Genomic DNA, 57219 nt, shown 5'->3' on the forward strand with positions numbered 1-57219 from the left:
GCCCCAGAACCTGAACTTCTCCTCTTAGACGAACCGTTTTCGAACCTTGATGTCGATTTAAGAGAAAAACTAGCCAGCGAAGTACGCGAGATTCTCAAAGCCAATGGGGCTACGGCCCTCTTGGTCACGCATGACCAATTTGAAGCCTTTGCCATTGCTGATGATGTAGGCGTCATGGTCAATGGTCAATTGGTGCAATGGGACAGCGCCTACAATCTTTATCACCGTCCTGCCACTCGTTTTGTGGCGGACTTCGTGGGGTATGGGGTGTTTGTACCTGGCGTCACTCAGGCGGGCCCCTCAGTAAAAATTGAAATTGGTGAACTGCCTTTGCCACAATCAAGCTATGGCTTGCCCGGTGAAGTGGTGGATGTACTTTTGCGTGCGGATGATATCGTGCATGATGACCATAGCCCCCTACAAGCTGAAGTCACACACAAGGCTTTTAGGGGCGGTGATTTTCTATACAAGCTAAAACTCGATTCTGGACAAGAACTGATGGCCATGGTGCCTAGTCACCACGATCATGCGATTGGTGAAAAAATTGGCATTCGCCTGGAAGTCGATCACGTGATTACTTTTGCCAAAAACGAATCAGCTAGAATGACAGCATGAAGCAATATCACGACCTCATGCGCCATGTTCTCGATCATGGCACTCATAAATCTGATCGCACCGGCACTGGCACCCTATCCGTATTTGGCCACCAAATGCGCTTTAATTTGCGCGAGGGCTTTCCTGTTGTAACGACGAAGAAGCTCCATCTCAAGTCGATCATCTATGAACTACTTTGGTTTTTGCAAGGCAGCACCAATAACAATTGGCTCAAAGAACGTGGTGTGACCATTTGGGATGAATGGGCCAAAGAAGATGGTGAATTAGGTCCTATTTACGGCTATCAGTGGCGCTCTTGGCCTGCTCCTAATGGCGAACACATTGATCAAATTAGCCAGTTGATGGATCAAATTAAAACCAATCCAGACTCACGTCGCTTGATTGTGTCAGCTTGGAACGTCGCAGATATTCCGCGCATGGCCTTACCCCCTTGCCATGCCTTCTTTCAGTTTTATGTTGCAGATGGGCGCTTATCTTGCCAACTCTATCAGCGTAGTGCCGATATCTTTTTGGGCGTCCCCTTTAATATTGCGAGCTATGCGCTACTCACGCATATGATTGCGCAGCAAACGGGCTTAGAGGTCGGCGATTTTGTGTGGACGGGTGGCGACTGCCATCTCTATACGAATCATCTAGAGCAAGTTCAGCTTCAACTGTCCCGTGAGCCACTCGCCCTGCCCACGCTATCGATCAAGAGAAAGCCAGAAAGTATTTTTGCCTACGAGTATGAAGATTTTGAACTGATCGGCTATCAACACCATCCTCCTATTAAAGCTCCTGTCGCTGTTTAATGACAGATCACTCAGAAATAAAATCACTATGGAACTGTGCATCATTGTGGCGCGCGCCAAAAACGGCGTGATCGGTATTGAAAATGAATTACCTTGGAAACTCCCTGAGGATCTCAAGCATTTCAAACAAACCACGATGGGACACCCCATCATCATGGGTCGCAATACTTGGGAATCTCTTGGCAAAGCGCTCCCTGGCCGACGCAATATCGTCGTCAGTAGAACGCCGCGCTTTCATGCAGAAGATGCTGAAGTATTCTCCTCCTTAGATGATGCAATCGACGCCTGCCAAGGCTCACCTTTGGTCTTTATCATTGGTGGCGCACAAATCTATGACCAAGCGATGGCCTATGCTGATCGCTTAATCGTTACAGAAGTAGATTTAGAGGTTGTTGGTGATGCGCACTTTCCAGAAATTGATCCAGAAATGTGGGAAGAAGTATCACGTGAAACGCATCACAACGGAGAAATTGGCTACGCCTTTGTGAATTATAAGAGTCGTCTTTTGTAATTGCTTCGCTGGTCTAGCGACCACCGATAGCCATCTTCTCTAGCAAAATAGAACCCGTCTGTTTGGTACCACGAATAATTTCATCGGCACCAATAGCGATAATCTGACGGAACATTTCTTTTAAATTACCGGCAATCGTGATTTCTTGTACAGGATATGCAATCACACCGTTTTCTACCCAATAGCCAAAAGCACCTCGTGAATAGTCGCCATTGACGTAGTTCACCCCCTGCCCCATGAGATCAGTCACCAATAAGCCAGTACCCATTTTTTTGAGCATGGCTGGCAGATCATCATTTTTACGAGTCAGGCGACTACGTAAATGCAAATGGTGGGAACCACCAGCATTGCCAGTGGTAGTCATGCCTAACTTCTTAGCCGAGTAGGTACTTAAAAAATAGCCTTGCACAACGCCCGCCTTGACCACGTAACGAGCCTGAGTTCTGACGCCTTCATCATCAAAAGGCGCACTACCCGTTAAGCGAGGTTGATGAGGGTCCTCATACAGATCAATATGCTGGGGAAAGATCTCTTGACCTAAGCTGTCAAGCAAAAAACTAGACTGACGATACAGCGCCCCACCCGAGATGGCCTGAACAAAAGCGCCTAGCAAGCCTGCCGCTAAAGGAGCCTCAAACAATACAGGACAATGACGCGTCGTTAGCGAACGAGCCCCTAGGCGTGCAAGTGTACGACGAGCGGCATACTGACCGATGGCATTTGGACTCGCTAATTCTTGAGGTACGCGTGAGGTACTGTACCAATTATCTCTTTGCATCGCTCCTTGGCTATCCGTGGCAATCGGTGTGCAAGCAATGTAATGACGAGATACTGGGTAACCTCCCATAAAGCCTTGGCTCGTGCCCAGCATGAAATGGGATTGTTGTGCAGAAACGCTGGCTCCATCACTATTATTGATTTGTGTACTCACATCCAAAGCAGCAGATTCTGTAGCACGGGCGATTTCTACAGCCTCCTCGGTACTCAAATCCCAAGGGTGATACAAATCCAAGTCTTGAGGGTGTTTTTCTAATAACTCAGGCGCAGCCAAACTCGCACAATCATCTTCTGCAGTATGTCGCGCAATATGAAATGCAGCCTCAACAGCCGCTTTTAATGCAGGCTTTGAAAAATCATTCGTACCAGCATTGCCGCGTCTCTGACCAATAAAGACTGTTACACCCGCTTGCTTATCGCGATTGTGTTCAATCGTTTCAATCGCACCTTTACGCACCGCCACGGATAAACCATAGCCTTCTGAAATCTCAGCAGCGGCATCTGTAGCGCCTAAAGCCTTTGCTTCTTCAAGCAAATATTGAATTAATTCCTGAAATTGTGGGGCTGAATGTGAAAACATCCTGCAATCATAGCTAGAATTACAGAATCATGAGCAAAAACCTATCGAAAAAATTCAAGTACGAGCGGCAGCACCCTGATGAAATCGTGATTGGCCTCGTCTCCGTCTCCGATCGCGCGAGTCGCGGGGTCTACACCGATGAAGGTATTCCAGCATTAGAAAGCTGGCTCCAACGAGTGATTCGTGGCCCCCTTCATTGCGAAACACGCCTCATCCCTGATGAAAAAGACCTCATCAGCTCGACCTTGTTAGAACTGATCGATGACTATGGTTGCGATCTAGTTTTGACCACAGGGGGTACAGGCCCAGCACGTCGCGATGTCACGCCAGAGGCGACCCTAGCCGTTGCCACCCGCGAGATGCCCGGTTTTGCCGAGCAAATGCGCCAAATTAGCCTGCGCTTTGTACCAACAGCAATTTTGTCTCGGCAAGTTGCCGTTTTACGTGAGATCACTGATCACGCGGCACTCATCATCAATCTGCCTGGCCAACCCAAAGCTATTGCCGAGACTCTCGAAGGGCTAAAGGATGAACATGGGCAATCAATCGTGCCGGGCATCTTTGCCGCAGTGCCCTACTGTATCGATCTGATCGGTGGCCCCTATATTGAGACTGACCCCGCCATCGTGAAAACCTTTCGTCCCAAATCAGCCTTACGTCAACCATGATTTTTTGATTCGACTACACTCGAATCATTCATAAGAAAGTTTGTTATGCCTCATGACATTAGTCTGATTGCGATTTTGGCGGTTGGTTTTGGTTTAGCCCTGATTTTTGGCTATCTGGCCAATCTTTTAAAGATGCCCCCGCTCATGGGTTACCTGATCGCCGGTATTTTGATTGGCCCATCGACGCCTGGCTTTCAGGCTGATATGGGGCTCGCTACACAGCTCGCTGAAATAGGCGTAATGCTTTTGATGTTTGGCGTAGGTCTACATTTTTCATTACAAGACCTCATGTCTGTTAGAAAAATTGCCATCCCAGGAGCAATCTTTCAAATCTTGGCTGCCGTCGTATTGGGAGGTGCCGTCGCACTCTTTTGGGGTTGGTCGATTGAGGCCGCCCTCGTTTTTGGTTTAAGTTTATCGGTCGCAAGTACAGTGGTATTGCTCAAGGCACTGGAGAGTCGTGGCATCCTTGATTCTGCGAATGGGCGCATTGCCGTAGGCTGGCTAGTGGTCGAAGATCTGGTCATGGTTTTGGTATTGGTGCTCCTCCCCGTCGCCCATGAATTTTTAAGTGACGCCAGCGGTAATGCGGCTAGCTTATCTGACATCGGTCAATCGATAGCCGTGACATTGACCAAGGTCACAGCTTTCATAGTGCTCATGTTGATTGTAGGTAAACGTGTCTTACCGAAAACATTATGGCTAGTAGCCAAATCAGGTTCGCGTGAACTATTCACTTTGTCCGTGGTAGCCATTGCGATTGGTGTGGCATTTGGTGCGGCAAAACTCTTCGATGTATCTTTTGCCCTAGGAGCTTTCTTTGCCGGCATGATGATGCGTGAATCAGAGTTCAGCCATCGCGCCGCTGATGAATCTCTACCTCTAAGAGACGCATTTGCCGTACTGTTTTTTGTCTCTGTGGGCATGCTCTTTGATCCACAAATCTTAATCAATGAGCCCCTGAAATTATTGATTGTGGTGGCGATCATTATGATCGGCAAAACGATTGCTGCCATCGCCCTAGTATTAGCATTCCGTTATCCACTCAATACAGCGATGACTGTGGGAGCTAGCTTGGCTCAAATTGGTGAGTTCTCATTTATCTTGGCAGGCATGGGCTTAGCGATGAATATGCTGCCGGCAGAAGGCTATAGCTTGATCTTGGCAGGAGCCCTGATCTCGATTGCTGCTAACTCACTGACTTTTTATACGATTTCACCGGCCATCGAATGGGCAAAGAAAAACTCTGAGTTCGCACGCAAATTAGATCTTCGCGATGATCCTCTAGCCCAACTACCGATGTCGACCCATCATGACCTCCTCAACGGTCAAGTAGTGGTGGTGGGGTATGGTCGAGTAGGTCGTCATATCGCCGCTCGCCTACAGGCAGAAAATATTTCAGTGGTGATTGCTGAACAAAGCCGCGAGGTGGTTGAAAACTTACGCAAAAATAATCAACCCGCAGTTTGTGGTGACGCGAGTGATCCAGCAGTCCTGATTCAGGCGCACATTGCACGTGCGGCCTTTTTAATTATTGCTGTGAAAGATGCCGTGGGTATTCAGCAGATGGTAGAAACTGCGAGAACCTTAAATCCCAGTATCCAAATCTTGATTCGTGCGAATACTGACGAAGACGTAGAGCTGTTCACTCAAGAAGGCTTAGGTGACTCCTTTACACCAGAAAAAGAATTAGCTGAAACACTAGCGAACACCATCATTACACGTCGCGCAGCGGCTCTGAAAGCTTAAGCATGGGAGATACCCCCATGCTGACTTTAGCGCAAACCTAGATACAGTCCAATCGGCACAAAAATCATCGCGGAAATATTACCTAGGAGCACAATAGACGCCACACGCTCAGGCTCTTGATGATTACGATCAGCGACTAGAAAATTAAGTACAGCCGGCGGTAAGCTAGCAAAAACAAAGAGTAAGCCCCTTTGCAAATCACTCATTTCAATCCATGGCGCTATTAAAAGTGCAATGATGAGACCGGTGATGGGACAAACAATGGCGCCCAAAAAGCCTTCACGCCAATGACTCAAATTGGCGTCTTTCATACGCACGCCCAAGGAAAAGAGCATCAAGGGAACCGTCGCATCGCCCAATAGCTTGATAGAAATATAAAGGGGTTCCGGTAGGGTAAATAAGTGCTTGGTGCTAGAGAGCACAATGCCAATGATGGTGGCAATCACCATCGGGTTAGCAAATACACCACTGATGTGTGCGCGCGGGTTCACCAACTTCACACCCAGTGTGAAATGCATCAGATTAGATACTGCAAACAAGGCGACTGCCGGGGCTAAGCCAGCGCTGCCGAAGGCAAAAACGGCCAAAGGTAAACCCATATTGCCGCAATTATTGAACATCATCGGCGGCACAAAGGTTTTGGGATCCATGCCACTGATTTTGGCAATCGGCCATGCCAAAATACCTGAGCCGACCACAATCGCGACACCACACAAGAGCAGACTCCACTGGTCAATCAAGACAAAGTCTTTACTAACGAAGGCTGATACCACTAAGAGTGGTGCGATGACATCCAAGGTGGCCTTATTGATACCCGCCATATCAGGATGCGCCTTACGCCCATACAGATAGCCCACCAAAATAATCAGAACAACGGGAGTAATAATCCCGGCAATACGCCAAAACATTAGCGATCCTCCGCAATCGGCTCATCACCTAGCGTCGGTATAAAGAGCTTATCTCTGTAATAGCGCAATTCATCGACAGACTCCAAAATATCTGCCAATGCGGTATGGGCCTGCTTTTTTTGAAATCCTTTGGCAATCTCAGGATGCCAACGTTTACAGAGCTCTTTAACGGTAGAAACGTCAATATTGCGGTAATGGAAATAGGATTCAAGTTTGGGCATGTAACGCACCATAAAGCGACGATCTTGATGAATCGTATTACCACACATGGGCGAGGTGCTCGACTTCACATGCTCCTTGAGAAACTGTAGGCAGGCCTGCTCGGCCTCGGTTTCGCTCAAGGTGCTGGCTTTCACCTTATCAATCAAGCCAGAACGACCATGAGTGCCCTTATTCCAGGCATCCATTTTGTCTAATAATTCATCAGATTGGTGAATCACCAAAACCGGGCCCTCAGCCACCAGATTGAGATCGGCGTCAGTCACTATCATGGCAATTTCCAAAATCCGGTCAGTCTGGGGGTCCAAACCGGTCATTTCCATATCCACCCAAACAAGGCGGTCATTCTTTCTACTTGTACTCATCTTTATAATCATCTCATGACATTTACTTTTTTGTTTTTATTAGCCCTCTGCTTCAGCGTGGCGACTCGCTATTACCTCAATAGTCGCCAGATTCAGCATATTGCTAAACACCGCGCAGAAGTCCCCCGCGATTTTGCCAGCAAAATCAGTTTAGCCGACCATCAGAAGGCGGCTGACTATAGCATTAGTAAACTCAAACTCAGTTTTATTGACATCATCATCCAGACCACCCTCCTCTTGGGATTCACCCTCTTAGGCGGTCTGCAGTGGCTACATGAAACGCTGCTGGCTTATATGGGTCCGGGGGTGGCGCAACAAATTGCATTACTGATCTCACTGAGCCTCATCTCCGGCGTGATCGATATTCCCTTGGCATGGTACCGACAATTTAAATTAGAAAGCCGCTTTGGTTTTAATCGCATGAGCTTCGGTTTATTCATCAGTGATTTGATCAAAGGAACATTACTCAGTTTGGCGATTGGCCTGCCTTTGTTATGGGTCGTCCTCAGTCTCATGAGCGAGGCAGGTGCGTATTGGTGGTTCTGGGCATGGTTAGTCTGGATGGGCTTTAGCGCTCTCATGCTTTGGCTATTTCCGACCGTCATTGCACCACTCTTTAATCGCTTTTCACCATTAGAAGACCTGGCGCTCAAAGAGCGTATTGAAGCACTCTTGCAACGTTGCGACTTCAAAAGCCAAGGTTTATTTATCATGGATGGCAGTAAGCGGAGCGCTCATGGCAATGCCTACTTTACCGGCATGGGGCGCGCTAAACGAATTGTCTTTTTTGATACCCTGATCGAGCGCCTCTCTCCATCAGAAATTGAGGCCGTACTGGCTCATGAATTAGGTCACTTTAAGCGCCACCACATTCGTCAACGGCTCTGGCAATCATTCGCCTTTAGCTTAGCGATTCTGGCACTTTTAGGCTGGGTCTCTACACAAGCCTGGTTCTATTTGGGCTTGGGTGTACAACCAGAAATGGATGGCCATAACGCGGGCTTGGCTTTAGCCTTGTTTAGCTTGGTTTTACCTGTCTTTAGTTTTTTCCTCACGCCCCTACAAAGTTGGGGTTCACGTAAGCACGAGTTTGAGGCAGATGCTTTTGCTGCTGAAAAAGCCAATGCCGAAGATTTAATTAGCGCCCTAGTCAAGCTGTATCAGGATAACGCTGCCACTCTCACTCCTGACCCTTGGTACTCGCGCTTTTATGACTCACATCCGCCAGCACCGATACGAATCATGCATTTACAGGGTTTGCAGCAGGCATGAAGAAAAATCTGCTAGATGCTCAAGTGATTGCCTCGTATGGCCGTCATTATCTAGCCCGTGATGTCAGCGCAGACCACCATAGCATTTGGCAAGTCACTGCCCGTGGCAAACAACATATTGCTGCAGTCGGTGATCGGATCACGATCTTACCTAGCTCTGAAGATCAAGCAGTCATCGAAGCTATTAGTGAACGACGCAATCTCTTGTATCGCTCCGATGCTTATAAGAGTAAATCGATTGCGAGCAATGTGGATCAGATTCTGATTGTTCTAGCTACTGAACCCGGATTTTCTCCAGACCTGTTAGGGCGTGCGGTGGTCGCTGCAGAATCAGCAGGTATTGGGGCACGCATTCTTTTGAATAAGTGCGATCTAAAAGAAAAACTCTCGCATGCTCGCGCACTTTTGACGCCCTATCAAGCCATGGGCTACCCCGTTCATGAGATGTCAGTGAAAGAAGATCCTGAGTCCGTACGGCAACTCTTGCCCGTATTACATAATCAAGTCTCGGTATTGGTTGGCCAATCAGGTATGGGTAAATCTAGTCTTTTGAACTTCCTCATTCCAGATGCTGCTGCGCAGACGCAAGAACATTCGAAGAAACTCGATAGTGGCAAACACACCACCACCGCTTGCCGTTTATATGATCTACCCGAAGGTGGAAGTTTGATTGATTCGCCAGGTTTTCAAGAGTTTGGTTTAGCTCATTTGTCTGAGAGCGAGTTACAGCATGCTTTTCTTGAATTCAGACCCCATCTAGGACAATGCAAATTCCATAACTGTACGCATGGTCAAGAACCAGGGTGCGCCATTCATGAGCAAGTCATTCAAGGCTCCATCAGTCAAGCACGGGTTGATTTATTTAGACAGCTACGCCACGAATCTGTCAACGCAGATGCTATCCAAGCCAGACTGAAATAGTCGTTAAAGCAATCACCATGAGCCATAGGATCACGGCTCGCCAGACTAAACCAATCGCTGAACGCAAACTTCTAATATTGGCTTCTAGGCCTAAATCATAAATAGGTGCTTCACCCGCTTCTGCCATCCTGAGCGCCTCGTCACTATCAGGCTCAGGCAATGGATTACCCAAACGCACTCCAAGAGCGCCTGCACCGGCAGCCAAAATCACAGCCTCAGTTTCATTACTCCATTTACGCAAGTGATAACGCCAACCGTAGACCGCATCCTCAAAATTACCCACGATTGCAAAGCCCATGGCGGTCAAACGTACAGGTACCCAGTCGACCCATTGAAAAAAGCGTCTTGCCGCAGCACCTAAGTCTGCGCTCGCTTGTGCACTCCAACGCTGTGATGCAGTATCTGCGAGACGATAAAGAACCACACCCGCTGGCCCAATCGGAATCAACATCCAAAAGATCACGCCAAATACATGACGGTGACTACCGACAATGGCTCGCTCGAGTGCTAAACGAATGACCTCAGACTCACTCATGGTCTCAGTGTGGATTCCTGGGCCTTGCCACTGGGCCAAGATCTCGCGCGCTTTATCTAGGTTTCTTTCTAAAAGGGCTTCATGAATAGCACTGAATGGATGACTAAATTGACGAAAGCCTAAAAACAAATAGGCCATCAAAAAACTCCATACAAATGCTAAAACAGGTTGAACCCCCAAGAGAATCACATAGACGATCATGACAAGTAGCACAGGGGGAACTAAGGCTGCAATCAGAGCTAGGCGCGCCCCGCTTTCACTACCGTTATCAACGTGGGTCGCGACACGATCGAGCCACACATCTGTCATGCGGTGAATCCAATGCCCTTTTTCAACAGGCTTATATTGCTCAGCAATGAGGGCTAATAGAATAGAAAAAAATGTCATGCTCGTAAAAAATGATAAAGATTCCGTAGCATACCCGCAGTTGCGCCCCAAATAAACTTATTTTGATAAGGCATGGCATAAAAACGACGTTGCCCCTGCTCACTTTGCCAAGTGCGTGTCTCATGATGTTGCGGATTCATCAGAAAATGTAGCGGCACCTCAAACACTTCAGCGACCTCAAAAGGATCGAATGGGTAGTGTTCTTGTGGTTGAACTAAAGCCACAATCGGCGTGACTTCATAACCTGTGATCGTCAAATAATTAGGCAAACGCCCCAGAATCTCGACCGCTGCATCATTCAAACCAATCTCTTCTTGCGCTTCCCTTAAGGCAGTCGCCTCAGGATTGAGATCATTCGGATCAGTGCGCCCACCTGGAAAACTAATTTGCCCAGGATGATCATGTAAATGGGCGGTACGCTGAGTCAATAAAACACGTAGCTCTGAGTGATTTAATAAGGGGACTAAAACTGCTGCAGGATTGGGCTGAAAAACTTGTCCTTGTTGCGTATTGGCTAAAGCGACTTGTGCTAAGCGATTCTCATCAGTGACTTCAAATTCGCAGATACGCTCTTCCTGAAATCTACGCCGTAAATAGCTTGATGTTAAGCGCTCAGCATCTAGAGCTGGCAAATGACTATCTCGCCCAGTAATAGGCACTGCTTGCGGATCAAACAAAGGGGCTTTGCGAGGGGCGGCAGAAGTCATGGTTTTAGTTTAATACGGCTTTGACTAAAGCTCCGCTGATGGGTCATCAGAATGATGGGGTAAAAGATTTAGCATTCAATGAAGGTCATGGGCCATGCAATGTCGGTGTAGAAACAAAAAAGGCAGCCGAGGCTGCCTTTTTCTGCAGAGCATCCAATTACTCAGCTGCTGCTTCTTTCGTACGAGAAACCAACTTCTCTTTAATACGTGCTGACTTACCAGAACGATCGCGCAAGTAATACAACTTGGCACGACGTACATCACCACGGCGCTTGAGCTCAATGCTTGCGATCAGCGGTGAATATGTTTGGAAAGTACGCTCCACACCTTCGCCAGAAGAAATCTTACGAACGATGAAGCTTGAATTAAGACCACGATTGCGCTTAGCAATCACAACACCTTCGTAAGCCTGAACACGTTTACGGTTACCTTCAACCACGTTCACGTTCACAACCACGGTGTCACCAGGAGCAAACTCAGGGATAGCCTTGTTTGCGGTTAAGCGAGCAATTTCTTCTTGCTCAATTTGTGCGATGAGATTCATCATTAACTCCAATAACATCATGCCAACGTTGTATTCCGAAGCATATAGCTTGGACTTGGCAGAGGATGCGGTTTTACTTACCCATCGTCTTTAGCAAAGATACCAAATAGGCTTCATCGCTAGGAGACAACAGACCTTCTGCACGAGCCCGTTCAATTAAGTCCGGGCGTCGCTTTAACGTCAGTTCCAAAGATTGTTTCCGACGGTAATCCGCTATTTTAGCGTGATGTCCGCCTAAAAGCACGTCTGGAACTGATAAATTTTCATAAATTTCGGGGCGTGTATAGTGAAAACAGTCTAAAAGACCATCCATAAAGCTATCTTGGGCCACCGAATCCGCATCCCCTAAGGCTCCCGGGATCAGGCGTATAACGGCATCCATGACCGCCATAGCAGGTATTTCTCCCCCAGAAAGCACAAAATCCCCAAGACTAATCTCCCGGTCCACACGTCGTTCAATCAAGCGCTGATCAATCGCTTCATAGCGCCCACACAAGAGCGTTACATTAGACAAATCATTGATTTCTTTGGCTATTTTTTGATTAAAAGGCTCACCCTGAGGGGATAAAAGTATCACCGGGCCGGGATTCTCGAGGGCTACAGCGGCCAAGGTATCCTCTAAGGGTTTGGCCATCATCACCATCCCAGGACCACCCCCATAGGCGCGATCGTCCACAGTGCGGCGTTGGTCAGTCGTGAAATCTCGGGGATTCCAGGTTTTGACTTGCACCAAGCCCTGTTCGCAAGCACGGCCGGTGATACCCCATTGGGTCAGCGCAGCAAACATCTCTGGAAAAATAGTGACAATGTCAAAGCGCATAGTGCTACCAGTCTAGCTCCCAAGCAACGACAATGCCATAGTCTGGACTACCTGAATCTGTATTGACCGATTGCACTATGCCATCAACAAAGGGAATCATGCGCCACTCAGTGCGGTCAGCGCCCTTCACACAGAGAATCGATTGGGCTGCGTTTTCGGCCATCTCTAATACTTCGCCCAAATTTTGCCCCTGAGGATTACGTACAGGTAGGCCAATTAAATCAACCCAGTAGTAAGCATTGTCTTCGGCACGAGGAAAATCAGCGCGACTAATGTAGACGGCATACCCTTTGAAAGCCAGCGCTTGATCACGATCGGTAACGTCCGATAGTTTTAATAAGACATTGCCGCTATGCTCTTTTGCAGATAACAAAGTACGTGCCACTGCAGCAGAGCTCGTCTCTGGAGGCTTGGCTAACCAAAGGGTTTTGGCGTGAAAAATGGCGGCCGGATCTGAAGCATAGGGCTTCAGCTTGACTAGACCAGCAATACCTTGAGCGTCAAAGATATGGCCCACGAGGACCAAGTCGAGGGGGCGAATTTGTTCCACCATAGCGCCCTCCTCATCATGAGAGTGCTTTTACAAGCACTCTAACCGAATCAATTAAGCCTTCGTGTTTTTCAAAAGACGGGCTACAGTTGGAGACAACTGAGCACCCACGCCTGTCCAATAGGTCAAGCGATCTTGAGCGATACGGAAGCCTTGCTCTGTTTCAATAGCGCTCGGGTTGTAATAACCTAAACGCTCGATGAAATTCGAGTCACGACGGTTGCGCTTATCAGTGGCAACGATGCTGTAAAAAGGGCGATTCTTAGAACCACCGCGTGCGAGTCGAATGACGACCATGTGTTTTCCTTACAATAGTGCTGAAATAAACTCAGTATTTTAGCGCACAAATGCTTAAAAAGCTAAGTTTCCCATCGACTCAGTCATCAAAACATAGAAAAATCATGCGCTTAGACCATTTTTACGGCATTTTTAAGAGATTACGTCTGCCCTCTCGCGTACTCATCGCTAGTTCCAGCTTGACTCTCTTTGCTTGTGCTACCCTACCCACACCCTCCTGTGACGGAAATCCCCTCAATGCTCGAGCCAGCGATGTGGCAGGCACACAGTGGGTCCTGCTTCGTTGGCATCAAGCACGTTCCGAATCGGGCTTAATGAAAGAACGCAATACGAGTCGGGGCCAAACTCTGAGTTTGCAATTTTCTAAAGATGGGCAACAAGTCAGTGGGCATACAGGTTGCAACTCATTTACTGGTCCAATGCAAACGATGCAAGGTCAACTGATTGGCTCATTGGCCACGACACGCAAAGCCTGTGATCCTCATGTGATGGATTTAGAAATCCGTTACCTCAGCTACCTAAAAGACTATCGCAGTCTATTACGCGATCAAGATCGTCTGATTTTGATTGCTCGAGACGGAGAGGTTCTCAGCTTTGGCTTACAACAAAGCCGATAGGGACAATGCGTTTTATACAAAATCAATACAATGAAGTCATGCCGAAAAATAAATTACTGTTCTGCGCTCTAGGCCTACTGCTACCGGGCAGTGGCCTCAATGTTTTTTACCTCAAAGGCTTGAGCAATCTTTGGGCTTGGTTACATATGCTGAGTCTATTTTTAGGCATTCTGGGGGTAAAACTTTTAATCGCCAGCGACATGTCGGTCGCTCTTGGCTGGGTCTTTGCGGCCTTAGGATTTATTTCCATCGAGGCGAGCTTACTAACTACCATCGTGTATGGCTTACGCCCAGATGAAAAGTGGGACGCTCAATTTAACTCAGATAACGGCTATCAAAATCAATCTGGTTGGCTTGTGATTATTTGTGTGATTGCCTCACTGATGATTGGTGCAGCCGTCTTGATGTCTGGCTTAGCGATTGCTTTTGAACAACACTTCATCAGCCAGTTCGAGGCTGCTAGAAAAATATCCCAATAAAAAAGACATCTCGCCATGAGATGTCTTTTTACTAGCGCTACGGTTGACTTAAAAGTGCTCTGCTTTCATCTGCGTGACACTTGCACCACCTTGAGTAATCGCTAAACTCAAGCCAGGGGCCTGAGTCAGAAGATGCTGCGCATAGAAAAGTGCGGTCACTTTCTTAGCAGAGTAAAAATCAAGATCATGCTTTTCTAAACGTTGCGCCGCTAAATAGGCGCGGCCCATTTGCCAACCACCAATCACCAAACCTGCTAAGCGCAAGTAAGTGACACTTCCGGCAAATACTTGTTTGATATCCACTTTGAAATTTTTCAATAGGTAGTCAACTGTTGCCGCATAAGCCGCTCTAGCATCCGCGAGATGCTTAGCAATCACAGCGGCATCGCCTTGACCTAAAGCCAGTAATTCTTTCTCAGTCGCTTCGATTTGGCCAATGATGCTATATGCAACCTGGCCCGCATCACGCACCGTCTTACGCCCCACCAAGTCATTCGCTTGGATGGCTGTGGTTCCTTCATAGATTGGCAAAATACGAGCATCACGATACATCTGTGCAATACCCGTCTCCTCAATGAAGCCCATACCCCCATGGACTTGGACAGCAAGGCTGGCAACTTCCACTGACATTTCAGTCGAGAAGCCTTTGACAATCGGTACTAGATATTCATATAGCGCTTGATGTGTTGGACGACCTTCTGCAGCACGGTGAGCCTTATCGCATTCACTCGCCGCAAAGTATGCTGTAGCGCGCGCGCCCTCAATATATGCACGCATCGTCATTAACATGCGCTTCACATCAGGATGCTCAATAATAGGCACCGCAGTAGGACCCACTAAATCTTTTGATTGCACACGATCTCTTGCATACTGAACTGCCTTTTGATAAGCACAGTCAGCCACCGCAATGCCTTGCATACCCACGGCAAAGCGTGCTGCATTCATCATGATGAACATGTACTCTAGACCGCGATTCTCTTCACCCAAGAGATAGCCGACAGCACCCCCATGGTCACCATATTGCAATACTGCAGTTGGACTCGCCTTAATACCTAATTTGTGTTCAATCGATACACAGTGCACATCATTACGTGCGCCCAAACTGCCATCTGCATTCACCAAGAATTTCGGCACGAGAAATAAAGAAATACCTTTAACACCCTCTGGGGCTCCTGGGCATCTTGCTAAAACCAGGTGCACGATGTTCTCTGACATATCGTGCTCACCATAAGTAATGTAGATCTTGGTACCGAATACTTTATAAGTACCATCAGCCTGTTTCTCAGCTTTGGTACGCACCGCTGCTAAATCTGAACCCGCCTGAGGCTCGGTCAGGTTCATCGTACCTGTCCACTCCCCACTGATGAGCTTAGGAATATATAAGTCTTTGATCTCATCACTCGCAGCAGTCATCAATGCTTCAATAGCACCATCTGTCAATAAAGGACATAAGGCAAAAGACAAGTTAGCGGCATTGAGCATTTCCATACAGGCCGTTGCAATGACCTTAGGCGCACCTTGACCACCATACTCAGGATCATGAATGACACCTTGCCAACCAGCCTGCGTAAATTGTGCGAATGCATCTTTAAAACCAGGTGTGGTGGTCACGTGCCCCTCTTTCCAGAAGGAAGGTTGTTGATCACCTGTCCAATTCAGGGGAGCAATGACCGACTCACAAAACTTGGCAGATTCTTCCACCACAGCCACTGCTGTTTCTTCACCAAAATCTTCAAAGCCAGGTAGTGCCGAGACCCCATCAATGTCCGCCAACTCTTTCATCACAAACATCATGTCTTTTTGTGGGGCTCGATAGCTCATTCTAGGTCTCCTTGGCTTTTGATCGAGTGATCAACCTAATTCTTTAACAAGTTCTGGTACTGCTGTGAATAAATCGGCAACCAAGCCGTAATCCGCGACACTGAATATAGGTGCCTCCGGATCTTTATTGATGGCCACAATCACTTTGGAATCTTTCATACCTGCTAAGTGCTGAATCGCCCCAGAAATACCCACCGCCACGTACAGAGCAGGCGCCACAATCTTTCCGGTTTGACCGACTTGATAATCATTAGGTACATAACCCGCATCGACTGCAGCACGACTGGCGCCCATAGCGGCCCCTAATTTATCTGCGAGAGGTTCCATGACTTGCTGATACTGCTCACCCGAGCCTAAGCCACGTCCACCCGAAACAATAATTTTCGCGGCAGTTAACTCGGGACGATCAGATTGACTGAGCTCAACGCTCACAAACTGACTGGTACCCGCATCCGCACTGGCAGTGATCGTATCGATACTAGCCGCACCACCACTGGTCGCCGCGGCATCAAAGTTGGTCGTACGCACTGTGATTAATTTCTTTGCATCGATACTCTGCACGGTGGCAATCGCATTACCCGCATAAATTGGACGCTCAAAAGTATCTTTCGAGACTACTTTAGTAATATCAGAAATTTGCGCCACATCTAATTGTGCAGCTACGCGTGGCAAGACATTTTTACCCATCGCTGTGGCTGGCGCCAAAATGTAATCATAATCAGCCGCTAGAGCTAAGATTTGTGCCGCCGCATTTTCTGCAAGCATATGGGCATGGTGCGCAGCATCGGCCAATAGAACCTTCTTGACGCCCGCAATTTGACTCGCCGCTTGCGCTGCGCCTTGCGCTTGATGACCGATGACCAAAACATGGACTTCAGCGTCACATGCTAATGCCGCCGTCACTGTATTGAGGGTCGCAGCTCTAATGGTTAGTTGATCGTGTTCAGCAATAACTAGTGCAGCCATTTAAATCACCTTCGCTTCATTCTTGAGTTTTTCAACCAATGTCTTCACATCGGGAACCATCACACCCGCACTGCGCTTGGGCGGCTCATTCACCTGAATAGTTTTTAGACGTGGGCTCACATCTACCCCAAGATCTTCGGGCTTGACGGTATCCAACTGTTTTTTCTTAGCCTTCATGATGTTGGGCAAGGTGACATAGCGTGGCTCATTTAAACGCAGATCTGTCGTAATGACCGCTGGTAGTTGTAGGGCGATGGTTTCTAGACCACCATCGACTTCACGAGTCACACTCACTTGACCATTTGCTACTTGCACTTTAGATGCAAAAGTTGCTTGCGGACGATTCAATAAAGCGGCCAGCATCTGGCCTGTTTGATTGCTATCGTCATCAATCGCTTGCTTACCTAAAATAATGAGGCTCGGGGATTCTTTATCAACCAACGCCTTCAAAATCTTAGCGACCGCGAGAGGCTGTAAATCAGCATCTGACTCGACCAAAATCGCACGATCAGCACCAATAGCCATAGCGGTACGCAAAGTCTCTTGGCATTGCGTCACACCACAAGACACTGCCACGATTTCGGTGACAACACCGGCCTCTTTAAGACGGACCGCCTCTTCCACAGCGATTTCATCAAAAGGATTCATGCTCATTTTGACGTTGGCAATATCTACACCGGTTTGATCCGACTTCACGCGCACCTTCACGTTGTAGTCCACGACGCGCTTAACAGCGACTAAAGCTTTCATCTTGGGGCTTTCTCCATGGTTTGATTAGCAATCTATTGTATGCGTACTGATACTTCATTCTAAGCATAAAATAGAACGACCGTTCTATTTTATATGCGCCTCATAAAAATAACTAGCCTCTTATTTTCCTTATATAAATTAAGGCTTTATTACACATCGATGGCGGTAGCAGACCCCGCACGCTTACGTAGCTCGAATTTCTGAATCTTGCCTGTCGAAGTTTTCGGTAACTCACCAAAGACTACCGCGCGGGGCACTTTGAAACCCGCTAAATGCTGTTTGCAGTGGGCGACAATTTCTTCAGGGCTTACAGTAGAGCCGGGTTTGATCTCCAGAAAAGCACATGGCGTCTCCCCCCATTTAGGATCAGGCTTGGCCACGACGGCGGCAGCCAAGACTGCAGGATGACGATACAAAACATCTTCTACTTCGATAGAAGAAATATTCTCGCCACCAGAAATAATGATGTCTTTGCTGCGATCTTTGATCTTCACGTAACCATCGGGATACATCACCGCCAAATCCCCCGAATGAAACCATCCACCTGCAAAAGCTTCTTGAGTCGCCTTTTCGTTCTTGAGGTAACCCTTCATGGTGATATTGCCCTTGAACATAATCTCACCCATGGTCTCACCGTCTGCAGGAACTGCTTGCATAGTATGAGGGTCTAAAACACTGACGGCGGCTTGTAAGTGGTAACGCACCCCTTGGCGCGCATTAAGGCGCGCACGCTCACCAATATCTAAAGAATCCCAATCCTCATGTTTGACGCACACGGCAGCAGGACCATAGACCTCAGTGAGTCCATAAACATGAGTTAAATCAAAACCCATTTTCTCCATACCTTCAATCATGGCTGCCGGTGGCGCAGCCCCTGCCACCATAGTCTTAATACCAGCAGGTACTCCCTCTTTCATCTCATCGGGCGCATTGATTAAAAGACTTTGCACAATGGGGGCTCCACAATAATGGGTCACACCATAGTCTCGCATCGCATCAAATATCGCCTTCGCTTCGACGCGACGTAAGCAGACATTAATGCCAGCGCGTGCTGCGACCGTCCACGGAAAGCACCAGCCATTGCAATGAAACATAGGCAAAGTCCAGAGATACACGGGATGCTTTGGCATATCCCATTCCAAGATATTGGATATTGCATTAATCGCTGCACCTCGGTGGTGATAAACCACGCCTTTTGGATTACCTGTGGTGCCTGAGGTGTAGTTCAAACAAATGGCTACCCATTCATCGCTAGGCATACGCCACACAAATTCAGGATCACCACCCGCTAAAAACTGTTCATAGCTTTGACTACCTAATGACTCACTATCTCCTGTAAATAAATCATCTAAAGCATCTATCACGAGAATTTTTCTGGGCATCTCAGCCAAAGCCATGGCCAAGGCTTTTTTCATCACGGGCGCAAACTCGGGATCCACAATCACCACTTTGGCTTCACCATGATTGAGCATGAAAGCAATCGCTTCAGGATCTAAGCGTGTGTTTAATGAATTAAGGACCGCGCCTACCATGGGCACACCAAAATGGGCCTCCACCATCGGCGGCGTATTCGGCAGCATGACAGCAACAGTGTCACCGACACCGATACCTGCTTTTTGCAAAGCACTCGCTAAACGTCGACAACGTGCATAAGTTTGCGCCCAGGTTTGCCTTAATGCACCATGAATAATCGCTAGTCGCTCGGGATAGATCGTTGCACTACGCTCAATAAAACTGAGGGGTGATAACGGCGCATGATTCGCTGCATTTTTTTGTAGGCCTTGCTCATAAATTCCCGACATACCCTAGCTCCCTTAATAAAACATACGGTTCTTATTGCTATAAATCAGCCAACTCTTTAAGGTGGGCCACAACACTGCGCGCTAGCGCAGATAAGTTGTAGCCCCCCTCTAAACAACTCACGATGCGACCCTGAGCTGTCTGTAGCGCAACATTTTTTAACTGACGCGTGATCCAAGCGTAATCAGCCTCAACCAAACCCAACTGGCCCATATCATCTTCACGGTGAGCATCAAAACCTGCTGATATCAAGATGAGTTGCGGTTGGAACTCTCGTAGACGTGGCAGCCAGACGGTATCGACTACTTCACGCACCTCTTGCCCTGCGGAATACGCTGGCAATGGCACGTTCAACATATTCTCAGCGGTACTGTCTGCGCCTGAATAAGGGTAAAAAGGATGCTGAAAGAAACTGCACATCAACACCCGAGCATCCCCCCGAAAAGCTACTTCAGTGCCATTGCCGTGATGAACGTCAAAATCAACAATCGCAATACGCTCCAAACCGTAATGCTCTAGGGCATGTTTTGCAGCAATTGCAATATTGTTAAAAAAACAAAAACCCATCGCACGATCAGGTTCAGCATGATGACCCGGTGGGCGTACACAAGTAAAGGCATTCGTCACCTGACCCTGCATGACCGCATCGACTGCTGCAATTGCAGCACCTGCTGAGCGACGGGCGGCTTGCAAGGTGGCGGGGTTCATGGTGGTATCGCCATCGATAGCGTAATAACCTACTTGGGGTGCCCAAGCTTTTAGATTATTGATATGCTCTAAAGAATGGACGCGGGCGAGCTGCTCATCGCTCGCTAAAGGGGGTTCGATACGCAATAGGAAATCATCAATCCGACTGAGAATCAATTGATCCTCTATCGCTTGCACACGCTCCGGGCACTCAGGGTGATGAGGCCCCATCTCATGACGCAGGCTATCTGCATGACTGATAAATGCTGTGCTCATCGTCTTACTCTATCTATCGGCACTTGGCCCCAGAAATCCTCTATCATTTACGAAACTAATACATACCATTTTGATGCCGAGTTTGACCTTTTCACCATACCCATTTACCCGTGTAGCTAGAAGTCACCACCTACATTTACTAGCTATATTGGGGCTTGTTTTCCTATTATCCGCCTGCACGACCGTTGATATCAAGCCTTCCACCCCAGACTCTGCGGCCTCAACGGGCAAAATCGAGCATGAGCAAAGGCGTATCGATGAAGCCCTTGCTCTAGGACCGAGTCAACCCAGTCATTTAGGCCAATTTTTAGAGCTGATTGCCCAAAAACATAGTATTCCACTGGCAAATCTCAAAGAAGCCTTTGCTGATAGCAAAACGATTCCGAGCGTTAAAAAACTGGTGATGCCACCACCCCCAGGCTTTCAGAAAAATTGGCGGGTTTATCGAGGTCGCTTTGTCGAACCACGACGCCTCAATGCAGGCGAGACTTTTTGGAAACAACATCAAGCATTTATTCGTCAAAGTGCAGAGAAATATGGCGTACCAGCTGACGTGATTGTCGCCATTATCGGTGTGGAAACGATTTATGGCAGACATATGGGAACCTTCCCTGTGAGAGATACATTAGTGACTCTAGGCTTTCAGTATCCCCCCGTACATAATCAAGCCGCCCGTGAAAAACTGTTCAAGGATCAACTCGAAGATCTGATTCTTTTGTGTTGGTCTAAAGAGGTGAAGCCCCAAGCATTCAAGGCATGCCTGAATCAGACCGGTTCCTATGCAGGGGCGATTGGTTTACCCCAGTTTATGCCCGGCAGCATCCGTCGCTTCGCTGTGGATGGCGACGGAAACGGACAAATCAATCTTCGCGAATCCACACAAGATGCGATTGCCAGCGTGGCTCATTTTTTACAGCAGCATGGCTGGGTTCCTCATGAGCCCATCTATCTGCCAATTGCCAACACCCGGCAAGCTCAGATGAATGCCGCACGTTTAGCCGATGGCAAGCCAGAGACCGGTCGAACTCTCGGCGAACTATTCGAGGCTGGTGTGATTGAAAAAATACCCCAAGAACTCAATGCCCAAACTCCCGCACTGATTGTGGATTTACCCAGTCCAGATGGACAAGGGGGCACGGAGGTTCGTTATGTCGTTGGCCTAAGAAACTTCATCGCTATTTGCGAGTACAACCGCAGCTTCTTCTATGCTCAATCTGTAGCTGAATTTGCAGAGGCCCTACAAAGTCCTGAGCCGTCCAATCCAGTCAAACAAAAAACCAAGGCTCAGAAAAACAAAGCTAAAAAGTCGAATCAAGCATCACGCCGGGAAAACACCCGTTGATAGATAGCGGTCACCCCGATCGCAAACAATAAAGACGATGGTGGCATTTTCAATACGCTCAGCAACACGCAGAGCAACTACTAAAGCGCCTGCGGCTGAAATTCCGCAAAAGATACCCTCTTCTCTTGCCAAACGACGCGCCATATCTTCGGCAGCTGCCTGACTCACGTATTCAATTCGATCGACTTTGGCATCAGCGTAAATTTTGGGAATGTACTCAGGTGACCATTTTCGGATCCCCGGAATTTGAGAACCCTCTTCAGGTTGTGCCCCAATGATTTGAATATGCGGGTTTTGCTCTTTGAGGTAAATCGAGACGCCGGTAATCGTACCCGTTGTTCCCATAGCAGAAACAAAGTGAGTCACTTGACCTTGAGTATCTCGCCATATTTCTGGACCAGTTCCCTGGATATGCGAGAGCGGATTATCCTTATTGGCAAACTGATCCAATATTTTGCCGCGACCTTCACGTTGCAACTGTTCTGCAAAGTCACGCGCATACTCCATGCCGCCAGTCGATGGGGTGAGTATCAACTCCGCACCGTAGGCAGCCATACTTTGGCGTCGCTCAATACTCTGATTCTCGGGCATGACCAAAATCATCTTGTAACCTAGAATGGCAGCTGCCATCGCTAGGGCAATGCCCGTGTTACCACTGGTCGCTTCGATAAGGGTATCGCCTGGGCGAATATCGCCACGCTCCTGGGCTCTTTGAAACATCGATAATGCAGGTCGATCTTTAACAGAACCAGCAGGGTTGTTACCTTCGAGCTTACCTAAAATAATGTTATTACGTTCAATATTCCCAGGACCTGGAATCCTTTGCAAACGTATCAATGGGGTGTTGCCAATCGTATCGGCAATCGTGGGATAGTTCGGTGTCGTTGGCATATGCTTTTCCTCTAAGTAGGATTGTAGCGATATGCCAACTTTGACACATTAAATCATCAGATCAGTAACTGAATCTGAATTCTGGCACCCACCTTAGTCCTTTTTCGTGATGATACGATTTTTCGGGCGCGCTTCCTGGGGGCCTTGTGCTTGAGCTTCTGACCGACTTTTGGATGACGCTCTGGCTGGAGTGCCTCTAGCTTCAGAGCTCGATGCTGCCTTATTATGGCTTGCCTTAGAAGTAGCCGAGCCCTGAATCACCAAGCCATTTTGAGTCAACTTCGTGATCGTTTTTTCGCCAAAACCTTTGACACGATTTTGTAAGTCAGCAGCATCTCTGAACGGGCCGTTTTTATTGCGCTCTTCTAAGATGGCTTTCGCCTTGGAAGGACCCAAACCTTTGACCGACTCTAGTGCAGCCTGATCAGCCAAATTAATGTCGACTGCATAGGCAGTCCCCACACCTAAGGTCAGACCGATCAAGATAGCTCTTAAGAACTTATCCAAGGACTTGCTCATTATTGAAATATTCAAGTTTTTTCGAATCATTCAAACTCCCTTCAAAAGAAATAAAAAAGCCTCGCGATAGCGAAGCTCTTTGAGAACGATTCGATTTTTAAAAACGTTGACGACTGACAGAAAAATGCGTAATGGACTACAAGCTATCAGTCAAAGACTTAAAAAGGCTCTGATAAGAAGCCCTGATGATCATGTAACCATTTCATGTAGCGAGACACACCCTCTTGCACAGTCAGAAATGAATCTTCATATCCAGCAGCACGCAGTTGCGTCAAGTCAGCTTGAGTAAATGACTGATACTTGCCTACGAGCGCATCTGGAAATGGAATGTATTCAATCAAACGCTCATCTACTAATTCAGCTAAAGATAAAGCAGATTGCCCCTCCATCTGGCGCAAGGTATTGATCACAGAACTAGCCACATCATTAAACGGTTGGGCGCGGCCCGTTCCCAAATTAAAAATTCCATTTTTCTCAGGATGATCTGCAAAGAACAAATTCACTTTGACAACATCCTCAACACTCACAAAATCACGGCGCTGCTCACCGGCTGCATAACCGCCGTATTCTGAGAATAATTTAACTACACCTGACTCTCTAAATTGATGGTAATGATGAAAGGCAACCGATGCCATGCGCCCTTTATGCGATTCTCTAGGCCCATAAACATTGAAGTAACGAAAACCGACGACTTGAGCAGTGGTTTTCTTTTGTGCAAAGCGTTGGCGTACGACCTGATCAAATAAAAACTTAGAGTAGCCATAGACATTCAAAGGCTTCTCAAAACTGCGTTCTTCTTTAAAGGTATCAGAACCGCCATAGGTAGCCGCAGAAGAGGCATATAGATAGGGTACTTTTTGTTCGGTACAAATATCTAGTAGATCAATCGAATAACGATAGTTATTCGCCATCATGTACTGACCATCAGTTTCCATGGTGTCCGAACAGGCACCCTCGTGGAAAACTGCAGCGATCTTGCCCAAGCGCCCTTTTGCAAATGCTTCTCTAAATTCTGATTTGTCAAAATAATCAGTAATTTCTAAATCAGCAAGATTACGATATTTATCAGCAGGCTTTAACTCATCGACTGCGATGACATCATGAATACCGCGACGATTGAGAGCTTGAACTATATTAGCCCCAACAAAACCAGCCGCTCCTGTGACAACATATCTCATTGCAATTCCTCTAAAGAAACCGTGGCCGTGCCCAACTTACCAACAACAATGCCCCCTGCTTTATTAGCCAACTGCATTGCTTTTTCTGCAGGCCACTGCGCTGCCAGTGCAACCGCCATGGTCGCAATCACAGTATCGCCCGCGCCTGATACATCATAGACCTCTCGTGCTTGAGCCTTGACATGAGCGACCCCAGCACTCGTAAATAAACTCATACCTTCTTCGGAGCGTGTCAATAACAAAGCATCTAACTGCAGGTCTACCCTCAGTTGTTGCGCTTTTTTCTCCAAATCGGCTTCATCAGTCCAACGTCCCACGACTTGTCTAAGCTCAGAGCGATTGGGCGTCATCATCGACGCACCTCGGTATTTACTGTAATCATCGCCCTTAGGATCAATCAAAACATATTTACCTTGCTCTTTAGCTAGAGCAATCATTTTTTCAATATGGGTTAAACCGCCCTTGCCATAGTCAGAGAAAATAATCACATCTACCGTTGGCAGAATCGTTTTGAACTGTTCTAATTTATTCAAGAGTGATTCATGGGTGGGTGTTTTTTCAAAATCTAAACGAATCAACTGCTGCTGTCTCGCCACCACTCTTAACTTGACGGTTGTCGGTAACTGCGGATCTTTATATAGATGACTTTTAACACCTTGAGCTTGGAGTAACTCTTCAACGCGACGGCCAGGCTCATCATCCCCCACGACACCCAAAATCGCAATTTGTGCACCCAAGCTAGCGGCATTCCTAGCTACGTTGGCAGCGCCCCCGAGACGTTCATCATTTTTACCCACTAAAACGACTGGCACTGGGGCTTCTGGGGAGATACGCTCAGTATCACCAAACCAATAGCGATCCAACATGACATCTCCGACCACCAGAATACGGGCGGCACGGAATTTTGAAATATCAGAATCTGTTAACTGTATTGAGCTCATGATGAGTGACTATAAAGGAATTCGATTAAAGTACGCGATTACATACTGCGCCCAGAGGGTGCAGCCCCCTCGCCACGCGTCGGTGAATAAGATTCCCATTCATTACAACCTGGGCATTGCCAATAAAAACGTCGCGCTCTAAAGCCACAATGGCTACAGGTATAGCGCGCCAAAGAATGCGTTCTTTGCTTTAACAAACCTAAAGAGGCACGAAGCTCGTTCTCAGTTTCAGCTTGACCTTCAGCTTGGGCAATCGCCAGACGGGCCTGAGCACGTAAGGCCATCGCTGACAAGCTTGGCGTATGCGACATGACTTGCGTCATCAAAGCCTCGGCAGCTTTCAGGCCGCGCAACTCCAAAACAAAGCGGAATGTAATGTCGAGCAATTCACCGCCCGCTTGTTGATCGAGTGCTGCAATCAATTGATCCAGACCTTGCTCGGCTTGACCGAGCTCTTCATGCGCCTTCATCCAGCGATCAGCCACCAAGGGCCAGTATGCCGGGTATTCTGTCGCGATGGTTTTCCAGACATTGATTGCCGCCTGATAAGCCTGTTGATAGAGAGCAAGATCGCCTTGCAAGATGACCGCGCGCGGATGTTTTGCTATGGCAAGCAAAGCAGCATCAATATGCTCTTTCGCTTGCTCTATGTTTTTTGCCCGCAACGCCTCATGGGCAAGTTCGCAATGAAAATGGGCAATCTCTTTATGACGTGGTTTTTTCTGTAAACCCTCAAGCTCACCGGCTGCGACAATCGCTTTAGCCCAATCCTTTTCGACTTGATACATTTCTAGCAAGGACTCTTTTGCAGGAATCCCATATTTACTACTTGGACTCACCTGTGTCAGTGAAGTTTCAGCACGATCAAGAATACCGGCACGCAAGAAGTCACGGCCTAACTCATAGGCCGCATGATCACGATGTCGAGAGGGCAAATCAGCACGATTGGCTAAATGCTGATGCACACGGATAGCGCGTTCGGTTTCGCCACGACGTCGAAATAAACTACCCAAAGCAAAATGTAATTCAGTCGTTTCAGGATCTAGTTGGGCAATTTGCACCAAGGCATCAATCGCTTTATCCGGCTCTTCATTGAGTAAAAGATTGAGACCTTTAAAGGTCGATTTCTGTTGTGCTAAACGCTCGATTTCACTCTCACGCTTTTCTAGGCGCATATCCCAACGCGCGCCTATCCAACCTAAAGCGAAGACAATCGGCAAAGCGAACAGCCACCAAGTTTCAATTTGCATTCGTGGCAGACTCGCGTGGCTCAACCCGCTTCTTCTTTAAACGACTGACGCTCACACCCCCAATCAGGGTGAGTAAAACACCAGCCAAAAAAGCAAGTAGTAAAAAGAGAATCAATGGCCCCTGCCATTGCAGACCGGGCAAAAGTTGAAAATGAACAGCCTCGGTATTACCAAGTGCCAGTAAGACAAAAAATAAAAATAGAACCAAACGAATGACGATTCGCACTGCCTTGCCGGCAGTCTGCATCACACCAGTCATTCTGTAGACTCATCCTTTTTCGAGAAGTCCACACGCTCACGCAACTCTTTGCCAGGCTTAAAGTGCGGAACATGCTTAGCGGGCACCATCACAGCTTCACCAGACTTAGGGTTGCGACCCTGACGTGGCGGACGATGATGCATCACAAAACTACCAAAGCCACGTAACTCGATACGCTTACCCTCTGCCAAAGCAGCAGACATAGTATCTAGCAAGGTTTTCACAGCTAACTCCACATCACGGGGCATTAACTGAGGAAAGGCTTGTGACAAACGCTCGACCAATTCTGATCGGGTAATTGTGGATGGGTCCTTGCGCTCTAAATCGTCCATAGCTCTAATCGCTTTGCTATCGCTTGTTATTGCTCGTTATCGATTTGCATCGTTATTTAGATTACCCCGGCCAAGGCCGGGATAAGCTCTACATTACACTAAGAAAAGCGCCACGTGGGCGCTTTCTCTTAGTTACCCTGATTGTCCAACTTAGCTTTGAGCAAGGCACCGAGGTTCGTAGTACCTGCACTAGCGTCGTTCTGCAATTTGCTAATGGCTTCTTGCTGATCAGCGCTATCTTTTGCTTTGATAGACAAATTAATGTTACGTGACTTGCGGTCAACGTTCACAATCATGGCATTCACTTTGTCGCCTTCTTTGAGAACGTTACGCGCATCTTCAACGCGGTCGGTAGAGATTTCAGAAGCACGGAGGTAACCTTCTACCTCATCGGCCAACTGAACGACTGCACCTTTTGCGTCAACAGACTTCACCACACCGTCAACAATCGCACCTTTATCAAAGGCTGATGTGAAGTTGTTGAATGGGTCACCTGACAATTGCTTAATGCCCAAAGAGATACGCTCTTTTTCAACATCAATAGCCAAGACCACCGCTTCAACTTCATCACCCTTCTTGTACTTACGCACGGCTTCTTCACCGCTTTCGTTCCAAGACAAGTCAGATAAGTGGACCAAACCGTCGATACCACCAGGCAAACCGATGAATACACCAAAGTCAGTAATAGACTTGATCGCGCCAGACATCTTCTCGCCTTTTTGATGGTTACGAGCAAACTCATCCCATGGATTAGCTTTACATTGCTTCATACCCAAGCTGATACGACGCTTGTCTTCATCAATATCTAGAACCATCACTTCAACTTCAAGACCTAACTGAACTACTTTGCTTGGAGCAACGTTCTTGTTTGTCCAATCCATTTCAGAGACGTGCACCAAACCTTCGATACCTGTTTCGATTTCAACGAATGCACCGTAATCTGTGAGGTTCGTGACCTTACCGAATAAACGCGTGTTCGGTGGGTAGCGACGTGCGATACCAACCCATGGATCATCACCCAATTGCTTGATACCCAAAGACACACGATTCTTGTCTTGGTCATACTTCAAGATCTTAGCGGTCACTTCTTGACCGACTGTCAACATCTCGCTAGGGTGACGTACACGACGCCATGCCAAGTCAGTAATGTGCAACAAGCCATCTACACCACCTAAGTCTACGAATGCACCGTAGTCAGTAATGTTCTTAATGATGCCCTGAACCACAGTACCTTCTTTGAGGTTCTGCAAGAGCTTAGCGCGCTCTTCGCCTTGGCTAGCTTCTACCACCGCGCGGCGTGAGAGCACTACGTTATTACGCTTGCGATCTAATTTGATCACCTTGAACTCCATCGTCTTACCTTCGTAAGGCGATGTGTCTTTGATTGGACGTGTATCGAGCAATGAGCCTGGCAAGAAAGCACGGATACCGTTGACCATCACAGTCAAACCACCCTTCACTTTGCCAGTGACAGCACCCATCACTAACTCACCATTTTCGAGAGCCTTCTCGAGATTGAGCCATGAGGCCAAGCGTTTGGCTTTGTCACGAGACAAAACTGTGTCGCCATAACCATTTTCGAGGGCATCAATCGCTACAGATACGAAATCGCCAGGTTGAACTTCGATTTCACCCTGGTCGTTATAGAATTCTTCGACGGGAATAAACGCTTCGGATTTCAAACCGGCGTTCACTACAACAAAGTTGTGATCAATTCTCACCACTTCGGCGGAAATGACTTGACCAGCCTTCATGTTCGAGCGGGCTAGGGATTCTTCAAATAGAGCTGCAAAAGATTCAGACATGTATATTCACTTTATGCCATCAGTTGACCTGATGGGTTAGGTTGCACACACCAAATTCCGCGTGGCGGTTTTTGGCACCGTTGCCTTACTCAGATCAAGATCATCATCAATGACTATCTTGATACCAATCAAGGACTTGTCTCACCGCTTGATCCACTGTTAGGTTAGTTGTGTCCAAGTAATGAGATCCACTCACAGCCTGCAAGGGAGAATGACTACGACCAGAGTCTCTAGCATCACGCTCTCGCAAATCCTGCAAAAGGACTTCCATATTAGCAGAAATCCCCTTAGCTATCAATTGTTTATAGCGTCTTTCAGCTCTTGCCTCAACACTCGCCGTGAGATAAACCTTGGTCTTCGCATCTGGAAAAACAACGCTACCCATGTCTCGGCCATCAGCGACTAGGCCGGGTGCGCTGCGGAAATTGTGTTGACGAGTCAATAAAGCCTCACGAACCCCGGGATGGATAGCCACTTCAGACGCCCTCAGACCCATTGCTTCTGTACGTATGGCATCGCTTGCATCTTCACCTGCCAAAATGATTCTATCTTCTTGAAAAATAACGTCTAATTCTTTTGCTAGGGGAATCAATTGGGCTTCGTCAGAGGTCTTAATCCCCTTCTGAAAACTCACCAAACCGACTAATCGGTATAAAGCACCACTATCTAAATAATGAAAACCTAAGGCTAAAGCCACCCGCTGTGCAACCGTTCCCTTACCCGATGCTGTGGGTCCATCAATGGCGATTACAGGAATTTTCGAGACAAGAGAAGTGTTCATTGGGGCTTAGAGAAAGAATGAGCGGCAGGTTTATTTTTCATCTTATGAAAATTAAAGCTTCATTTTAAGGGGCTCACTGTAGTTTTTCTACCACAGTCTTGGCAATCGATAGGCAAGATGTGAGCCCCGGAGACTCGATCCCATAAAGATGCAAGAGACCTTTTGCACCATGAATGGACGCGTCCTGAATCAGGAAATCAGCTGCTTTTTCATCAGGTCCAGAGATTTTGGGTCGAATACCTGTGTAAGCAGGTACTAACTCTTTTTCTAGAATAGGTGGATAGTAGCGCGCAATCGCTGCCTGAAATTCGGGGGTCCGGCTCTCATCAAATCGGTAATCAATCTCTTGGCGCCATTCGATATCAGGACCAAAACGAAGTTGTCCAGCCAAATCCAAAGTGACATGCACCCCTAAATGGGCATGACCTGCTACTGGATAAATCAAATGTTTGAATGGGTTAGCGCCGCGCATCGTGAAGTAGTGCCCGACTGCGTAATAGGCTTTAGGAATATGAGCAGCGTGTGGGCCTTGAATTTTTTGCGCTAAATCACAGGCATACAAGCCCGCGGCGTTCACCACTTTTTTTGCCAACACTCTGGTTTGATCGGCATCTTCAAGTTGCAAATAGATACCTTGATCACTGACCTCTCCACCCTGAACCCGTGTGTGCGTCACCCAATCACCACCTGCTTGTTCAAAATCCGCCAATAAAGAGAGCATTAAGTGATGGCTATCGACAATACCTGAGCTAGGAGAAAAAATGGCGCCCCTCACAACAATCTCAGGTTCCATCTCATCAATTTGGGCACGACTCAAATGATATAAATCAGAGACCCCATTTTTGTCTGCAGACTGTATATAGGCCTCCAATTGATCTAACTCATCTGTGGAGCTTGCCACAATCAATTTACCTAAACGTCGATGAGCGATCGAGCGAGCCCGACAGTACTCATAGAGCATATGCTTACCGCGCACACAGTGAAATGCTTTTTGCGAGCCGTGAGGATAGTAAATACCTGCATGAATGACTTCAGAATTATGTGAACTGGTTTCCATACCAAAGCTCGCCTGAGCTTCAATCAACATCACCGCCTGACCGGCCATTTGCAACTCGCGTGCTACCGCTAAACCAACCACACCCGCACCAATCACCACAGTGTCACAGGCAAAGTCGTAGCGTGAGTTAGACATGTCGCTTGTCGACGGACTTAAACAGCCGGTTTAACGACTGCCTGAAATTGCGCAAAGTAATCTGGGAAAGTTTTCGCGACACACTCAGGCTCGTTAATACGCACCGAGAGTGGTCCTAAACTCGCTAAAGAAAAACACATGGCCATGCGATGATCATCGTAGGTATCGATACCTTCTTTAGGTGTCTGCCAAGTTGTCGGTGCTTGCACCTCAATAAAATCATCTCCGGCTGTCACCCTTGCTCCTAGCTTCGCTAACTCTTTGGCCATGGCCGCAATACGATCGGTTTCTTTGACACGCCATGAAGCAATGCCTGTGAGCTTCGTCTTGCCTTCTGCAAACAAAGCTGCAACAGCTAAGGTCATCGCTGCATCAGGAATAGCCAAACAATTGAGTTCAATACCTTGTAACTTCCCAGAAGTTGTATCCACCCCTCTGACTTCAATCCAATCATCTCCTGCCATGACATTCGCGCCCATTTGATTAAGAGCGTCTGCAAAAGCCACATCCCCCTGAATACTTTGTCGCCCCACTCCAGTCACCCTCACTGGACCAGCACCAATGGCGCCTAAGGCCAAGAAATAAGAAGCTGAGGACGCATCACCTTCTACCCATAAAGTACCTGGACTTTGATAGGGCGCGCCTTGGTTTGCAGGAATATAAAAACGTTGCCACTGATCATGCCGCACCTCTACACCGAAACGAGCCATGAGCTTGAGCGTGATTTCAATATAAGGTTTTGAAATCAACTCTCCGACCACTTCTATACATAATTCTTCTCTGGCAACCAAGGGCAAAGCCATCAATAAAGCAGTTAAAAATTGACTCGACACATCGCCGCGCACCGGTATGACTTGATTAGTTCTGATCTGCCCCATCCCAATGCGCAAGGGCGGATAACCCTCTTTTGCTTGGTAGTCCAAATGAGCGCCGACGCTACGCAAACCATCGACCAAATCACCAATCGGTCGCTCATGCATGCGAGACACACCATGCAAATAATAGTCACCGCCTAAGATTGCCAATGCTGCGGTCAATGGGCGTATCGCGGTACCGGCATTACCCATAAATAAATCAGCTTGGCTTTGCGGAAAACGTCCTGCACCACCTTCTACAGTGCAATCACCATCTGCCTCATCGATCTGTATACCTAAGGTCTTTAATGCAGTACGCATGACACGCGTGTCATCCGCATCCAATAAACCTTTTAGGCGAGTACTGCCCTGTGCGAGAGCAGCCAGTAGCAAAACTCGATTAGAAATACTTTTAGACCCTGGTAGAGCTATGGTGCCACGCGCACTTTGATAAGGGCCTAAATCAAGATAATGCTGACTCAATCACCTTCTCCATGATTTGTTTTTGTGTCTGCTTGCGTTTGTTGGTCAGACTCCCAACGCAAACGCGCCTGACTCGCGCGCGTAAATGCTTTTAAGAGGGCATCACCATCTTCTTTCGCCACCCAGTCTCGCAATCGCTCAACCAACTGTGCATATTGGTCAAGCTCTTTAACCAAAGCTGTTTTATTCGCGAGGCAAATATCACGCCACATCTCCGGGCTAGAGGCCGCAATGCGCGTGAAATCTCTAAAACCAGCACCCGCGTGACCGAACTTCACTTCGGCATCCTCGCTTCCAGACACTTGCAGCATCAAGGCAAAAGAAAGCACATGGGGCAAATGCGAGACACTCGCAAACACAGCATCATGCTGAAGCGCAGACATGCGATGCGTCATTGCACCAGCTGCCTGCCAAAGCTCATCAATCTGACTCACAGCCTGCGGATGATTTTCTTGCAAAGGACAGATGATGGTTTGCTTTTTCTGAAAAAGATCGGCTTTGGCAGCGTTCGCACCATGATGCGCACCACCCGCAATAGGATGAGCGGGGACAAACTGCGCCACCTTATCACCCAAAGCTGTTTTCGCCGCCATAATGACGTCACTCTTGGTGCTCCCTGCGTCTGTGATCAAAGCCGTGGCTTTTAAATGAGGTTCAATAGCGTGTAAAACTGTCAAGGTTTGTGCCACAGGCACTGCCAAGATAATCCAATCAGACTCACGCGCACAAGTCTCTAAATCAACAGCTGCGTCAATAGCTCCCATGGCTTGCGCTGTTGCTAGATTAGCGCTTGAGCGACCGACTCCCAGCACGCGTTGGCAAAAGCCCGCTTGCTTGAGTGCCAAACCCAAAGAGGCCCCAATTAAGCCAACACCCACAATACCGAGGGTTTTACTTGTACTCATTTTTTTAATATTTCTTTTAAGGCAGCAATGAAAGCTGCGTTTTCAGTTTGTAAACCAATTGAAATACGTAACCATTGCGGCAAACCATAATTACCGACAGGGCGAACGATGACGCCACGTTTGAGCAACTCTAAGTTAATACGAGCTCCAGCTTGATCATCATCTCCGACTTTTACCAAGACAAAGTTTCCAGAGGAAGGTAAAAAGGTGAGTCCCATCTCTTTGAAGGCTACCGTCAACTGCTCGTAACCTTGGCGATTAACTTCATACGACTCTTTTAAAAAAGCCTCATCGGCCAAAGCTGCTATTGCAGCCGCTTGGGCCAAGCTATTCACATTAAAGGGTTGACGAATACGATTTAATAAATCGGTTAATTCTGCCTGCGCAATCCCATAACCAATGCGTAAACCTGCCAAACCATAAGCCTTAGAAAAACTGCGCGAGACAATCACGTTCGGATAAGTCTTCACCCAAGCTAGCGCGTTGTACTGCTGCTCAGGTCTTAAGAATTCGTTATAAGCCTCATCAATGACTACCACGATATGACTCGGCACCTTTTGGATAAAAGCTTCAATCTCAGATCCAGGTAAAAAGCTACCTGTTGGATTATTCGGGTTCGCCACAAAGATGAGCTTTGTTTGAGGTGTAATAGCCTGCAACATGGCATTGAGATCATGGCCATAATCGGCTGTTGCCCGGACTTCTACGGCTTTTGCACCCACTGCTTGAGTGGCTAAGGGATAAACTGCAAAGGCATGTTTCGAGAACACAACCTCATCTGCATCCGTCGCGACCGCACGAGCAGTTAACTCCAAAATATCATTACTGCCATTACCCAATGTAATCCACTCAAACGGTACTTGATATTTTTTTGCAATGGCGCCCTTGAGATCAAAACCATTCGAGTCGGGGTAACGGCCTAATTCTGCAGCGGCTGCGAGCATGGCATCTTGCGCTGATTTGGGCATGCCTAAAGGATTTTCATTCGAGGCTAATTTAACAATCTTGCTCTCATCTAAATTAAATTGACGAGCCACCTCACTGATCGGTTTACCCCCTACATAAGGGGCAATCTCACGAATATGAGGTAAACCGAATTGAGCTTGATCATTAGATTTCATCGCGCAATATCTTTCTTGGGTCAATAGACGTTGTCTCTTAGGTCAATTGAATTAATGGGCGCGTGGATAGGAACCCAAGTTTTTATAAAACGCCGCTTCTGCTTGTAACTCAGCCAAGGCTTTAGCTACTGCAGCTTCACTCGCATGACCATCAATATCAATATAGAAGAAATATTCCCAGGTGCCTCTACGTGCCGGTCTAGACTCGAGACGATTCATGGATACACCATGTTTCGCTAAAGGAGCCAATAGTTGATAGACGGCTCCCGGCTTATTAGCTACCGAGAGAATCAAAGAGGTTTGGTCTCGGCCCGTCGGTTCACAAGCACCATGACTGATCACCACAAAACGAGTGCGATTATGAGGATCATCCTGTATTTGCGTATGCGCCATCAACAAACCATACTGCGTCGCTGCACGCTCACTGGCGATCGCTGCAATCTGAGGATTTTCACTGGCCATTTTTGCTGCGACACCATTGCTATTAACCGGTTGCTGCTCAATATGGGGTAGATGATTCGCTAACCAACGGTGGCACTGGGCCAAAGCTTGGGGATGAGCACAAATTTTCTGGATACCTTCGAGCTTACCTGATTGTGTGAGCAGCTGATGCTCAATCGGCAAAGCAATTTCACCGGTAATTTTTAGATCAGTATCTAATAACAAATCAAGTGTGCGCGATACAGCCCCCTCAGAAGAGTTTTCTACAGGGACAATGCCATAGTTGGCTGCACGTGCGTCCACAGCACGAAAAACTTCATCAATGGTGGCGCATGAAACTGTTTCAATGGACTGACCAAATTGCGCAAAGGCGGCGTCTTGTGAAAATGTGCCAGCAGGGCCAAGATAAGCAATTCGATCAGGGGCCTCCAGGGCACGGCAGGCAGACATAATCTCACGCCAAATGGCCGCCACTCCCTCAGCTTGCAAGGGTCCCGTATTTTTATTTTGCAAAGCTTGAATCACTTGGCGCTCACGCTCAGGACGGAATACAGGCGCCCCTTGAGCATGTTTAATTTTGCCGACTTCTTGCGCTGCCTGAGCACGCTCACTCAAGAGCTTGAGTAATTGCTCATCCAATTGATCAATCTTGGCTCGCCAGGGTGCTAAATCTTTATCATCAGACGCCACGCTCAAACTCCTTCATGAAGTGAACTAAAGCCTCAACACCGGCGAGTGGCATTGCGTTGTAAATACTCGCTCGCATACCACCCACACTCTTATGCCCCTTAAGATTGGCTAAGCCTCTCTTGGCCGCTTCCTCTACAAAACGCTCATTGAGTGATTCATCTTTGAGGTAGAAAGTAACATTCATGCGCGAACGACAAGTCGGCGCTACTTTAGAGGTATACAAAGTACTTTGATCGATACAGTCATACAACATCGTTGCTTTCTGAATATTGATCTTTTCCATGGCGGCAACACCACCTTGACGCTTTAACCACTTAAATACTGCGCCTGCCAAATACACACCAAAAGTCGGTGGTGTATTGAGCATCGAATCGTTTTCGGCTTGTTTCGTCCAATCCCAAACCATGGGTGTAATCGGCATGGCATGACCCAATAAATCCTTACGAACTATTGTGATACCAAGACCGGCAGGCCCAATATTTTTTTGCGCCCCACCAAAGAGTACGCCGAATTGTTGAATGTCCCAAACCCGAGAAAGAATATTGCTCGAGACATCCGCGACGAGTGGTTGATTGACCTTGGGGATATCCTGGAATTCAACACCGCCGACTGTTTCATTCGAGCAAATGTGTACATAAGCCGCATCATCACTTAACTGCCAAGTACTTCTTGCCGGTATGTCTGTAAAACCGTTCGCCTGACTAGTCGCAGCAATATGCGCTTGTCCGTATTTGGCAGCTTCCTTCACTGACTTTTCTGTCCAAATCCCCGTGACGACAAAATCGGCTTTGGGGCCATTTTTGGCCAAAGACATGAGATTCATCGGAATAGCCGCGTTTTGACCAATCGCGCCACCCTGTAAGAAGAGGACTGCGTAATCGTCAGGTATAGCCATCAAGTCTCGTAAGTCTTGCACCGCTTCTTGATAGCAGGCCATGAAAGCTTTGCCGCGATGGCTAACTTCCATCACGCCCATACCTAAATCTTGCCAATTAATGATGTCACGCGTCGCTTGTTGCAGGACTTCTTCTGGCAATGTCGCCGGTCCTGGAGCAAAGTTATAGACGCGTTGCTCAGGCATTCGGCTCTCCATCAGTAGCCATGTCCTCATCACCTACATCGTCACCCTCATCGTCACCGTCATCACTCTCAGCGATACGCTGCAGACCCGACAAAGTAGTTCCCTCATCGACGTTAATCAAAGTGACGCCTTGAGTGGCTCGCCCCATTTCACGAATTTCAGCCACACGGGTGCGCACTAAAACACCACCTGTCGTGATCAACATAATTTGATCTTTTTCTGAAACCAAAACCGCCGCAACGACTTTACCGTTACGCTCAGATGTTTGAATCGCAATCATGCCTTTGGTGCCACGACCATGGCGAGTGTACTCAGCAATAGGAGTCCGCTTACCAAAGCCATTCTCGGTCGCCGTCAATACGCTACTTGGCACATCTGGATTGGCCAAAGCCTCGGCTTCAGAAGGTGCCACTAACATCGCAATCACCTCTTGGCTGGCTTCTAGGTTCATACCACGCACACCGCGAGCGGTACGGCCCATCGGACGGACATCATTCTCATCAAAACGGACTGCCTTACCCGCGTCTGAGAAGAGCATGACGTCGTGATAACCATCCGTAATGGCAGCGCCAACGAGATGATCACCCTCATCGAGATCGACTGCAATGATGCCTGCCTTACGCGGGTTAGAGAAATCGGATAAACGAGACTTCTTCACCACACCTTTTCGGGTTGCCATAAATACATATTTGTCATCTTCATAAGCCTTGATCGGCAATATGACGGTAATCTTCTCTCCATCCACTAAGGGGAAGATGTTCACGATCGGTTTACCACGAGAGGTGCGACCTCCCTGAGGGACTTCCCAAACCTTTAACCAATACATACGGCCACGGTCTGAGAAACACAAGATCGTGTCGTGCGTGTTGGCGACAAACAGGGTATCAATCCAATCCTCATCTTTGGTCGCCGCCGCTTGCTTACCACGACCCCCACGTTTTTGGGCGCGGTACTCAGACAGGGGTTGGCTCTTCATATAGCCTGCGTGCGACAAAGTCACCACCAAATCCTGAGGTGTAATCAAATCTTCTGTAAATAGCTCGGTGGCATTCAGTTCAATCTGAGAACGACGACCACTATCACCACCAGCTTGACCAAACTCATTGCGCACAGCCTCAAGCTCTTCCTTGATGATGACTGCAATACGCTCAGGTTTAGCCAAAATATCTAAAAGGTCAGCAATCTGCAACATGACATCTTTGTACTCAGACAAGATCTTGTCTTGCTCAAGCCCTGTTAGGCGCTGCAAGCGCATTTGGAGAATTTCTTGAGCCTGCCCCTCGGATAGTTTGTATAAACCATCGTTTTGCATACCCACCGCAGGATCCAAGTTCTCAGGGCGGAAGGACTCGCGACCGCCTGGTGCATCAGCTTGCGCGCGCGAAAGCATTTCGCGAACCACTGCTGAATCCCATGAACGCATCATCAACTCACGTTTGGCCTCTGGCGGAGTCGGGGCTGCTTTAATAATTGCAATAAAGTCATCAATATTCGCTAAAGCGACCGCCAAGCCTTCCAAAACATGGCCACGTTCGCGTGCTTTTTTGAGTTCAAATACCGTGCGACGTGTCACCACTTCACGGCGATGCGACAAGAAACACTCCAGCATTTGCTTCAGATTCAAAAGACGCGGCTGGTTATCCACCAGTGCGACCATATTCATACCGAAGGTATCTTGCAGCTGGGTGTTTTTGTACAGATTATTTAAAACAACCTCAGGCACCTCACCGCGCTTGAGCTCGATCACAACGCGCATACCTGATTTATCAGACTCATCGCGAATATCTGAAATACCTTCAATTTTCTTCTCAGTAATCAGCTCAGCAATGCGTTCTAGCAATGACTTTTTATTCACCTGATAAGGCAGCTCATCCACGATGATGGCTTGACGCTGACCACGGTCAATATCTTCAAAATGCGTCTTGGCTCGCATGACGACGCGACCGCGACCCGTTTTATAGCCCTCACGAACACCTTGAATACCGTAAATAATTCCAGCGGTAGGGAAGTCAGGTGCAGGAATGATGTCAATCAACTCATCAATCGTGCACTCAGGGTTATCCAAAAGATGCAAACAAGCAGCCACGACTTCATCGAGGTTATGTGGCGGAATATTCGTGGCCATACCCACAGCAATACCCGATGAACCATTAATCAATAGATTGGGAATACGTGCCGGGAGAATTAAGGGTTCTTTTTCGCTGCCGTCATAGTTAGGCCCGAAATCAACCGTTTCCTTATCAATATCATTGAGTAGTTCATGGGCAATCTTAGCTAAGCGAATCTCGGTATAACGCATCGCCGCAGCGCTATCACCGTCCACAGATCCAAAGTTACCTTGGCCATCGACCAACATATAACGCAAAGAAAAGTCTTGCGCCATACGCACAATCGTGTCGTAAACCGCTGAATCACCATGCGGGTGATATTTACCAATCACATCACCCACGATACGTGCAGATTTTTTATAGGCCCTATTCCAGTCATTATTGAGCTCATGCATGGCAAATAAAACACGGCGATGAACCGGTTTTAAGCCGTCACGAACGTCTGGCAAGGCTCGTCCTACAATGACGCTCATGGCGTAGTCCAAATAGGAACGACGCATCTCGTCTTCTAGGGATATGGGGAGTGTCTCTTTGGCTGCGTTATTAGTGGTTTCCATGCCCTTAATTTTATCATTGACTCCTTGCTAATTACCTGATTTATAGTGCTAAACTAATGGAAATCCGTTTGGATTCGAGGGTTACGGAACTTTACGAGGAAATAAAAATGAAAAAAATGCTGCAATTGATGGTAGTCGCCGGTGTTGCTGTAAGCGCAAGCGCTTTCGCACAACAAAGAAGTGTTGATAACTGGGTAAATAGCACAGGTACAGTTTGGAGAAACGGTACTAATGAATTGTGCTGGAGAAATAGCAGCTGGACACCAGCAACTGCTGCCGCAGGTTGCGATGGTGCTGTTGCCGCTCAAGCCACTCCAACCAAGCCAGTGAGCTCAAAGGTGAGCTTGACGGCTGATGCCCTGTTTGATTTTGACAAATCAAACATCAAGCCAGCCGCTAAAGCAAGCTTAGACAGCTTGGCTGAGAAAATCAAAACTTTGACATTGGAAGTGGTGATTGCTGTGGGTCATACCGACGCTATCGGTACAGACGCATACAACCAGAAACTCTCAGTACGTCGTGCTAATTCAGTGAAAAAATACTTGATCAGCAAGGGTATTGATGCCAACCGTATTTACGTTGAAGGTAAAGGCGAGTCACAGCCAGTCGCTGACAACAAAACTGCAGAAGGTCGCGCTAAGAACCGTCGCGTAGAGATCGAAGTGATCGGTACACGTAAGAACTAAGCCAATCAGCTGCTCAGAAAGCCCGGTTCGCCGGGCTTTTTTTATGCGCTCTATTTAATGAGCTCATGATTGTTAGCTCTGGCCGGCTTAATTCATTATCCCCGTATAAAATAGGCGTATGAATGTAGATACCAGTGAAATCAATAAATTCAGTGAACTCGCTCACCGCTGGTGGGATCCGAGTAGTGAATTTAAACCCTTGCATGCCATCAACCCCCTCAGACTCAACTGGATTGATGGGCGTGTAGGCTTAGCCGGCAAAAAAGTGGTCGATATTGGCTGTGGTGGCGGCATTTTGAGTGAATCCATGGCCAGCCGTGGAGCTGACGTGAAAGGTATTGATTTATCCGAGCGCGCCTTATCGGTCGCCGAATTACATAGCCTTGAATCCGGAGTTGCAGTGTCTTATGAGTACCTCAGCGCCGAAGATCTTGCCGCACGTGAACCCGGTCAATATGACGTCGTGACTTGCATGGAAATGTTAGAACACGTTCCCGACCCAAGTGCTATTGTGAAAGCCTGTGCCCAACTCGTGAAACCTGGTGGTCAAGTATTTTTCAGCACACTCAATCGCAATCCAAAATCCTATCTTTTAGCGATTTTGGGCGCTGAGTATGTATTACGTCTACTACCACGTGGCACCCATGACTATAAAAAATTCATTAAACCTTCTGAATTACATCAGATGGTACGTTCGGCCGGTTTGGAGTTACAAGAAATTCGCGGCATGAGCTACAACCCATTCACTGAGGTATTTCGTCTGAATTCAGACACGGATGTGAACTATATGATTGCCTGTAGCAAATAAGCCCCATGAATAGAGACTATCAAGGGGTTTTTTTTGATTTAGATGGCACGCTTGCAGATACGGCTCCCGATCTAGTTGCTGCTATTAATGCAGTGCGCATCGAACGCGGACTGGCGGCATTACCTTATGAACAATTACGACCGCTCGCCTCAGCAGGTGCTAGGGGTTTAATTGGTGGGGCTTTTAACTATGGTCCCGATCATCCCGAGTTTGAAGAATTAAGAAGTCAGTTTTTAGGCTTTTATGAACAGGCGTTGTGTGTCAACACACGTTTATTTGAGGGCATGCCTGAAGTGCTTGAGGCTTTAGAAACTCAAGAACTCGCCTGGGGAATTGTGACCAATAAAGCAGCGCGTCTGACCGATCCCCTCGTGCAAGCCTTGGGCTTAAGCGAACGCAGCGCTGCCACTGTGAGTGGAGACACCACACCACACGCCAAACCCCACCCTGCCCCGATACTCCAAGCAGCACAGTGGGCTAAAGTCTCTGCCCAACATTGCATTTATGTCGGTGACGATTTGCGTGATATTCAAGCGGGGCAAGCCGCAGGCATGATCACGGTCGCTGCAGCCTATGGCTACTGTGGTTGCGAAGAACCCATTGATACATGGGGGGCTGATCACATCATTCATAGTCCGCTTGAGTTACTAAAACTTCTTTAATTGATGAGTCAGCCAAGCCTCTCTACGACCCTACGCTTTTGGTTCAAACTCGGCTTGATAAGCTTTGGCGGTCCAGCAGGACAAATTGCCATGATGCATGATGAAATCGTTGTGCGTAAAAAATGGTTGAGCGAGGAATCCTTTAAGCATGCTCTGAACTATTGCATGGTCTTACCCGGACCAGAAGCACAACAATTAGCCACTTATCTAGGCTGGCTACTGCATGGCACTAAGGGGGGCGTGATCGCTGGCATTTTATTTTTATTGCCGTCTTTCTTTTTACTCACCGCCTTGAGTTACATCTACTTAAGCTATGGTGATCAGATCTGGTTAAGCTCAATCTTTGAAGCAATCAAACCCGCAGTTTTAGCGATTATTTTGATAACTGCCTATCGCATGGGTAAAAAGACCATACATAGCAAGTTACTCGCGCTCGTCATGGTGCTATCTCTATTGGCTCATATGGTTTTTGCTATTCCTTTTCCCTTGATTATTTTCATAAGCGCTTTAGTGGGATATGTGTACAGCAGAAAATCTAGCGCTTTGATAGTTCCGGAAAATACTAGCGCGCAGGGCCATGGGATGCCTGACTCTGCCTGGCATATTCTTTTAGTGATCGGCTTACTCTGGCTCATCCCCGTGATTGCATTAATTACTCTTGGCGGTTGGCAAAATCCTCTGACGCAAATGTCGTGGTTCTTTACCAAAATGGCTTTTGTCACTTTTGGTGGCGCTTATGCAGTACTGCCTTACATCTATCAGGCCGCTGTAGAACATTTTCAATGGCTCACACCCACCCAGATGCTCGATGCCCTAGCCCTTGGGGAAAGCACCCCAGGGCCACTGATCATGATTGTGGCTTTTGTCGGCTACTTGGGCGCGAGTGCGCAAGACTATTGGTTAGGCGATAGCCATTTATTGATGGGCAGCCTAGGGGCACTCGTTGCGACCTGGTTTACTTTTTTACCTTCATTCTTATTTATTCTGCTGGGTGCGCCTTGGGTAGAAAAAACAAAGGGGCAACTCAAAGTACAAATCCCCTTGCAATTTATCTCCGCAGCGGTGATTGGTATGATTTTGCAATTAGCGGTTTTCTTTGGCTTTCATGTATTAGTGACTGAATCATTCACCTTGAATATCTCCGGCCTTGTGATTGCGCTGGCAAGTGCCGTTGCACTCGGTAAAGCGGGCTGGTCAATTTTGCAGGTCATCGGCGCCGCTGCAACTGTGGGTCTAGTGACCGCCTGGATCGCATAATGACTGCGCGACTTCAATTATCTGAACTCGGTCAATTCGATAGCATCATTGACGTGCGCTCACCCGCTGAGTTTGCGCTCGACCATATCCCTGGAGCCATTAACTGCCCGGTACTCAATGATGAAGAACGAGTTGAAGTCGGTACTATTTACCATCAAGAATCCCCCTTCGCGGCAAAAAAAATTGGCGCCCGCCTCATCGCAAAAAACATTGCCCACCATTTAGAACATCAATTTGCCGCGCAAGATAAAGGCTGGCGACCACTCGTTTATTGTTGGCGAGGCGGTAAGCGCAGTCAATCGATGACTCATATCCTGCGCCAAATTGGCTGGTCTGCGGAACTATTAAATGGGGGCTATAAGCAATATCGCAAATGGGTGGTGGAGTATCTACATACAGAAGTTGTCGCGTATTCTTTTCGCGTCATCAGTGGCAGCACAGGAAGTGCCAAGAGTTCCATCCTCAAGAAATTAGCTCAAATGGGCGAGCAAGTACTTGACCTGGAGTCCCTCGCTAATCACAAAGGCTCGGTACTCGGTAGCTTAGGCACACAACCCTCTCAAAAGATGTTTGAGTCACTGATCTTCTCTCAGTTACAAGGATTTTCCTCCGAGCGAGTCGTATACGTCGAAGCAGAAAGTAAAAAAATTGGTCTGCTACAAGTGCCTGACACCCTGATACACCGTATGCGCCAAAGCCCCTGTGTGCAAATTAATGCGAGCCTAGATGCCCGTATTGACTATCTCATGTCCGACTACCCATACATGATGAATGATCCACAACGCCTCATCGAAAAGATTTCTTGCTTAAAAGAAATTCAGGGGCAAGAGAAAATTCAATACTGGATCGAGCTCATTGAAAACAAAGATTGGCATACATTAATACATGCTTTACTCGAGCAACACTACGATGTGTTGTATAAGAAATCTCAATCAGGAAACTACCGGGGCTATCAAACTGCAACAGTGATTGATACCAACTCCTTAGAACCAAGCGCCATAGAGTTGATTGCTAAACAAATTCTGGCGAGCGCCTAAGAGAATATAAATATGCCTTCGATTGATACCCAATTTTTATATTTATTGCTTGGCATCCTTTTTATTCTTATTCCAATTTCGGTTTATCTAGCGACGATTGAGTTTCATGATCAACAGGTCTACCTATGGTGCATCGGTGGATTAGGAGCTGGCATAGGAATGTCCTTGATTAGTCTAAGGGGGAATATTCCTGATTTCTTCAGCTATTACATCGCTCAAGCCGCAGTCATTGTGGGTTACATCTGTAGAGCTCTAGCTATTCGCTACGAACTGAATAAGAATTTCTCTAAGTTTGTGAAGATTTATGTCGTCATAGGCTTCCTCTATTCAACGAGCTTTAGCTACCTTGTTGCTAGCCAACAACCAGAAGCTTTACGACTCATACTAGTGATGCTTGCTCAACTAGCTCTATCTATTGATCTCTTAGTGATTAGCCTAAGAAATTACCGTATTACCCACAATAAAGGTAATCAATTAATTGCTGTCATGGCTTTATTGATCATGCTAAGTATGGCTGTAAGCATCATCATTCCTGCGCTCACCAAAGATAGTTATAGCGTTTTTTCTAGTGGTTTAGATAAGCTCATCCCCTTTACGCTCATGCTCAGCGCCTATGTGCTAGGTAACTTTGGCTTTGTACAAATGCGCTTAGATAAGTTATGGAAAAAACAATTGGCGATTAAGGATGAATTAGTCGTCACACAATTAAAACAAAAATCACTAGAAGAAATCATTCAAGAAAAAAATCACTTATTAAAAGCTTTATCTTTATCCAGTAAAGCCAATAATATGGGTGCCATGCTTGGTGCTATTGCTCATGAAGTAAACCAACCTCTAACCGCTATGCGCTTGAGTACTGAATTACTCATCAATAAACCCACGACCAGCCCCCAAGAAACCCAAGAAATCTTGGGTAGCATCTTACGCGACAATATTCGCGCCTCAGATTTAGTAAAAAATCTGCGCCAATTTTTTAGCTCGAAGAATGCTCAATTCGAAAAGATTTCTTTGAATGGCATCATTTTTGATGTTCAAAAAATGCTTGATTCTGAACTTCATCTTCATCAAATCGAATTCAGGACTCATCTCAAAGAAGATGTATCTCTGCTAGGGGATAAAAACCAACTACAAATGGTCATCCTGAATTTACTGACCAATGCTATCGATGCAGTCAGACATATCTCAGGTAATAAAAAGATTGAGATTCAAACTCAGCGCACTGAAAAAGGTCTAGAAATCCTTGTTGAGGATAATGGCTCTGGCATACCAGAAGAGCAGTGCAAACGATTATTCAATATCTTTGAAACCAGTAAAGACGAAGGCATGGGCATTGGTCTTTGGTTGAGCAAAATTATTATCGACAACCATCAGGGTACTTTAGACTTGGTCCACACAAGCCCCAGTGGAACTTGCTTTCGCATTCAATTTTCTAATCAAAGACTTTTCTCCCTCTAGGTATTCAGAGTTAAACACTGCAATACGGTCCTGAGCGTTCTAGAGGAATACATTCTCTTAGCATGCGATGGGTAAGTGACTCACTGCTTAAATATTGATTGCACAATCATCCAAAAGATTGCCGCCCAGTACTCTTTAACAAAAACCATCTCTGACTTAAATGGGTTTTGCAAAGGTATTGAATCAGCGAGGCAATCACACCTCACTGAGTAAATGGTGGAGCCGGCGGGGATCGAACCCGCGTCCGCAAATCCTCCACATAGAGTTCTACATACTTAGTTGTGTCTTTTAATTTAACCTAACTCACACGGACCAACACGTTTGAATCAAGCGGTTCGCTTAGTTTTCGAGCTGCACATCGCGACTCTATGCAACCTTATCTCATGTATATGACCCTGATGTAGCTTGCGCTACCTGACCCAAGAGCAAATCAGTTCAGGGGCAGCAGCAATTAAGCTGCTAGTGCGTAACGTTCGTCGTTAGCAGTTATTACATTCCCAATGTTTTACGAGATGTCGGGTCCTCGGTATGCCCTCAATGCTTTGCAATCCACGTCGAAACCATGTCGGCCCCAATATGCATATCGGTAGAGCTATTCTAAACCCTTTTGCTGATTTAGACTTGAAGTAATGAGTTCAACAACAACTAGAAAATCGAGCTACTGCCATACAAAATGGGGAGCCGCCATACTCGAGTGGTCGGATCAGACTATTTTTCGCTTGGAATTCGTAGGTCTTGGTCCATATCCTTACCCTGCGAGCTTCAAGTCCGACCCTCAAGGACAAAAGGTCTGTAACGCTTTACTAAAAGGTCAGCCTGGGTATTTTTTGGCCCCACAAGGCACCGCCTTTCAAAAAGCGGTTTGGCAAGCCCTGCTTTCTATCCCACACGGTGAACTACGTAGCTACCAGGAAATTGCTCAGGCGATCGGTAGACCACAAAGTGTACGCGCCGTAGCCAATGCTATCGGCGCAAACCCAATTTGTGTCTTGATTCCCTGCCATCGCGTTATTCGTAGCGACGGCTCAATCGGGGGCTATAGTAGTGGCCTTGCGATCAAGCGCCAATTACTCGTTCGCGAAGGACATACGCAATTTGCCGAGCCGGTCTAATCAACCCAATGCGGGTCTTTCATATGAATAGCCATCAAAGTTCTAAAGAAGAGCCCCATAATCAGGACGGTGCTAAAGACCATAGCCATATAGGCTACATAAATGAAATGAGGAGAAAAATAACTGTAATTAAATAAGGCAATGGTGAACGAAGCACTTGGGAAAGAATAAGCCCACCAAGACATAAAAAAGGGCAACTTAGCAAAACGCTTGAATTGCAACAATAAAAATAGGGCAAAAAATAAGCCAATAGCAATCAAGATATGCCCGAAACCATCAAGAGGCGCTGAGCCATCTTGCCCTGTCAGTGCTATCCAAGATGAGAACGCGACTGTAGGCGGCGCTAAGAAAATAGCCATCGTAGGTTTTAAGCGATCAGGTAGCTCGGGTTGCACAAACATCAAGCGATACATGACCAGTGATAACAGGACCACCCAGAAGATCAAACCGATGCCGTAGAAAAACCACGATAATTCGATGTATCCCAAGCGCACCCCACCCAGAGGGATCACTACGTTACCAACCGCTGGAATAAACCAGACAGGGCAGGCATGAGCTGCCTGCAGATTCTCGCGATGGACCCAAGCATTTAAGACAGCCAGCATGGCCACCAAATGCAGCGCTGCCCCAGACAACCAGACATATTCAGCCAGCGTGACTGAGTAGTGATAAATCACCGCAGCCAGCAGACAAACACCGACCGATATAGCTCCGAAAAATGCTGATTTAACGGGGTGATTCCATTCCTCAATCAGCTTCTCAGGACTCACCCACTGCTTACGCAACAAACCCAAAGATAAGATTAAAAATACAAGTGTCGCAAGGAGTCCAAAAATATTTGCAACCATGATTGCCTCCGGATAGGCTACGATCGCTGCAAACTTAAACCAGATGAGTGATAGACCGGATAAGCCCATGACCATCGCAAAAGCAGATACCGGGGGCGATGCTAGAAAGGTTCTCATTATTTATTTTTAGTAAATGGGATATGACATCATAATCAAAGAATGCCAAAAACTATAGTTAGACACCTTGCCTACCTGTTTTATCTAGGGGTTTTGATCCTACCCATACTGGTCCTTGATCATGAAGCGGCATTGATTCGACCATTCAGAGACCAACTCTCCTCATATATAGCCCTCATTGCTCTCAATATTCTTTTACTAGAATTTTTCCTCTCAGGCCGTATCCGTTTTTTATCGAGGCACCTCGGACTCGATTGGATATTGCAAACGCATCAGCTATTTGCTCGTGTTGCACTCGCTTTTTTAGTCATCCACCCATTTATTTACTCACTACCTAACCACCCCAATCATTCCCCGGGTCCAGCCACTTCAGAATATTTGGGCATGAATGGTGCAGGTCTGATCAGCGGTATTGCGGCACTGATCGCCTTGATAGCAATCGTGGCGCTTGCTTTAGGGCGCGAAGAAGCAAAAATGCGCTATGAAACATGGCGCTTCACACACATGCTACTCGCCGTGATCGTCAGTGCTCTAGGGCTTTACCATGTCTTAGCCGTTGGCTTTTACATACAACAACAGACTCTACAGATCTATTACCTAGGCCTGGGGGTCTTAGCAACCCTGTCTTTGGCATGGACCTATATTCTGAAACCCCTCACCCAGAGCAGAGAAGCCTATGCCATTACCAAAATTGAAAATATCACTTCACAGCAATTTCTCTTAACGATCAAAAAATTATCTGGCTCTCTGCCACAGATCCAACCTGGCCAATATCTTTGGCTGAAATATGGCTCAAGCAAACCTTATCCTGAAAATCCTTTTTCGATTGCTCTCGTTAATCACGAGCAAAAGGAAATGAGTCTTCTGATCAAAGTAGTCGGTGACTTCACTGCCCAATTACAACAAGCCCGCATCGGGGAGCGTATCTATATTGATGCAGCCTATGGTGACTTTGCGCAACAGGCTCTGAACTCTGAAAAACCGATTGTGATGATTGCCGGTGGCATTGGACTCGCGCCATTTTTAAGTGTCTTATCCAAAGCCAAAGAAATCGCTTTCAAAAACAAAATCCACTTCATCTATGGCAATCGCCTTGAAGATCAAATCATCGATATCACCAAACTGATACAACTGGCCGATTTGAAATCATTCACTATCGAGACGATAGTAAATGAGCCTACTGCCGCGTATACAGGGCTTTGTGGAATGATTGATTTAAATAACATCCAGACATCATTACAAAAAGCCCAATTAAATCCCAAAGAGTGCTTGTTTTTTATTTGCGGACCTAGCGCCATGATTGATGCCACCGAAGCAGCTCTTGAACAATTAGCGGTGCCACTGGCGCAAATTGATGCAGAGAAGTTTCAATATAACTTAGCTGCCCATACGCCAAGAACCCAAGCAACCCTAGCTCGCTGCCTCATAGGTACTCTATTGATTATCGCCGTGAGTGTGTGGCGCTCACTGAGTTGAGCGCTGATCTAACACTTCCCAACGCAACATGAGCTTCTCAATTTCTTGCTCAATCATCTGCAATTGATGCTTTAACTGAGGCACTTGCTCTGCACCTGCCTTATATAACTCGGGCTTAGCTAACTCTTCCCCAATTCTGGCCTGCTGCGCTTCTAATAACTCAATTTGTTCTGGTATTTTTTCCAGTTCAGCACGCTCTTTACTATTGAGTTTCTGAACTGCATTCTTTTTCACTTCTGACTTAAAAGTGCCGGGCTTCTCGGCTTTTTCATTTTTACCGCTTTTATCATGTGCTACAGAATTAGCTATAGCCTGAGGGGTTGAGCGAGCTTTTTGAATTTTCCAATCCTCATACCCACCCTCATATTCTCGCCAATATCCATGACCTTCATAAGCAATCACACTCGTGACTACGTTATCCAAAAAGGAGCGATCATGGCTGACTAAGAAAACAGTTCCCTTGTAGTCCTGTAATAGCTGCTCTAAGAGATCAAGGGTGTCAATATCCAAATCATTCGTTGGCTCATCTAATACCAAGACATTGGCTGGCTTCGCAAAGAGTCTAGCGAGCATCAATCGATTTCTTTCGCCACCCGATAAAGATGCAATGGGAGATGCGCTACGTTCTGGCGCAAATAAAAAATCTCCTAAATAACTCTTTACGTGCTTGCGCGTGCCGTTAATTTCGACCCATTCACTACCGGGACTAATATAGTCCTCAAGACTTAATGCTAAGTTGAGCCCATCACGCATTTGATCAAAATAAGCAATCTCTAACTGTGTGCCCTGCTTCACATGACCACTCTGCGGCTCAATCAGACCCAAAATAATCTTGAGCAAGGTTGTTTTTCCTGCTCCATTAGGCCCAATCAAACCGACCTTATCGCCACGCAAGATAGTGGCCGAGAAATCAAGCACGATTGGTTTATCGTACGCCAGACTCACTTTGTCTAGCTCAGCCACAATCTTGCCACTTCGAGCACCCTGTGCAATATCGAGCTTCACCTGCCCTAAAGCTTCACGTCTTTGGGCACGCTCAGCTCGTAAACGCTCTAGTCTGGCAATTCGGGCGACACTACGTGTGCGCCTGGCCTCTACACCCTTACGAATCCAGACCTCTTCTTGAGCCAATAATTTATCTGCACGTGCTTGCGCCAAATTTTCTGCGTTTAATTCTTGCTCTTTTTGTGCTTGATAAGCCGTAAAGTTCCCTGGGTAACTACGCAAAATACCGCGATCTAATTCCACAATACGGGTACTAATTCGGTCTAAAAATGATCGATCATGTGTCACAAATACAATGGCGCCCTGATAGGCCAAGAGCGTTTCTTCTAGCCATGCAATTGAGTCTAGATCCAAATGATTCGTGGGCTCATCTAGGAATAAGACATCGGGAGCGGCGACTAAAGCTTGCGCTAAAGCGACCCGCTTACGATTACCACCGGATAGATCTTGAATTTTGGCTTCGGAATCGAGCTTAAGACGTTGCAGTGTCTCTGTGATTCTTTGCTCCCAATTCCACGCCCCCAAACTGTCAATTTTTGTTTGAAGTTGATCGAGTTCTTCTTGAGTCGCCTCACTCCATGCCTGATGTGACAGTTCTTCATAACGCTCGCGCGCATCCTTAGCGGCTTGCAGGCCCCGTGAAACTGCTGCAAAGATAGTTTCTTGTGATTCCAAAACAGGCTCTTGCGCGACATAGGCCATGCGCAAACCTTGCTGATATTGCAACAAACCATCATCTGGCTTCTCTAGGCCCGCGAGAATTTTAAGTAGGGAAGATTTGCCAGTGCCATTTCGGCCAATGAGCCCCACTCTCTCTGCGCCCTCAAGAGAAAAATCTGTATCCGCTAAAAGATCGACGTGGCCAAATGCTAATTTGGCGTGTGTAAAAACAATGAATGCCATCCCTACATTATCCTGCTAAAGCACTGAAGGCCTGTGGAATCGTTGATAATGTCACTGTGGAAAAAGTAAGAATCTCTAAATTAATGTCAGAACGAGGGCTATGCTCACGTCGCGAAGCTGATCAATACATAGAGCAAGGTTTAGTGCTGCTCGATGGCGAAGTAGTCACCGAACTGGGCACACGCGCCTACCCACATCAGACCATTGAACTCAAAAAAGCAGCTCTGGTTCAACAAGCTAAACGCTATACGATTTTGCTCAACAAACCCGTGGGGTACATTTCTCATTTTGATGAAGAGCGTCAGTATCAGCCTGCCGCATCCCTCATTACACCCGAAAATCACTTTATCCCTGCCCAGCAACATCATCTTGCACAACAATTACCTGCCAAGTTCAACACAAAAGGTCTAGCGCCTGCAGGACGCCTAGATATCGACTCAACAGGCTTACTCGTCTTAACGCAAGATGGTCGTATTGCTAAATTACTCATTGGCGAAGATAGTCCAATCGAAAAAGAATATCTAGTCAGAGTCTCCGGTCAACTGAGCGATTCAGGCTTACAACTACTCAATCATGGCCTCAAGCTCGATGGCGTACCTCTCAAACGCGCAAAAGTCAGCTGGCAAAATCAAGATCAATTACGTTTTGTCCTACGCGAAGGTAAAAAAAGACAAATTCGTCGCATGTGTGAATTGGTGGGCCTCAAGGTGATTGGCCTTAAAAGAATCCGTATTGGACAAGTTACCTTAGGGCAACTCCCGGCGGGAAAATGGCGTCATTTATTGCCCTCTGAGCGCTTCTAAACCCGCATTCGAGTCTTATAAGCCTTAATTTCGGTGGTATTTCCTTGATTCAGCAAGGTTTTGCCGACACTTTTTAGGGAAAAAGCCTAAAATATGGGCTATGAAGAAACCTGAACTCCTTGCCCCTGCCGGTAGTCTTGAAATGCTCAATACTGCTTTCGCCTTTGGTGCGGATGCGATCTATGCTGGCCAACCACGTTACTCATTGCGTGTTCGCAATAACGAGTTTGGCAATCTCGATATTTTGCGCCAAGGTATTGATCGTGCTCACGAGCTCGGCAAGCACTTTTATTTGGTTTCTAATATTTTTCCGCATGGCTCCAAGACCAGAACTTATGTTGAGGACATGAAGCCTGTGATTGCCCTCAAACCCGATGCGCTGATCATGTCTGATCCTGGTTTGATCCTATTGGTACGCGAAAACTTTCCTGAGATGCCGATTCATTTATCAGTGCAAGCCAATACAGTGAATGGTCAAGCCGCACGATTTTGGCGTTCAGTAGGTATTTCACGCGTCATCTTATCCCGTGAACTCTCATTAGATGAAATTGAAGCGGTGCGCCAAGATTGTCCTGAGATGGAGTTAGAAGTATTTATCCATGGGGCTCTATGTATCGCTTACTCTGGACGCTGCTTGTTATCGGGCTACTTCAATCGTCGCGACCCTAACCAAGGTACTTGCACAAATTCATGCCGCTGGGACTATAAAGTGGCTCAGGCTCAAGAAGATGCAACCGGGGATATTTATTTACTCGAAGAAGGTAATCGCCCTGGCGAATGGATGCCCATTGAAGAGGATATGCATGGCACCTATATCCTCAACTCAAAAGATTTACGTGCGATTGAACACGTACAACGTTTAACCGAAATGGGTATCGACTCATTAAAGATCGAAGGCCGCACCAAGTCGCCCTACTATGTGGCACGTACCTGTCAGTCTTATCGTGCAGCCATTGAAGATGCAGCTGCAGGTCGTCCACTCAACCCTGAATTACTGGGTCACCTAGAAGGCCTAGCAAATCGCGGCTATACCGACGGCTTCTATCAACGTCATCATGATGAAGATTATCAAAACTACTTACGTGGCTATTCTTTATCAGGTCGCAGCTTATATGTTGGCCAAGTCACTCACTATGATGAGGCCCGTGGCATGGTGCAAATTGAGGCCAAGAATCGTTTCGCCATGGGTGATCGATTAGAAATCATTGAGCCACAGGGAAATACTGATATTGTTTTAGAGGAGATCTATAACGATAAGGGTGAGTTGATGCGCGTAGTTCCTGGAGCAGGCTATAAAGTTTGGGCAAAGTGGCCTAAGACGACCGTGGGCGCATTTGTGGCTCGCTATGTTGCTCAAGACAACGCATCCAAATTAGAGCAAATTCAAATTATTGAAGCCTAAGGGTGTGTTCTAATGCATTCAATCGTTTTAGATTGAAAACTGCATGACGACTAGCAAACATCTCTATCACCTCACGCATTATGAATATGATCGTGCGGTTCAACTCAGCCCTCATGTGGTTCGCCTCAAGCCTAGCAAAGATTGCCGCACCCCGATTACAAACTACCATTTAAATATTCAGCCGATACCTCAATCACTGCACTGGCTCACAGATTTTTATGGCAATGATGTAGCACAATTTGATTTGGGTTCCAAAACAGAATCCCTAATCGTGGAAGTTCACTTTAGTGCTGCTATTGATCAATATCAGGCCCATGAAAACTGGCCCAACCCTGATTTAGATATCGCCTCATGGCATCATTGGCATGCCAGCGCATTTAATCTGAGCCCCTATCTTGGCGTTGAAAATGTCACTCCTCGATTAGGAGAATTTCTCAACCAGTGGCAAAGTCAGCGTGCAGTCTATTTAGAAGACCTTCAAGAAATAAACCAAGGTGTTTACAAAGCAATCCGCTACGTAGTGCGTGAAGAAGCTGGGGTTCAAACTCCAGAACAAACGCTTACTGAGGGCTCAGGCTCATGCCGTGATTCTGCTTGGTTATTAATTCATGTTCTCCGACACCAAGGTATAGCAGCCCGTTTTGTCTCAGGCTACTTACTCGAAGACACCCAAGCCAACGAGCACCAAGAGATGCCCAGAACTAATGATTTGCATGCTTGGTGCGAAGTACATATTCCAGAAATGGGCTGGGTGGGTCTAGACCCCACCTCAGGGCAATTTACAGGCGCTCACCATATCCCCGTGGCCTATGCTCCAGAACCGATGGGAGCAGCGCCGATTTTTGGTTATCTAGATGAGTGCCAAGCCACACTCCAACACACCATCAAGCTGACTTAGATGAGAGCGTGAAATGCTCTACTTGAGGCGGGTTCAAAAAGTAAGGACCGACATGAGAACGCCAGAGAGCAAACGCATCAGAACCACGAAAATCGACCGTGTGATTTTCTAAAGTATCCCAATAAATCATGAGAAGAAAACGGCCGGGTTGCTCGATACCCGCATTCAACTTATAGCCCCGAAAACCTTTGGCAGGAACAATCGCAGCCGCAACCCCCTGGGCAACGGCTTGTTCGAATTCAGCACGTTTTGCGGGATCAATTTGAATATCGACAACTTCTAAAATCATGAGGGTCTCCTTTTTTATGATTGGGCTGCACGCATGACGGCAATGCCGAGAATAGTGCAAATAATACTACCCGTTACATGCAATGCGATTGTGAATAAAGCACGGCCATAATGGGCTATCTGCAACATATTGACCACCTCTATACTAAATGCAGAGAAGGTAGTTAAGCCGCCTAAAAAGCCAGTCATGATCAATAGCTTGATATTTTCAGAGGCGCCATCGTGTAGCGCAAACCAAGTAAAGGCTAAACCAATTAAAAAGCCACCCACGCAGTTGACTAAAAGGGTTCCCAAAGGAAATAGACTGAGCCAGGGGTTCAACCAAAGGCTGACTAGCCAACGACAAATAGCCCCTAATGAGGCACCTGCACTAATGGACAAGATAGCTGCAATCATTTTCTAATTTTTTCCTACAAAGAGCAGGGATAGTGCTCTTGAATAATCTGGATTATGCTCTACTCATGAGAAAAAATATATGTGTCTTTTGCGGCTCTAAGTCGGGTGAAAATCTAGAGATTATCGAACGTGCCGCGAGTTTGGGTCGACGTATTGCACAAGAAAATTATGGCATTGTCTTTGGTGGTGGTCGCTACGGTCTCATGGGTGCAGTTGCACAAGCAGCTTTAGAAGCTGGCGGTCATGTCACCGGCATTATTCCTACAGGTTTATCTGAGCGAGAGCCGGTACAACAGCAATTGACAGAATTATTTGTAGTCGATGACATCATCGCGCGCAAACGTTTAATGATCGATAAATCCGACATCTTTGTTGTCCTGCCTGGTGGTTTAGGTACCCTGGATGAGCTGTTTGAGGTTTGGACAGGTATTCAAATCAAAGCTCATGAAAAGAAATTGGTGATTGCTAATTGGTACGGCTACTACGATACGCTCTTGAAGTTCATGAAGGAAATTGATGCTCAAGGCTTCCTCAATGGTGATCATTTAAATGCTGTAGCAGTCACTCAAGATTTGGATGATCTGATGGCAATCATTCAACAATCTATCAAGCCATGAAAACCCAATTAAATATTGATTTCTTTGGCGCCGCAGGTGAGGTGACGGGCTCCAAACACGGCCTGTCAGGTCAGTGCTTAGGCCAGCCATTCAAGATACTCATTGACTATGGGATGCACCAAGGGGGACGTGATGCTGATGAGAAGAACTTACGTCACTTGCCATGGGATCCCACTGCAATAGACGCCATCACACTAACGCATGCACACATCGATCACAGCGGTCTTTTGCCACGTCTATGCGCTCAAGGCTTTAAAGGTCATATTTACTGTACAGCAGCCACCTTTGCTTTATTAAAAATCCTACTACTGGACTCAGCCCATATCCAAAAGAACGACTATGATCGCGCCGTAAAGAAAAAAGAGCGCGGTCGCTATCGTGGCGAGTTACCGGCTGTTTTGTATAGCACGCATGATGTCGAAGCCTGCCTTAAAAAGGTTAAAGTCATTGATTACAACAACCCGACTGAGATCTTGCCTGGTATTACTCTAGAGTTCCATAACGCGGGACACATTCTAGGCTCAGCGATTGCAACTCTAGACTTCCGCTTAGATTCAGATAACAGTGAAACCTATCGCGTGACCGCTTCTGGAGACTTGGGGATGTTTAATAAACCCTTACTCCCCAACCCGGAATATATCCATCGAACAGATGCTCTATTGATCGAGGCAACCTATGGCGATCGTGACCACAAATCCTTAGATGAAACTCGCGCAGAACTCACAGAAGTCATTAATAAAACATTAGCTCACGGCGGCAATATCATCATGCCAGCATTTGCTGTAGGACGTGCTCAAGAAATTTTATTGATGCTGATGGCTTTAGTAAAAGCCCAAAAAGTTCCCGAACTCCATGTATGGCTCGACTCCCCCATGGCAGTGGCGGCAACGCATTTAACTGAACAATATTTTTCGGAATTAGATGAAGACGCTCAAGCCCTGATTACTTGGTACAAACGCAATCCTCATGCACTTCATTTGCGCTTTGTCGCTGATGTTGAAGAATCTAAAGCGTTGAATCGCATTCGCAGTGGCGCTGTCATTATTTCTGCTAGTGGCATGTGCGAAGCCGGTCGTATATTGCATCACCTGAAACACAATTTACCTGATGCTCGAAACGCCATCATCATGACTGGTTTTCAGGCATACGGCACACTCGGTCGGCGCATCGTAGATGGTCAAACCATGGTACGGATCATGGGAGAGGAAATTAATGTCAAAGCCAGTGTGCATACGATTGGCGGCTTATCGGCTCATGCTGGACAAGCTGATTTACTGAATTGGTTAAAGGGTTTTCAGCGAGCCCCACAAAAGACTTATATCGTCCATGGCGAGACAGAGCCCACCCAGATCTTCCAGAAAAAAATAATGAGTGAGCTTGGCTGGCTAGGAGTCCAAGTGGCGAAAGCCTTGCAACATGAGCGACTACTTGATCAATAAATCAGAATGCTGATTCAAGGGCTCTTCATCTGGGACTGGGTAAGAGTCAGCTGAGTAACGTGGTCCCTTCATGATGATGACTAAAACGCAGCCCACAGTGAGCGCAATCATCATTGAAATATAGAAAAAGAAGAAGCCCCACAAAAAGAAATCCATTTGCATGATCCACTCTTGACTTCTGGGCATCTCAACCCAACCTGCATAGGCACGACCCATGAGCCCTAAGCCAGGCAGAAGGACAAAACCGGCAAACCAGAACCAGTGTATTTTCTTAAAAATACGCCATTCCCAGCCAGCGGCAGAGCGCACGACGGGTTGATGTTTTTTGAGCCAATCCATGAAAGCATTTAATCACCAAAGCAAAACCTGCGTGATGACCTAGCTCAATGTTTGAGTTAATTTTGGGGCTTATTGAGAGCAGAATGAGGGCTGGGCAATGCGTTAGCACATGCATAAGCACTAGACCATGCCCACTGGAAGTTATGCCCACCTAGATGCCCTGTGACATCGACGCATTCGCCAATGAAATATAAACCTGGATATTGTTTAGACATGAGCGTACGGCTATTTAAGGCATGTGTATCTACACCTCCGACCATGACTTCAGCCTTTTTCCATCCCAAGGTGCCAGCGGGCTTAACATGATAAGTGCACAAGAGTTTCGATAAG

The 57219-nt window shown here is 47.0% G+C and carries 58 protein-coding genes, 1 other RNA gene and 1 pseudogene (2 of these 60 cut by a window edge); 23 read left to right on the forward strand and 37 right to left on the reverse strand.

Annotated elements, in window-relative coordinates:
- The 3 genes in view from ICE94_RS01735 to ICE94_RS01745 are tightly spaced (at most 28 nt apart) and all read left to right on the forward strand, a layout consistent with a single transcriptional unit that may run on beyond the window.
- Positions 1 to 615 carry the 3' portion of an ABC transporter ATP-binding protein gene (locus ICE94_RS01735; RefSeq protein ID WP_216147972.1) on the forward strand. Its footprint begins 486 nt before the window's first position, so 615 of the gene's 1101 nt are visible here — the last part of the coding sequence; its start codon lies off the left edge, out of view; it ends in the stop codon at positions 613 to 615.
- The gene (locus ICE94_RS01740) at positions 612 to 1406 is read left to right on the forward strand and encodes a thymidylate synthase (protein WP_216147976.1); all 795 of its coding nucleotides are present in this window, start codon (positions 612 to 614) and stop codon (positions 1404 to 1406) included. The genes ICE94_RS01735 and ICE94_RS01740 overlap by 4 nt, the downstream gene beginning before the upstream one ends.
- Before the next feature lie 28 nt (positions 1407 to 1434).
- Positions 1435 to 1917, forward strand: a complete 483-nt coding sequence (locus ICE94_RS01745; RefSeq protein ID WP_216859813.1) for a dihydrofolate reductase — start codon at positions 1435 to 1437, stop codon at positions 1915 to 1917.
- 13 nt (positions 1918 to 1930) lie between these two features.
- On the opposite strand, the gene pmbA is transcribed toward ICE94_RS01745, so the two are convergent.
- Complete coding sequence (pmbA, locus tag ICE94_RS01750; RefSeq protein WP_216147979.1) at positions 1931 to 3274, reverse strand: metalloprotease PmbA; 1344 nt, start codon at positions 3272 to 3274, stop codon at positions 1931 to 1933.
- A gap of 29 nt (positions 3275 to 3303) precedes the next feature.
- Between pmbA and mog the strand changes: the two genes are divergently transcribed.
- Together mog and ICE94_RS01760 are read left to right on the forward strand one after the other, a co-directional pair.
- Positions 3304 to 3942, forward strand: a complete 639-nt coding sequence (gene mog / locus ICE94_RS01755; protein WP_216147982.1) for a molybdopterin adenylyltransferase — start codon at positions 3304 to 3306, stop codon at positions 3940 to 3942.
- Positions 3943 to 3987: 45 nt separating this feature from the next.
- Positions 3988 to 5691, forward strand: coding sequence for a cation:proton antiporter (locus ICE94_RS01760; RefSeq protein WP_216147985.1), 1704 nt, complete (start codon positions 3988 to 3990; stop codon positions 5689 to 5691).
- A gap of 26 nt (positions 5692 to 5717) precedes the next feature.
- On the opposite strand, the gene ICE94_RS01765 is transcribed toward ICE94_RS01760, so the two are convergent.
- Positions 5718 to 6599, reverse strand: coding sequence for an AEC family transporter (locus tag ICE94_RS01765; RefSeq protein WP_216147988.1), 882 nt, complete (start codon positions 6597 to 6599; stop codon positions 5718 to 5720).
- On the reverse strand, positions 6599 to 7183 hold the full coding sequence (gene orn, locus ICE94_RS01770; RefSeq protein WP_255539050.1) for an oligoribonuclease: 585 nt from the start codon (positions 7181 to 7183) through the stop codon (positions 6599 to 6601). Before orn ends, ICE94_RS01765 begins: the two co-directional genes overlap by 1 nt.
- Before the next feature lie 15 nt (positions 7184 to 7198).
- Here orn and ICE94_RS01775 point away from each other — a divergent pair, with 15 nt between their 5' ends.
- Entirely contained in the window at positions 7199 to 8455 is a 1257-nt protein-coding gene (locus tag ICE94_RS01775) for a M48 family metallopeptidase (RefSeq protein WP_216147995.1), read from the forward strand.
- Positions 8452 to 9375 (forward strand): ribosome small subunit-dependent GTPase A, encoded by a 924-nt coding sequence (gene rsgA / locus ICE94_RS01780; RefSeq protein ID WP_216147998.1) that lies wholly within the window; start codon positions 8452 to 8454, stop codon positions 9373 to 9375. Before ICE94_RS01775 ends, rsgA begins: the two co-directional genes overlap by 4 nt.
- Here the strand turns inward: rsgA and ICE94_RS01785 are convergent.
- The 6 genes from ICE94_RS01785 to rpsP form a co-directional block, all read right to left on the reverse strand.
- The gene (locus ICE94_RS01785; RefSeq protein WP_216148001.1) at positions 9353 to 10297 is read right to left on the reverse strand and encodes a CobD/CbiB family protein; all 945 of its coding nucleotides are present in this window, start codon (positions 10295 to 10297) and stop codon (positions 9353 to 9355) included. The genes rsgA and ICE94_RS01785 overlap by 23 nt on opposite strands.
- A complete protein-coding gene (locus ICE94_RS01790) occupies positions 10294 to 11004 on the reverse strand; it encodes a CoA pyrophosphatase (protein WP_216148004.1) in 711 nt (236 codons plus the stop codon). The genes ICE94_RS01785 and ICE94_RS01790 overlap by 4 nt, the downstream gene beginning before the upstream one ends.
- A 157-nt stretch (positions 11005 to 11161) precedes the next feature.
- Entirely contained in the window at positions 11162 to 11548 is a 387-nt protein-coding gene (gene rplS, locus ICE94_RS01795; protein ID WP_216150835.1) for a 50S ribosomal protein L19, read from the reverse strand.
- A 73-nt stretch (positions 11549 to 11621) separates the two neighbouring features.
- On the reverse strand, positions 11622 to 12368 hold the full coding sequence (trmD, locus tag ICE94_RS01800; protein ID WP_216148007.1) for a tRNA (guanosine(37)-N1)-methyltransferase TrmD: 747 nt from the start codon (positions 12366 to 12368) through the stop codon (positions 11622 to 11624).
- Between the two features lie 4 nt (positions 12369 to 12372).
- Positions 12373 to 12921, reverse strand: a complete 549-nt coding sequence (rimM, locus tag ICE94_RS01805; RefSeq protein ID WP_216148010.1) for a ribosome maturation factor RimM — start codon at positions 12919 to 12921, stop codon at positions 12373 to 12375.
- A gap of 51 nt (positions 12922 to 12972) precedes the next feature.
- Positions 12973 to 13215 (reverse strand): 30S ribosomal protein S16, encoded by a 243-nt coding sequence (gene rpsP, locus ICE94_RS01810; RefSeq protein WP_216148012.1) that lies wholly within the window; start codon positions 13213 to 13215, stop codon positions 12973 to 12975.
- A 50-nt stretch (positions 13216 to 13265) separates the two neighbouring features.
- Between rpsP and ICE94_RS01815 the strand changes: the two genes are divergently transcribed.
- Complete coding sequence (locus ICE94_RS01815; protein ID WP_216148015.1) at positions 13266 to 13832, forward strand: META domain-containing protein; 567 nt, start codon at positions 13266 to 13268, stop codon at positions 13830 to 13832.
- 38 nt (positions 13833 to 13870) lie between these two features.
- Positions 13871 to 14311: a hypothetical protein gene (locus ICE94_RS01820; RefSeq protein ID WP_216148018.1), complete on the forward strand. Its 441-nt coding sequence runs from the start codon at positions 13871 to 13873 to the stop codon at positions 14309 to 14311.
- 48 nt (positions 14312 to 14359) lie between these two features.
- On the opposite strand, the gene ICE94_RS01825 is transcribed toward ICE94_RS01820, so the two are convergent.
- The 5 genes from ICE94_RS01825 to ICE94_RS01845 form a co-directional block, all read right to left on the reverse strand.
- On the reverse strand, positions 14360 to 16132 hold the full coding sequence (locus ICE94_RS01825) for an acyl-CoA dehydrogenase (protein WP_216148020.1): 1773 nt from the start codon (positions 16130 to 16132) through the stop codon (positions 14360 to 14362).
- A 30-nt stretch (positions 16133 to 16162) separates the two neighbouring features.
- Complete coding sequence (locus ICE94_RS01830; RefSeq protein WP_216148023.1) at positions 16163 to 17098, reverse strand: electron transfer flavoprotein subunit alpha/FixB family protein; 936 nt, start codon at positions 17096 to 17098, stop codon at positions 16163 to 16165.
- Positions 17099 to 17848 (reverse strand): electron transfer flavoprotein subunit beta/FixA family protein, encoded by a 750-nt coding sequence (locus ICE94_RS01835; protein WP_216148027.1) that lies wholly within the window; start codon positions 17846 to 17848, stop codon positions 17099 to 17101. It abuts the gene before it with no gap.
- Positions 17849 to 17997: 149 nt separating this feature from the next.
- The gene (locus tag ICE94_RS01840) at positions 17998 to 19650 is read right to left on the reverse strand and encodes an acyl-CoA synthetase (protein ID WP_216148030.1); all 1653 of its coding nucleotides are present in this window, start codon (positions 19648 to 19650) and stop codon (positions 17998 to 18000) included.
- Between the two features lie 37 nt (positions 19651 to 19687).
- Positions 19688 to 20611 (reverse strand): histone deacetylase family protein, encoded by a 924-nt coding sequence (locus ICE94_RS01845; protein ID WP_216148033.1) that lies wholly within the window; start codon positions 20609 to 20611, stop codon positions 19688 to 19690.
- Between the two features lie 73 nt (positions 20612 to 20684).
- On the opposite strand from ICE94_RS01845, the gene mltB reads away from it, so the two are divergent.
- On the forward strand, positions 20685 to 21953 hold the full coding sequence (gene mltB / locus ICE94_RS01850; protein ID WP_216148036.1) for a lytic murein transglycosylase B: 1269 nt from the start codon (positions 20685 to 20687) through the stop codon (positions 21951 to 21953).
- Here the strand turns inward: mltB and cysM are convergent.
- The 16 genes and pseudogenes from cysM to gyrA form a co-directional block, all read right to left on the reverse strand.
- On the reverse strand, positions 21930 to 22844 hold the full coding sequence (cysM, locus tag ICE94_RS01855; protein ID WP_216148039.1) for a cysteine synthase CysM: 915 nt from the start codon (positions 22842 to 22844) through the stop codon (positions 21930 to 21932). The two genes, mltB and cysM, sit on opposite strands and share 24 nt — an antisense overlap.
- 93 nt (positions 22845 to 22937) lie before the next feature.
- The gene (locus ICE94_RS01860) at positions 22938 to 23393 is read right to left on the reverse strand and encodes a helix-hairpin-helix domain-containing protein (RefSeq protein WP_255539051.1); all 456 of its coding nucleotides are present in this window, start codon (positions 23391 to 23393) and stop codon (positions 22938 to 22940) included.
- Between the two features lie 128 nt (positions 23394 to 23521).
- Entirely contained in the window at positions 23522 to 24541 is a 1020-nt protein-coding gene (rfaD, locus tag ICE94_RS01865) for an ADP-glyceromanno-heptose 6-epimerase (RefSeq protein ID WP_216148042.1), read from the reverse strand.
- Complete coding sequence (rfaE1, locus tag ICE94_RS01870) at positions 24538 to 25482, reverse strand: D-glycero-beta-D-manno-heptose-7-phosphate kinase (RefSeq protein ID WP_216148045.1); 945 nt, start codon at positions 25480 to 25482, stop codon at positions 24538 to 24540. Before rfaE1 ends, rfaD begins: the two co-directional genes overlap by 4 nt.
- A gap of 38 nt (positions 25483 to 25520) precedes the next feature.
- Positions 25521 to 26732 (reverse strand): lipopolysaccharide assembly protein LapB, encoded by a 1212-nt coding sequence (gene lapB, locus ICE94_RS01875; protein ID WP_216148048.1) that lies wholly within the window; start codon positions 26730 to 26732, stop codon positions 25521 to 25523.
- Positions 26722 to 26991, reverse strand: a complete 270-nt coding sequence (locus ICE94_RS01880; protein ID WP_216148051.1) for a lipopolysaccharide assembly protein LapA domain-containing protein — start codon at positions 26989 to 26991, stop codon at positions 26722 to 26724. Before ICE94_RS01880 ends, lapB begins: the two co-directional genes overlap by 11 nt.
- Positions 26992 to 27011: 20 nt before the next feature.
- Positions 27012 to 27323: pseudogene (locus ICE94_RS01885) on the reverse strand (integration host factor subunit beta); the annotation flags it as partial.
- 128 nt (positions 27324 to 27451) lie between these two features.
- The gene (rpsA, locus tag ICE94_RS01890) at positions 27452 to 29128 is read right to left on the reverse strand and encodes a 30S ribosomal protein S1 (protein ID WP_216148057.1); all 1677 of its coding nucleotides are present in this window, start codon (positions 29126 to 29128) and stop codon (positions 27452 to 27454) included.
- A gap of 106 nt (positions 29129 to 29234) precedes the next feature.
- Positions 29235 to 29909: a (d)CMP kinase gene (gene cmk, locus ICE94_RS01895; RefSeq protein WP_216148060.1), complete on the reverse strand. Its 675-nt coding sequence runs from the start codon at positions 29907 to 29909 to the stop codon at positions 29235 to 29237.
- Between the two features lie 73 nt (positions 29910 to 29982).
- A complete protein-coding gene (locus ICE94_RS01900; RefSeq protein ID WP_216148063.1) occupies positions 29983 to 31101 on the reverse strand; it encodes an NAD(P)/FAD-dependent oxidoreductase in 1119 nt (372 codons plus the stop codon).
- A 17-nt stretch (positions 31102 to 31118) separates the two neighbouring features.
- Positions 31119 to 32438 carry a 3-phosphoshikimate 1-carboxyvinyltransferase gene (gene aroA, locus ICE94_RS01905; RefSeq protein WP_216148066.1) on the reverse strand — a complete coding sequence of 440 codons (1320 nt, stop codon included), beginning with the start codon at positions 32436 to 32438 and terminating at the stop codon, positions 31119 to 31121.
- Positions 32435 to 33343, reverse strand: coding sequence for a prephenate dehydrogenase/arogenate dehydrogenase family protein (locus ICE94_RS01910; RefSeq protein WP_216148069.1), 909 nt, complete (start codon positions 33341 to 33343; stop codon positions 32435 to 32437). Before ICE94_RS01910 ends, aroA begins: the two co-directional genes overlap by 4 nt.
- A complete protein-coding gene (hisC, locus tag ICE94_RS01915; protein WP_216148072.1) occupies positions 33340 to 34464 on the reverse strand; it encodes a histidinol-phosphate transaminase in 1125 nt (374 codons plus the stop codon). The genes ICE94_RS01910 and hisC overlap by 4 nt, the downstream gene beginning before the upstream one ends.
- Positions 34465 to 34515: 51 nt before the next feature.
- Entirely contained in the window at positions 34516 to 35595 is a 1080-nt protein-coding gene (gene pheA / locus ICE94_RS01920) for a prephenate dehydratase (RefSeq protein WP_216148074.1), read from the reverse strand.
- On the reverse strand, positions 35585 to 36676 hold the full coding sequence (gene serC / locus ICE94_RS01925; RefSeq protein ID WP_216148077.1) for a 3-phosphoserine/phosphohydroxythreonine transaminase: 1092 nt from the start codon (positions 36674 to 36676) through the stop codon (positions 35585 to 35587). Before serC ends, pheA begins: the two co-directional genes overlap by 11 nt.
- On the reverse strand, positions 36669 to 39341 hold the full coding sequence (gene gyrA / locus ICE94_RS01930) for a DNA gyrase subunit A (RefSeq protein WP_216148080.1): 2673 nt from the start codon (positions 39339 to 39341) through the stop codon (positions 36669 to 36671). The genes serC and gyrA overlap by 8 nt, the downstream gene beginning before the upstream one ends.
- Before the next feature lie 107 nt (positions 39342 to 39448).
- On the opposite strand from gyrA, the gene ompA reads away from it, so the two are divergent.
- The 6 genes from ompA to ICE94_RS01960 all read left to right on the forward strand — a co-directional run bounded on the left by ompA (position 39449) and on the right by ICE94_RS01960 (position 45246).
- Positions 39449 to 40027: an outer membrane protein OmpA gene (gene ompA / locus ICE94_RS01935; RefSeq protein WP_216148083.1), complete on the forward strand. Its 579-nt coding sequence runs from the start codon at positions 39449 to 39451 to the stop codon at positions 40025 to 40027.
- Between the two features lie 118 nt (positions 40028 to 40145).
- Positions 40146 to 40835: a bifunctional 2-polyprenyl-6-hydroxyphenol methylase/3-demethylubiquinol 3-O-methyltransferase UbiG gene (ubiG, locus tag ICE94_RS01940; protein ID WP_216148086.1), complete on the forward strand. Its 690-nt coding sequence runs from the start codon at positions 40146 to 40148 to the stop codon at positions 40833 to 40835.
- 5 nt (positions 40836 to 40840) lie between these two features.
- A complete protein-coding gene (locus tag ICE94_RS01945; protein ID WP_216148089.1) occupies positions 40841 to 41497 on the forward strand; it encodes an HAD family hydrolase in 657 nt (218 codons plus the stop codon).
- Positions 41498 to 41500: 3 nt separating this feature from the next.
- Positions 41501 to 42754, forward strand: coding sequence for a chromate efflux transporter (gene chrA, locus ICE94_RS01950; RefSeq protein WP_216148092.1), 1254 nt, complete (start codon positions 41501 to 41503; stop codon positions 42752 to 42754).
- Complete coding sequence (gene mnmH, locus ICE94_RS01955) at positions 42754 to 43791, forward strand: tRNA 2-selenouridine(34) synthase MnmH (RefSeq protein ID WP_216148095.1); 1038 nt, start codon at positions 42754 to 42756, stop codon at positions 43789 to 43791. The genes chrA and mnmH overlap by 1 nt, the downstream gene beginning before the upstream one ends.
- Positions 43792 to 43803: 12 nt before the next feature.
- On the forward strand, positions 43804 to 45246 hold the full coding sequence (locus tag ICE94_RS01960) for a sensor histidine kinase (RefSeq protein WP_216148098.1): 1443 nt from the start codon (positions 43804 to 43806) through the stop codon (positions 45244 to 45246).
- 214 nt (positions 45247 to 45460) lie between these two features.
- Here ICE94_RS01960 and ssrA read toward each other — a convergent pair.
- Positions 45461 to 45819, reverse strand: a transfer-messenger RNA (tmRNA) gene (gene ssrA / locus ICE94_RS01965).
- Positions 45820 to 45875: 56 nt separating this feature from the next.
- On the opposite strand from ssrA, the gene ICE94_RS01970 reads away from it, so the two are divergent.
- Positions 45876 to 46358, forward strand: coding sequence for a methylated-DNA--[protein]-cysteine S-methyltransferase (locus tag ICE94_RS01970; protein WP_216148100.1), 483 nt, complete (start codon positions 45876 to 45878; stop codon positions 46356 to 46358).
- Here the strand turns inward: ICE94_RS01970 and ICE94_RS01975 are convergent.
- Complete coding sequence (locus ICE94_RS01975; RefSeq protein WP_216148103.1) at positions 46355 to 47323, reverse strand: SLAC1 anion channel family protein; 969 nt, start codon at positions 47321 to 47323, stop codon at positions 46355 to 46357. The genes ICE94_RS01970 and ICE94_RS01975 overlap by 4 nt on opposite strands.
- Positions 47324 to 47365: 42 nt before the next feature.
- On the opposite strand from ICE94_RS01975, the gene ICE94_RS01980 reads away from it, so the two are divergent.
- On the forward strand, positions 47366 to 48799 hold the full coding sequence (locus ICE94_RS01980; RefSeq protein ID WP_216148106.1) for a ferric reductase-like transmembrane domain-containing protein: 1434 nt from the start codon (positions 47366 to 47368) through the stop codon (positions 48797 to 48799).
- Here the strand turns inward: ICE94_RS01980 and ICE94_RS01985 are convergent.
- On the reverse strand, positions 48788 to 50707 hold the full coding sequence (locus ICE94_RS01985) for an ATP-binding cassette domain-containing protein (protein WP_216148109.1): 1920 nt from the start codon (positions 50705 to 50707) through the stop codon (positions 48788 to 48790). The genes ICE94_RS01980 and ICE94_RS01985 overlap by 12 nt on opposite strands.
- 56 nt (positions 50708 to 50763) lie before the next feature.
- Between ICE94_RS01985 and ICE94_RS01990 the strand changes: the two genes are divergently transcribed.
- The 3 genes from ICE94_RS01990 to ICE94_RS02000 all read left to right on the forward strand — a co-directional run bounded on the left by ICE94_RS01990 (position 50764) and on the right by ICE94_RS02000 (position 53810).
- Complete coding sequence (locus ICE94_RS01990) at positions 50764 to 51510, forward strand: pseudouridine synthase (RefSeq protein WP_216150839.1); 747 nt, start codon at positions 50764 to 50766, stop codon at positions 51508 to 51510.
- 100 nt (positions 51511 to 51610) lie between these two features.
- Positions 51611 to 52912: a tRNA 5-hydroxyuridine modification protein YegQ gene (gene yegQ / locus ICE94_RS01995; protein WP_216148112.1), complete on the forward strand. Its 1302-nt coding sequence runs from the start codon at positions 51611 to 51613 to the stop codon at positions 52910 to 52912.
- Between the two features lie 43 nt (positions 52913 to 52955).
- Positions 52956 to 53810 carry a transglutaminase family protein gene (locus tag ICE94_RS02000; RefSeq protein ID WP_216148115.1) on the forward strand — a complete coding sequence of 285 codons (855 nt, stop codon included), beginning with the start codon at positions 52956 to 52958 and terminating at the stop codon, positions 53808 to 53810.
- On the opposite strand, the gene ICE94_RS02005 is transcribed toward ICE94_RS02000, so the two are convergent.
- A complete protein-coding gene (locus tag ICE94_RS02005; RefSeq protein ID WP_216148118.1) occupies positions 53797 to 54099 on the reverse strand; it encodes an antibiotic biosynthesis monooxygenase in 303 nt (100 codons plus the stop codon). The two genes, ICE94_RS02000 and ICE94_RS02005, sit on opposite strands and share 14 nt — an antisense overlap.
- Positions 54100 to 54113: 14 nt before the next feature.
- Positions 54114 to 54494 (reverse strand): fluoride efflux transporter CrcB, encoded by a 381-nt coding sequence (gene crcB / locus ICE94_RS02010; RefSeq protein WP_216148121.1) that lies wholly within the window; start codon positions 54492 to 54494, stop codon positions 54114 to 54116.
- 65 nt (positions 54495 to 54559) lie between these two features.
- On the opposite strand from crcB, the gene ICE94_RS02015 reads away from it, so the two are divergent.
- Positions 54560 to 55111 (forward strand): TIGR00730 family Rossman fold protein, encoded by a 552-nt coding sequence (locus tag ICE94_RS02015; RefSeq protein ID WP_216148124.1) that lies wholly within the window; start codon positions 54560 to 54562, stop codon positions 55109 to 55111.
- Positions 55108 to 56550 (forward strand): MBL fold metallo-hydrolase RNA specificity domain-containing protein, encoded by a 1443-nt coding sequence (locus ICE94_RS02020; protein ID WP_216148127.1) that lies wholly within the window; start codon positions 55108 to 55110, stop codon positions 56548 to 56550. Before ICE94_RS02015 ends, ICE94_RS02020 begins: the two co-directional genes overlap by 4 nt.
- Here the strand turns inward: ICE94_RS02020 and ICE94_RS02025 are convergent.
- The gene (locus ICE94_RS02025; RefSeq protein ID WP_216148130.1) at positions 56536 to 56889 is read right to left on the reverse strand and encodes a hypothetical protein; all 354 of its coding nucleotides are present in this window, start codon (positions 56887 to 56889) and stop codon (positions 56536 to 56538) included. The two genes, ICE94_RS02020 and ICE94_RS02025, sit on opposite strands and share 15 nt — an antisense overlap.
- A gap of 56 nt (positions 56890 to 56945) precedes the next feature.
- Positions 56946 to 57219: the final stretch of an NAD(P)/FAD-dependent oxidoreductase gene (locus ICE94_RS02030; protein ID WP_216150841.1), read on the reverse strand. It continues 980 nt past the right edge of the window; only the last 274 of its 1254 coding nucleotides appear in the window; its start codon lies beyond the right edge, outside the window — the gene reads right to left on this strand; the stop codon is at positions 56946 to 56948.

It is taken from the genome of Polynucleobacter sp. MWH-Loch1C5 (genome assembly GCF_018881775.1).
Taxonomy (GTDB): Bacteria; Pseudomonadota; Gammaproteobacteria; order Burkholderiales; family Burkholderiaceae; genus Polynucleobacter.

Excerpts from the sequence above, each read along its gene's own strand:
- hisC (WP_216148072.1), bottom strand. The coding sequence starts at position 34,464 with ATGAAATCTAATGATCAAGCTCAATTCGGTTTACCTCATATTCGTGAG.
- mog (WP_216147982.1), top strand. The coding sequence starts at position 3,304 with ATGAGCAAAAACCTATCGAAAAAATTCAAGTACGAGCGGCAGCACCCT.
- ICE94_RS02025 (WP_216148130.1), bottom strand. The coding sequence starts at position 56,889 with ATGGATTGGCTCAAAAAACATCAACCCGTCGTGCGCTCTGCCGCTGGC.
- ompA (WP_216148083.1), top strand. The coding sequence starts at position 39,449 with ATGAAAAAAATGCTGCAATTGATGGTAGTCGCCGGTGTTGCTGTAAGC.
- ICE94_RS02005 (WP_216148118.1), bottom strand. The coding sequence starts at position 54,099 with ATGATTTTAGAAGTTGTCGATATTCAAATTGATCCCGCAAAACGTGCT.
- ICE94_RS01970 (WP_216148100.1), top strand. The coding sequence starts at position 45,876 with ATGAGTTCAACAACAACTAGAAAATCGAGCTACTGCCATACAAAATGG.
- orn (WP_255539050.1), bottom strand. The coding sequence starts at position 7,183 with ATGAGTACAAGTAGAAAGAATGACCGCCTTGTTTGGGTGGATATGGAA.
- cysM (WP_216148039.1), bottom strand. The coding sequence starts at position 22,844 with ATGCCAACGACACCGAACTATCCCACGATTGCCGATACGATTGGCAAC.
- ICE94_RS01860 (WP_255539051.1), bottom strand. The coding sequence starts at position 23,393 with ATGATTCGAAAAAACTTGAATATTTCAATAATGAGCAAGTCCTTGGAT.
- ICE94_RS01825 (WP_216148020.1), bottom strand. The coding sequence starts at position 16,132 with ATGAGCTATCGAGCCCCACAAAAAGACATGATGTTTGTGATGAAAGAG.
- ICE94_RS01880 (WP_216148051.1), bottom strand. The coding sequence starts at position 26,991 with ATGACTGGTGTGATGCAGACTGCCGGCAAGGCAGTGCGAATCGTCATT.
- ICE94_RS01785 (WP_216148001.1), bottom strand. The coding sequence starts at position 10,297 with ATGACATTTTTTTCTATTCTATTAGCCCTCATTGCTGAGCAATATAAG.
- ICE94_RS01830 (WP_216148023.1), bottom strand. The coding sequence starts at position 17,098 with ATGGCTGCACTAGTTATTGCTGAACACGATCAACTAACCATTAGAGCT.
- ICE94_RS02020 (WP_216148127.1), top strand. The coding sequence starts at position 55,108 with ATGAAAACCCAATTAAATATTGATTTCTTTGGCGCCGCAGGTGAGGTG.
- cmk (WP_216148060.1), bottom strand. The coding sequence starts at position 29,909 with ATGAACACTTCTCTTGTCTCGAAAATTCCTGTAATCGCCATTGATGGA.
- ICE94_RS02000 (WP_216148115.1), top strand. The coding sequence starts at position 52,956 with ATGACGACTAGCAAACATCTCTATCACCTCACGCATTATGAATATGAT.
- ICE94_RS01815 (WP_216148015.1), top strand. The coding sequence starts at position 13,266 with ATGCTTAAAAAGCTAAGTTTCCCATCGACTCAGTCATCAAAACATAGA.
- ICE94_RS01820 (WP_216148018.1), top strand. The coding sequence starts at position 13,871 with ATGCCGAAAAATAAATTACTGTTCTGCGCTCTAGGCCTACTGCTACCG.
- mnmH (WP_216148095.1), top strand. The coding sequence starts at position 42,754 with ATGACTGCGCGACTTCAATTATCTGAACTCGGTCAATTCGATAGCATC.
- ICE94_RS01900 (WP_216148063.1), bottom strand. The coding sequence starts at position 31,101 with ATGTCTAACTCACGCTACGACTTTGCCTGTGACACTGTGGTGATTGGT.
- gyrA (WP_216148080.1), bottom strand. The coding sequence starts at position 39,341 with ATGGAAACCACTAATAACGCAGCCAAAGAGACACTCCCCATATCCCTA.
- ICE94_RS01745 (WP_216859813.1), top strand. The coding sequence starts at position 1,435 with ATGGAACTGTGCATCATTGTGGCGCGCGCCAAAAACGGCGTGATCGGT.
- ICE94_RS01945 (WP_216148089.1), top strand. The coding sequence starts at position 40,841 with ATGAATAGAGACTATCAAGGGGTTTTTTTTGATTTAGATGGCACGCTT.
- rfaE1 (WP_216148045.1), bottom strand. The coding sequence starts at position 25,482 with ATGAGCTCAATACAGTTAACAGATTCTGATATTTCAAAATTCCGTGCC.
- ICE94_RS01775 (WP_216147995.1), top strand. The coding sequence starts at position 7,199 with ATGACATTTACTTTTTTGTTTTTATTAGCCCTCTGCTTCAGCGTGGCG.
- ICE94_RS01985 (WP_216148109.1), bottom strand. The coding sequence starts at position 50,707 with ATGGCATTCATTGTTTTTACACACGCCAAATTAGCATTTGGCCACGTC.
- yegQ (WP_216148112.1), top strand. The coding sequence starts at position 51,611 with ATGAAGAAACCTGAACTCCTTGCCCCTGCCGGTAGTCTTGAAATGCTC.
- ICE94_RS02015 (WP_216148124.1), top strand. The coding sequence starts at position 54,560 with ATGAGAAAAAATATATGTGTCTTTTGCGGCTCTAAGTCGGGTGAAAAT.
- ICE94_RS01845 (WP_216148033.1), bottom strand. The coding sequence starts at position 20,611 with ATGAGCACAGCATTTATCAGTCATGCAGATAGCCTGCGTCATGAGATG.
- mltB (WP_216148036.1), top strand. The coding sequence starts at position 20,685 with ATGCCGAGTTTGACCTTTTCACCATACCCATTTACCCGTGTAGCTAGA.
- trmD (WP_216148007.1), bottom strand. The coding sequence starts at position 12,368 with ATGCGCTTTGACATTGTCACTATTTTTCCAGAGATGTTTGCTGCGCTG.
- crcB (WP_216148121.1), bottom strand. The coding sequence starts at position 54,494 with ATGATTGCAGCTATCTTGTCCATTAGTGCAGGTGCCTCATTAGGGGCT.
- serC (WP_216148077.1), bottom strand. The coding sequence starts at position 36,676 with ATGCCTGAGCAACGCGTCTATAACTTTGCTCCAGGACCGGCGACATTG.
- pmbA (WP_216147979.1), bottom strand. The coding sequence starts at position 3,274 with ATGTTTTCACATTCAGCCCCACAATTTCAGGAATTAATTCAATATTTG.
- rpsP (WP_216148012.1), bottom strand. The coding sequence starts at position 13,215 with ATGGTCGTCATTCGACTCGCACGCGGTGGTTCTAAGAATCGCCCTTTT.
- rpsA (WP_216148057.1), bottom strand. The coding sequence starts at position 29,128 with ATGTCTGAATCTTTTGCAGCTCTATTTGAAGAATCCCTAGCCCGCTCG.
- ICE94_RS01960 (WP_216148098.1), top strand. The coding sequence starts at position 43,804 with ATGCCTTCGATTGATACCCAATTTTTATATTTATTGCTTGGCATCCTT.
- rfaD (WP_216148042.1), bottom strand. The coding sequence starts at position 24,541 with ATGAGATATGTTGTCACAGGAGCGGCTGGTTTTGTTGGGGCTAATATA.
- ICE94_RS01790 (WP_216148004.1), bottom strand. The coding sequence starts at position 11,004 with ATGACTTCTGCCGCCCCTCGCAAAGCCCCTTTGTTTGATCCGCAAGCA.
- ICE94_RS01840 (WP_216148030.1), bottom strand. The coding sequence starts at position 19,650 with ATGTCGGGAATTTATGAGCAAGGCCTACAAAAAAATGCAGCGAATCAT.
- chrA (WP_216148092.1), top strand. The coding sequence starts at position 41,501 with ATGAGTCAGCCAAGCCTCTCTACGACCCTACGCTTTTGGTTCAAACTC.
- rplS (WP_216150835.1), bottom strand. The coding sequence starts at position 11,548 with ATGAATCTCATCGCACAAATTGAGCAAGAAGAAATTGCTCGCTTAACC.
- ICE94_RS01980 (WP_216148106.1), top strand. The coding sequence starts at position 47,366 with ATGCCAAAAACTATAGTTAGACACCTTGCCTACCTGTTTTATCTAGGG.
- ICE94_RS01740 (WP_216147976.1), top strand. The coding sequence starts at position 612 with ATGAAGCAATATCACGACCTCATGCGCCATGTTCTCGATCATGGCACT.
- rimM (WP_216148010.1), bottom strand. The coding sequence starts at position 12,921 with ATGGTGGAACAAATTCGCCCCCTCGACTTGGTCCTCGTGGGCCATATC.
- ubiG (WP_216148086.1), top strand. The coding sequence starts at position 40,146 with ATGAATGTAGATACCAGTGAAATCAATAAATTCAGTGAACTCGCTCAC.
- ICE94_RS01910 (WP_216148069.1), bottom strand. The coding sequence starts at position 33,343 with ATGAGTACAAGTAAAACCCTCGGTATTGTGGGTGTTGGCTTAATTGGG.
- lapB (WP_216148048.1), bottom strand. The coding sequence starts at position 26,732 with ATGCAAATTGAAACTTGGTGGCTGTTCGCTTTGCCGATTGTCTTCGCT.
- ICE94_RS01760 (WP_216147985.1), top strand. The coding sequence starts at position 3,988 with ATGCCTCATGACATTAGTCTGATTGCGATTTTGGCGGTTGGTTTTGGT.
- ICE94_RS01765 (WP_216147988.1), bottom strand. The coding sequence starts at position 6,599 with ATGTTTTGGCGTATTGCCGGGATTATTACTCCCGTTGTTCTGATTATT.
- ICE94_RS01835 (WP_216148027.1), bottom strand. The coding sequence starts at position 17,848 with ATGAAAGCTTTAGTCGCTGTTAAGCGCGTCGTGGACTACAACGTGAAG.
- ICE94_RS01975 (WP_216148103.1), bottom strand. The coding sequence starts at position 47,323 with ATGAGAACCTTTCTAGCATCGCCCCCGGTATCTGCTTTTGCGATGGTC.
- rsgA (WP_216147998.1), top strand. The coding sequence starts at position 8,452 with ATGAAGAAAAATCTGCTAGATGCTCAAGTGATTGCCTCGTATGGCCGT.